This window comes from Microvirga sp. 2TAF3 (assembly GCF_052114965.1).
GTDB lineage: Bacteria > Pseudomonadota > Alphaproteobacteria > Rhizobiales > Beijerinckiaceae > Microvirga.
The window spans coordinates 71743-128324 of the sequence record NZ_JBFRFT010000006.1 but is presented as its reverse complement, the minus strand read 5'-3'; the positions used below and the strand labels follow the sequence as shown (position 1 = coordinate 128324).

The window sequence follows — 56582 nt, the reverse complement described above, 5'->3', positions numbered from 1 at the left end:
CCTCATCGTCACGAGTATCCATGCGGGCCCGGCCCTGGCAGTCCTGAGGGACAAGCATTACCCCGTCTTCGCCGTCGGCGAGCGCACCGCCGGCGCGGTACGGGAGGCGGGATTTACGTCCATTGCGGTGGCGGAGGGCGATGCGAAATCCCTCTCCGCGCTGATCCGCGGCCGCCTCGAGCCCGGCAGGTCCCTGCTGCACGTCACCGCCCGGCATCACAAGGATGAACCGGCCGCCTCGTTGCGCGCCGCCGGTTTCCGGGTGGAGCAATGGGAAGCCTATGAGGCCGAGGCTGTCGAGAACCTTTCTCTTGCCGCCGTCGAGGCCCTGCGCACTGGTCGGATCGATGCCGCGCTCCATTATTCCCGGCGGAGCACGGAGCTCTTCATCCGGCTGACAGAGGAGGCAGGCCTGACATCTATCCTTCGGACCGTCCTGCATCTGTGCCTTTCGGACGATGTGGCTGCTCCCTTCGAAGCCCTTGGAATTCCGACGCTTGCCGCGTCGCGGCCCGATGAGGATGCGCTTCTGGCGCTTCTGGCTACGCTCCCGTGACGCCTATGATCTCTTCCTTTACGATCTCTCCTTAAAAGGGAACGAAAGGCCGCGCTCAAGCTTGCCTCATTTGCATATCAAGAGTGACCCGTGACCGATTCATTTGATTCCAAAGCTTCGAAATCCTCCCGCAAGAAGCCCCGGCGCGAGCCGGCAACGATCGATCTCGAGGCGACGGTGCTCGACGACGGGCAGCATGCGGAGCAGGCACCGGACGAGGTCGAGCGGCTCGTGACGGAGGCCATGGCGGAATCGGAAGCCTCGCTTGATTCAGGACCTGGCAAGGATTCGATCGAGGCGAAGCCGGAATCGGACACGATCGACGCAAAGCCCGCAGCCTCGAACCCCCCTCCGCCTCCGCCGCCACCTCCGGCGGAGCCGCCCCGGCGCACGTCGCCGGGTCCCCTGATCGGAGCGGGCCTGCTCGGCGGACTTGTTGGAGCCGGCCTCGTCTACGGTCTGCAGAGCTGGCGGACGCCGGTCCAGGACGACCAGCGCCTGACCCGGATCGAGCAGCGCATCTCGGCTCTTGGCCAGCCGGCCAATACCCAGGCGCTCGACAGCCGCATCAAGGCGCTGGAGGAGGCCCGCGCCTCCGTCGATCAGCGCCTGCAAACCGCCCAGGGCGCGGCGGAGCAGGCCGCGGCACGGGCCGACGAGGCGATGAACCGGCCGGTGCCTCAGACATCGGCTCCACAAAACGATGCGGCCTTGAAGGACCTGTCCGATCGTCTCGCCGCCCTGGAAGGACAGGTCCGGACACAGACGCGAGGGACACAGCAGAGTGCCGAATCGGCGCAGGCCCTGCAGCAATCGGTGCAGAATCTCGACAGCCGCGTGGCCGAGAACGACCAGCGCCTTGCGACCCTGTCCCAGGAGGTCGCCAAAGGTCCGGACGACACGACGCTTGCCGCGATCCGCATCTCTCTCACCGAGCGCCTGAACGATGCCCTGCGTCAGGGTGTCCCTTATGCCGACGTGCTTGCGGCTCTCAGGAAGATCGAGAGCGATTCCGGGCGCCTGGCTCCGCTCGAGCCTTTCGCGCAGCAGGGAGCGCCGACGGCGGCGGAACTTTCGCAAAGCTTCAAGTCTCTGAGCGCTGCGATCCTGCGCGACGACCGCGCGGCGGCCGGCGGCTGGACCGACCGGTTCTGGCGCATGGCCGACCGGATCGTGACCATCCGCCCGGTAAACGAGCCGGGCTCCACCGGCGTGCCGGGCCTCGTCGCCCGTATCGATCAGGCGCTCGAACGGGGCAATGTGCCGGAGGCGGTGGCCGCCTGGGCGGCCCTGCCTGAACCGTCGCGGCGGATCACCGAGGAATGGGGGCGGAAGGCGAAGGCCCGGGCCGAAGCCGATGTGGCCGCCCAGGCCCTCGCCAAGGATGCCCTTGCCGCCCTCAATCGTCCGGCGCAGCAATAAGGATCAGGCCAGCATGTGGCGCGCTCTTGTCTTCATCGGTCTTCTCTGCGTCGCGGCTTTCGGCGCCGTCTGGCTCGCCGATCGTCCCGGCACCGTCCTCGTCACCTTCGGCGGCTACGAGCTGCAGACCTCGGTGGCGGTCGCCGCGGTTGCCCTGGCCGCCATCGCCCTGATCCTGGCGCTGCTCTGGGCCGGAGTGACCACGATCTTGCGTCTTCCCTCCCGCCTGACCTTCGCCTCCCGCGCGCGGCGTCGCGCACGGGGCTATCAGGCCGTGTCGCGGGGCATGGTGGCCGTCGGCGCGGGCGATCCGATCGCCGCGCGCCGTTATGCCGGAGAGGCCGAGCGGCTTCTCGGCCATGAGCCGCTGACGCTTCTCCTCAAGGCGCAGGCGGCCCAGGTGTCCGGCAACCGGGCGGCGGCCGAAGCTGCCTTCACCCAGATGATGGAGGAAGACGACACCCGCGTGCTCGGCCTGCGCGGCCTGTTCGTCGAGGCCCGTCGTCGCGGCGATGCCCTGGCGGCCCGCGAATATGCCGCCGAGGCCGTCCGGCTCGCGCCCGCCGCCACCTGGGCGAGCGATGCGGTTCTCGAGGCACGCTGCGCGGAACGCAACTGGCGCGGAGCGCTGGAATCCGTGGAGCGCCGGGCCTCGCTCGGCCTTCTCGACAAGCCTACGGCGAAGCGCCATCGGGCCGTGCTCCTCACGGCCGATGCGCTCGACCGGGTCGAGCACGACCGGGAGGGCGCCTTGAACAGCGCTCAGGATGCCTTGAAACTCGCGCCGACGCTGATCCCGGCCGCCGCCCTTGCCGGGCGTATCCTGTCGGACAAGGGGGATCTACGCCGCGCCGCCAAGGTGGTGGAGACGGCCTGGCGCAGCCACCCCCACCCGGATCTTGCGGAAGTCTATCTCAACCTGCGCCCCGGCGATTCGGCCTTCGACCGGCTCAAGCGCGCCGAGACCCTGATGAAGCTCTCCAACGGTGCGCCGGAAGGACGGCTCGCCGTGGCTCGCGCCGCTCTGGATGCGCGCGAATTCGCCCGCGCCCGCGCTGCCCTCCAGCCTCTCCTGGTCGAGCGCCCGTCCATGCGTGTCTGCCTGCTCATGTCGGATCTGGAGCAGGCCGAGCACGGCGCGACCGGCCGCGGACGGGAATGGCTTGCCCGCGCCACGCGCGCGCCGCGCGATCCCGCCTGGATCGCGGACGGGGTCGTGTCCGACCAATGGGCGCCGATCTCGCCCGTTACGGGCCGCCTCGATGCCTTCGTCTGGCAGGCGCCTCCCGATGTGCTCGTGGCCCCCGAAATCGCCATGAGCGACGATGTGACCGCCGATCTCGACGACGAGCCCAAGGCTCTGCCCGTCGCAGCGACCGAGGAGGTGTCACATATCCCTGTCCAGCCGGCCTCGGAAGGCCGCCCCGCCATCGCGGAGAGCGAAGAGGAGGCGAAGCCAAGCCCGTCGGCGACGCCGATGAGGGACAATGCATCCCCGCCGCGGCCTGAACCGGTCGTCTTTCCGGCGACGCCGCCGGACGTCCCCAGGCCGAAGGAAGAAGCAGTTCCCGCCCGCCGCGGAGCCTTCTCGATATGGTGAGGCGATCGATGCCGCGCCATCTTCGGCAATCGTCCCTTGCCAAGCGCTAGCCTTGAGGTTATGAGGTCGCGCTCTCTGATCGCATGATCGTGACGCCGCAATAGCTCAGCTGGTAGAGCACCTCATTCGTAATGAGGGGGTCGGGGGTTCGAATCCCTCTTGCGGCACCATTCTTCTCCTCAATGACAATGAGTCGGTGTTGCGGATCGCTCGTTCGGTCTTGCTAGACGATGTCACGGCTTTGCAGTCCTAGCTCGCATGAAGACGGCGCGATTCCGGCGGGTCTTCATCGAGTCAGGCCGATCCTCATGCGCCAGCGCTCTCCTGTCGCTCCTGTGGGCGAGCAGGCTTCCGGCGTCTGGTTTTCGAGATGAGACGGTCCGGCAATCAGGCTGCAGGCATGAATGGATCGCCGCTCCGAGGATTCCCCGTCGATCTTGACCCTCGGCGTGAAATCGTCGGCTCCCTTCACACTATGGTGACGAGCCTGGATTCTGGCCGTGGATGGGGAACGTGGGTTTCGCAGGTGACGTTGACTCGTTGCCCTTCAGAAAGAGGCTCCCATGCGTAAATTCATCTTCACAACCTTAGCGGTCGTGGTGGTTGGTGCAGGTTCTGCATCGGCCGCGTTAGCCGCCGAAGCTTTGTCGCCGGACGAAATGCAGGCGTTTCTTCAGAAAGACCAAGCGGCCCACCAAGTCGCGTCAGCTCCGAGGCAATATTCTGGAAGGCGCGTCTATTATGGACAACGCGCCGTGGTTCCATATGAACCTGGCGTCACCGGCGCCATTGGAGTGCCTAGCGGTCCTTATGCTGCCGGCCCGGAACTTTGGCCCTCATGCCTTCAGGGGCCGCCCGTATGCACCGCCGCCGGTTACCCCAATCTTCGTTGGCTCCGCGAAACCCAGGGCGGCTATTGAGCGCCCGATCAGACCGCATCGCTCTTTGAGACCGAAACCACCATCAGTCGATGGTGACATCGATACCGCCTGCTCCAAAAAATTAAGGCCCGGGCAAGCCCGGGCCTTTTCCATCGTGAACGCGACAGGACTTAGTTAGTAAGTGCTGAACTTGTAGTTTACAGCGGCACGAACCACGCCGAACTCATGGTCTCCGCGATTGCCGCCGCCCACGAAGAGCGCTCTGGTGACGGGATCGAACGTCGTGCCGGCGAAGCGGTTGTTGTTATTGTCCAACTGAACCCACAGACCTTCGACACGTGCCGTGAAGTTGTTGGTGAAGGCATATTCGACGCCGCCGCCGGCCGTCCATCCGGTGCGGGTATCGTCGTTGCTGCAATTGACGAAGCCGCCGCAGAAATTGTTGTTGCCGCCACCGCCGCCGCCATAGGCGAAACCACCCGTGGCATAGACCAGCCAGCGGTCAAAGGCCACACCGGCACGGACACGCACCGTGCCGAACCAGTCCACGCCACGTAGACCGCCGCTCGGGACGACGACCGTGCCGGGTGGCAGGCCGGGGCCCGTCAAAACGGCGAAGGTCGGCGTAAAGCCGAAGAAGTCGTTGTTGTTATTGTCCGTGGCGATGCCCTGAATGTCGGTCTCCGCACCGATGACGAACGAGCCGACCTGATAGTTGTAGCCGACCTGGCCGCCGCCGGTGAAGCCGCTCTGGTTGCCTCCGTTGCCGAATCCAAATCCCGAGAGCGTGCCGGATGTCGTGGCGAATGCCCCTGGGAACGTTCCGGCAGGGATGAAGACACTGCCGCCAAAATCATCATGATTGTTATTGTTGCTCCAGGCTCCGCCGACGTTCACACCGGCATAGAAGCCCGTCCAGGTGAAGATCGGAATAGGGGCAATGACCGGAGGAGCGGCTCGGACCGGGAGGTCGGCAGCCGTTGCGGCGGTGGCAGCAAGAGCCATGGTTGCCGTACAGGTAAGAAGGCTAACAACGAGCTTTTTCATAGGTTCGGGTTCCTTCAAGAGGATTCACGAAGGGATAATAGGAGATGAATATTAAAAATAGCTATTGCCACGGTGCAACACGTGCAGGTTTTGTAGAATTTTTATCTGTCTCTAAAGTAGTAATACTTTAGATTAATTAGAAAGCCTTTTGGCTCTTTCGTATGGTTGCCGGCAATGGAAATTGACTGCAGCTTGGCCGTATGACTTAACGTAAGATGCTTTTGGAGCGACACTCCGAAAGACGAGGAGATGACTGAACCTGTCCTAGCAATGGGACAGGTTCTTTTTGACAGCAACCAAGTGCTTTGCTCAGCGTCTCAACGTGGCGCCTGGCATAGGCAAGTGTCGGCCGGATTAAGAACCCGCGCAATCCATGGCAATTTCTGCCGAATTGGATGGCCCCTCGCTTAAGCGATGTTTCCTTGAAATCCGATAGGGTAACGCTCGGCGGATTACAGAAAAACTTGCTCAATCATCACATGCGAGTTGTGAGGCCATGGCAAACAATCATTTGAGTTTCCGCTACGCCATCCTGTAAAGTTCCGCCATGCCGACCTTCAAGCAGAACCATACATTTGTCGAAACTTCTCGGAATTTCAATTCTCAATAACGTTCCGGCTCTGATGGCCTATGTCGATTGCGATGAACGTTATCTTTTCAACAACAACGCCTACAAGGATTGGTATGGGGTCGACCCACTGTCGATCCGAGGCCAAACGATCCGAAGCGTTGTCGGCGATCGCAATTACACGCGTTTGAAGCCGTTTATCGAGCGCGTCCTTGCCGGCGAGCCTATCCTCTATGAGGAGAGCCTCATTACCGCGACCGGTCCCCGCTATGTTCAGGGCAGCTATTCGCCCGACCGCGCGGAGGACGGCACGATCCGCGGTTTCTTTGTCCTCGTGTCGGATATCAGCGAGCGCCATCGCCTCGAGTTGCGGTTGAAGGAAAGCGAGGCGCGCTTTGCCGGAGCGTTCCAGTCGGCAGGGATCGGCATGGCCATCGTCAGCCCTGAGGGACGCATCCTCCAGGTCAATCCCGCGCTCTGCATCATGTTGGGCTATACGGAAGCCGAGTTCGACACTTTGTCCTTCCAGGACATCACGCATCCGGACGATCTGGCCGCAGATCTTCGTTCCTTCAAGGACATGCTGGCTGGGACACGGGTCGCTTACACGATGGAAAAGCGCTACATCCACAAGGATAGGCATGAGATCCACGCGATCCTGAACGTATCTCTGGTTCGAGATTTCGATGGTGCGCCTCTGCACGTCGTTGCGCAGGTCCAGAACATCACGGATCGCAAGATCGCGGAGGACAGGCTGTTCAGGGAGCATGAACTGTCCCAGGTCACGCTGCGTTCCATCGGCGATGCCGTCATCACCACGGATGTAAAGGGAGCTGTCACGTCTCTCAATCCGGCTGCGGAGAACATGATCGGTTGGCTTTCCGAAGAGGCGAAAGGCCGACCGCTGCATGAATTGTTCACCATCGTCTCCCGCAATGACGATGCAATCTTCTCCTTTCCTCGGCCGCAGGAAATCGAAGAGGAGCGGTTCGTGTTGCATGGGTCGGGCTGGCAGGCCGCGAACACAATGCTGGTGCGTCGGGACGGCGTGGCGATCCCGATCGAAGAGACGGCCGCTCCAATCCGCGACCGCTTGGGCGAGGTGGTCGGTCATGTGCTGGTGTTTCACGATGTCACCAAGCAGCGGACGCTCACGGCCCAGATGGCCTATCTCGCTCACCACGATACCCTTACCGATCTCCCGAATCGGATCCTGTTCAAGACGCGCCTCGAACAGGCGATCGCTCAGACGCGTCACAGCGGGGCGTCCGTGGCGGTTCTGTTCGGCGATCTCGATCGTCTCAAGCTCACCAACGATACGCTCGGCCACGGTGCCGGGGACCAACTGCTCAAGGAGGCGGCGAGCCGGCTGCGCGCCTGCGTGCGGGACAGCGATATGGTAAGTCGCTGGGCCGGCGACGAATTCGGCATTCTTCTGCCCAACGTGACGGACGCCTCTGTCGTGGCGACCGTCGCGCAGCGAGCGATCACGTCGATCGCAGAGGCTTTTCACCTCGCCGGGGTGGACCAGCCGGTCAATGTCGGAATCAGCTTCGGGATCAGCCTTTATCCCCATGACGGACGCGACAGCGACACGCTCATGCAGGCCGCCGATGTGGCGCTCTACGAGGTGAAGCGGAACGGTAGAGGCAGCTATCAGTTTTTCTCGCGTGGCATGAATGACAGGGCCCGGGAGAGAACGCGCATCGAGGCGATGCTCAGGCAGGCGGTCCGGACCGAAAGTTTCGAGCTTCATTATCAGCCGCGCATGGATCTTTCGTCGCGCAAAGCTGTCGGTGTCGAGGCGCTCGTGCGGTTGCGGAATCGGGACGAGCTGATCGCCCCCTCCCGCTTCATCCGCATCGCCGAAGAAACGGGGCTGATCATGCCCATAGGATGGTGGGTGATCGAACGGGTCTGTCAGCAGCTGAAGAGCTGGGCGGGGACGGATCTCGGCGGTTTGACGGTGGCGCTGAACGTCTCGCCCGTGCAGGCGCGGCGGGAGGATTTCTACCCGTCGCTCCTCGCCATGACGGCGAAGTACGGCGTTCATCCGTCTCAGATCGAACTCGAGATTACGGAGAGCACCCTGGTCGAGCCCGGACCGAGCATCACTGCCTGCATGAATCTGTTGAAGGATGCGGGATTTGCCATGTCGCTCGACGATTTCGGCACGGGCTATTCGAGCTTCTCCTATCTGAATCGGCTGCCGATCGACACTTTGAAGATCGACCGGTCTTTCATCCACGACGTGGCTTCACCGCAGGGCGCCGTGGTCGTGGATGCGATGCTCGCCCTTGGCAAGGCACTTGGAAAGAAAGTGGTGGCCGAAGGCGTCGAGACACAGGAACAGCTCGATTGGCTCATGGACAAGGGCTGCGAGGAGGCGCAGGGATACTTCTTCTGTCCGCCGCTTGCCCCGGACGAACTGGCGACGACCCTGCAGGTACGAGCGCTTTTGCAAAGTCGGGCATCCTCCATGGATGCCGGTTCATGAAAAATGCTCAATCCTCTCCGGATGAGACGCATTCTCACCAGAGAAACCGGAAAGCTGGTTTTGCTTCGGCCTTGATCCGCCGATCGTGAATGTCCCTACAGGACGACGATTCCGGCGTGTTTCGCCTTGTTGTCCGGCTCCACGTGAATCGTGATCAGGGCGTCGTCGATTTCCGATTTCAGCGCCCGCTCCAGCCGGTCGCAGATGTCGTGGGCATCCGTGACGCTCATCGCGCCGGGCACCACTAGATGAAAATCGATGAAGGTCACGCGTCCGGCGTGACGAGTGCGCAGATCATGCGCTTCGATGGCGCCTTCCGCATTCAGCGCGATCACGTCGCGGACGCGTTTCAAGGCCGTTTCCGGCACGGCCTCGTCCATCAGGCCGCCAATACTCTCCTTCATCAGGTCCCAGCCGGACCACAGGATGTTGACGGCCACGACCGCCGCGAGCGCCGGATCGAGCCAGTGCCAGCCCGTGAGCGGGACGAAGAGAAGGCCGGCCAGAACCCCGACGGATGTATAAACGTCCGTCAGAAGATGGCGGCCGTCGGCCGTCAGGGCCGGTGAGCGGAGCCTGCGGCCTTCGCGGATCAGCATCCACGACCAGACGGCGTTGATGAAGCTTGCCAGCGCATTGACGGCAAGGCCTTCCATCGGGATGTCGAGGACCTTGGGATTCATGAGCCCATAATAGGACTCGCGGAGGATCATCAGCGCGGCGACGATGATCAGCACGCCTTCGAGCACTGCTGAAAAATACTCGGCCTTGTGATGCCCGTAAGGGTGGTTCTGGTCGGCAGGCTGGGCGCTCAGGCGAATGGCCAGCAGGGCCGCCACCGCCGTCACGAGATTGATGATGCTCTCAAGGGCATCCGAGTAGAGCGCGATGCTGCCCGTAATGTAATAGGCAGCGTATTTCAGAGCAAAAACGACAGCTCCGATGAAAATGCTGCCAATGGCAAGTTTTTGGAGCTTGTCCATCGTGTCACAGTGAAAAGCCGGTAAGGGATCGGGGGTTCAGGGCGACCTTATAGAGCCCATTGCCGCGCGAGCAAGTCTTTGTTTCTATTTGCAAATAGCTTGCAGGAGCGCGCCCGGCGAATCCGCCGTCGACAAGCCCGGAAAAGCCTCAGACATTCTTCAGAAGGCGCGATTCGAGGCGCTCGTAATAGGTTCTCAAGGATGGCGCCAAAGCCTGGCATTTCTCGATCAGGGCCAGGGCTTCCTCTTCCTGTCCGGCGCGCATGCGTGTGAGCAGGCGGGCATGCATATCCTGGAGCTTGATCAATTCCGGATCCCCGCTGCGCGCCACCGGCGCGACGATGGTGAAGATGGCCGATTCCGTTGACCGCCCTCTCACCGCGATCCGGTCGAGCTCGATCAGAACGTAATGCTCGCGCACCGCGTCCGCCGTTGCAGGGCCGAGGATCAGCGATACGCCGTATTCCTTCGACAGGCTCTCCAGGCGCGAGGCGAGGTTCACCGTATCGCCGAGCACGGAGTAATCGTAACGCCAGCGCGAGCCCACATTGCCGACCACGCAATCGCCCGTGTTGATGCCGACCCCGATGGCGAAGGCCGGGGCAAGGTCGCCGTCCTCCTCCCGCAGGATGCCGTTCAGCGTGCCGACCGCCTCCATCATGCGCAATGCCGCGCGCACCGCGCGCAAGGGATGATCCGGGCTCGGCAAAGGCGCGTTCCAGAATGCCATCACGCAATCGCCCATGTATTTGTCGATGGTGCCGCCCTCGACGAGGACGGCCTCCGAGAGCGGATCGAGCAGGCGGTTGATGAGAGTGGTGAGGCGTTCGGGCTCATCCTTCAATCTTTCCGACAGACTCGTGAACCCGCGCACGTCGCAGAACAGAACCGATAGATTCCGGCGCTCGCCGCCGAGCTTGAGCGCCGAAGGGTTGCGGGCCAGCTGCGCAACGAGATCCGGCGACAGATAACGGGAGAAAGCTTCCGACACCGCATGGCGCATCCGTCGCTCATGGGCGTAGTCGAGGCCGAAGCGCGCGCCGAAGACTCCGAGCGTCGCCGCAACGGGCAGGGCAGGGGGCGCCCACAGGCGGCCGAAGCGCAACAGGGCCCAGGCACCGATGAGAAGCAGAGAAATGGCGAAGACCGCCGAAAGGCCCGTGCGCCAGGAGACACCTTTCCGGCAGAGGGAAGCGGCGAGAAACGCCGCCGCGATCATCAGCCCAGCCATGGTGGGGCGCGAGACGGGCACCGCGTAAAGTCCGTGGCGCAGATTGTCGAGAATCGTCGCATGCACTTCGACGCCGGCGGTGAGGCTTTCGCTGAAAAGCGTATAGGGAGTTGCGAATGCATCGGGCGCGCCGCTATCGGGCGAGGTTGCCGCCTTGAGGCTCAACCCCACGAGGACGATCTTGTCCTTGAACCGGCCCGGCGGCAGAAATTCCTGCGGATCGAGCGCCTGATAGTATGACACCGTCGGGTAGGTTCGGCCCGGGCCGAAATACTGGATGAGCGCATTCTCCGGCGCGGGCTGCGGGGGCTCCCCGCTGAGACGAAGCGCTTCTGCTGCGAAGCTGTCGGGGATGGAAGGAATGCGACGCAGATAGGCGTCGCCGTCGAGATCGACCGATGTGATGCCGGGTGTCGCACCTGCATTCAAAAAGGCATCGATGGGATTGACCCGCGTCGTCTGCGTGCCCTGATCGAGCGGGGTCGTGACATCGTCTGCCGCCAGCACCACATCGGGTCCGAGCGATGCCGCGAGTGCGCGGTCGGCTTCCTCCGTCGAGGGTTCGGCGAAGATGATATCGAGGGCGATGACCTTCGCGCCCGCCGCCCGGAGTTTCTCGATGAGCTGCGCGTGAAGATTGCGCGGCCAGGGCCATCGCTGCCCGATCTCGGAAAGGGACGGCTCGTCGATGGCGACGATGACAGTGCCCGGCTGTGGCGGGCGTGGCGGCGCGATGGTGGAAAACAGGTCGTAGAGCCGCGCCTCGACGAAGTGAAAGGGCTGGAAGAACGAGACCGGAATCAGAAGAGCGGCGATGAGGAAGGCGATGGCGTAATGGCGGATCGCCTTTCTTGGGTCCTGATCCTGCTCTGCCGGAGCCGTCCCGTTGCCGTTCACCATGGCGCATGATCCGCTGGATGATCACGGTCCGGCGACAGGATCGTGCGCCGTTTCATGAGGGGAGAGCGTGTTCGGACGCAAAACCGGATTCCGCTTGTGCTGATCACGCTCTAGAACCGTGCCTTCAAGGTTGCCGCAAAGGTTCGTCCCAGCCCTGGAATGCCCGGCGCGAGTTCGTAATTCCGGTCGAACAGATTGAGGACCGTCAATCCCATCAGAAGCCGCCGGTCCGGCGTTTCCCAGGTCACGGCCGCATCCGTGGTCCAGTAATCGTCGAGCTTTACGCCGGTGAGATCGCCCGTACGGTCGCCGACGAAAGTCTCCACCAGGGTCAATTTGAGCCGGCTCGGATGGACGAAGGTGAAGCCGGCGCGTGCGAAATGGCCCGAGATGAAGGGCACATCGAGACCAAGCGCTTCGTCGGAGCGGATCTCGGTGGACGTCATGCCCACGGTCCCGAACACGCCGATGCCGTAGCCGAGCCAGAGATTGGCCGTGGCCGCCAGTCGCTCGATGCGTGCCTTGCCGATCGCCAGGGTATCGAAGGTGTTCGATACGGGAAGGTCGAGGTCACGCATGTCCTGTCGTTGATATTCGACGGCGGTGAAGACATGCGGCGTCCATTCCGCATCCCAGCGCAGGGCCAATGTGTCCATCCGGCCGCCGAGGGCGAGCGGCAGGGCGTTGGGCACGAGGCCGACCGTGGTCACGGGCGCCAGGGTAAAGGCGAGCGGCAGGTCGCCGTCCCGGCGATAGGCTGCTCGCAGCCAATGTCCTTCGAGGGGCGAGATGCCGATGCCGAGGCGCGGAGAGACCGATGTATCGGAGGGCTGTCTGCCGATATCGGTGAAGGTCCGCTGCACGCCCGCCTGCATCTCGAACCTGTCGGAGGGACGCCAGAAAGTGTCGACATAAAGCCTGTTGGCGCTGAAATCCGTATCGGTCCGGTCCGCCGTATCGACAGGCTCGCTCTCGCCGGTCTGCGCGTTGTAGACGATACCCCTTCCGAAGGTGCTTGCGAAAACCCGCCCGGTCTGCCCCTCGAATCCGTAGCGCAGGGTGAAGTCGCCGAAGCCGATGGTGTGGTTCACCGCCGCGACGGCGCCTTCGGTGCGCGTCATGTTGCGCTGCCGCTGGGCGATGATGAGCGGAAAGAAATCGGCGCTTGCCGCATCGATGTCGCGGTGGTCGAGGCCGCGATTGGCATAGACCGCCGCGGTCAACACGTTCCTGTCGGCGAAGCTGTGGCTCCAGCCAGCGCCCGCCTGCATGGTGGTGAGTTCCTGGTTGCCGGCGAAGGAGCGCACCGGCGTGTCGATGCGCGCAAGAGGCGGCTCCGCTTTCGCCGCCGAGCCGAAGATCAGGAAACGGTCCGCCGCCGTCGGCGCGATACCCAGGAAGAGGGATGCATTGTCTGCTTCCTCCTTGTCGATCGCACTTCGCCCATTGGTTCTGACGCGCCCGGCGGACAGGGAGAACGCGGTCGGAAGAGGTTCGTTCGAGAAGCCCTGAACCGTGCCGTCGGCTCCCCAGCCCACCTTGCCGTCCCTGACGATCAGGCTTCCGCCCACCTCCGTATCGATGAACGGGCGACGCAGGAGATCCTGACGGCCGACGCGGCTCGAAACGGCAAGCGGATCGAAGAACAGGCCCTGGACCGTCAGGGTGAAAGCCGTCAGATCCGTATCGTTGCCTTGAATGGAGGACGTGTTCGGCTGGGTGGTGAGCAGGTTCGGCCGACGGGCGACGGCCTGGTCGAAATAGCTCGATGCGGTGAACGGGTCGAAAACCCGGTCGCCGTAGAAGCGCGCCCATTCGTTCAGGTCGAGAAACCGATAGGCCTGCGCCGGATAGGAGCCGGCCTGACGGTTCACGGCGAGCCCGGCGAAGTCCCCGCCACGCAACCGGAAGCGGCGTACGGATTCACGCGCGCTCAGGATCGCCTCATCGGCGCGATACTGATCGAGCGCGATCGCCGTCCGCGCGATCGAGACGATGGGGTCGTTCGGATCGAGCCTGTCGGCATTGTCCAGCGCCTGCATGGCGAGATCGTCGTCGCCGCTCTGGTAATAGGCGATGGCGGTGGCAAGCAGCCCCTGGGAATAAGCCGGGTTGGCTGTCGAGCCCGCGAGAATCGCCTCCAGTCCCTTCGCTGTTTCGCCCTTCTGGAGCAGGTAGCGCCCGAGCGCGATATAGCCGGTGCTGAAAGCGGGATCGATGGCGAGCGCCTTGTCGATCAGCGCCTTCGCCTCCTCGACGCGGCTCTGGTCGAGCAGCACGATCGCAAGATTGGCATAGGCGACCGGGCTGTCCGGGTCCTCCGCGATGGCCCGCCGCAGGGCCTCCTCGGCGGCGAGCGGTGCGTCGCGCGTGGATTCGAAGAGGCCGATCATATTCCAGATGTCGGACTGGCCCGGCGCCGTAGCGGCGGCCTGCCGCAATTCCTCGATCGCCCTTTTGACCTCGCCGTCGATGTCGCCCCTGACGACGCCGCTCGCCAGCAGCACGGTCGGGTCGCTCGGATCGACGGCGCGGGCGCGCTCGACCGACCGGCGCATCTCGTCGCGATGGTTCAGGGCGAGCGACATCTGGGCCGAGAAGACGGCAAGGCGCGTATCCTGCGGGAAGCGCTTCTCGGCCGCTCTTGCCGCCTCGGCCGCAGCCTTCAGATCCTGCCGGAAGCCGAGCACGAAGGCGCGGGCCAGCGCCGCATTCGCATCGTCGGTGCCGATCCTCGGCTCGGGGTAGGCCCGTTTCGGATCGGCAAGCGATGCCGCGATATAGCGGCCATAGGCTGCGCTGACGCGGCGTTTCGTGTCGAGACCTTTTTCCGCGCGGGCGAACAGGGAAGCCGCCTCGCTCCAGCGACGCTGCGCACCCAGAAGCATGCCCTCGACCAGATCTGCGCGGGCGCGCTGTGTTCCGCTCAAGGAATGGCGCCTGGCCTCGGCAAGGGCCTTTGCCGCCACGGCCCGCCCGTCGAGGGACAGGGCGGCCTCGGCGAGGCTCAGCCAGTCTTCCGCCCGCCGGGCATCGGTGGGAATGGCCTCGATCCGCGCCCGCTCGACCCGCAGGGCCGGGCCCTTGAGCGGCGTTGCGGGAAGCCAGGTAAAGGCATCCCGCAGCGTGAGATAGAACAGCATCTGTTCGCGGTCGTTGGAATTCACGAGGATGAATTTCGTCGGTGCCTGTCCGATGGCTGCCACCGCTCCCTCGCCCTGCCGGACGGTAACCGACCCTTGCGCGTTGCGCAGTTCCACCACGCCTTCGAGAACGACGAGAGCGGTCTTGCCCGAACCGTCTACGGAGAGAGACCAGTCGGTGCCGCGGATGGCCGCCACCGCTGCCGGCGTCTTCACGTCGACGCCTGTGCCGCCGCGCGCCGCGCGGGCCCAGATGGTGCCGGCCTGTAGGCTGAGTTCTGTCGTGCCGCCGTCAGCGCCTGCGACCTCGTTCACGGTGAGGGTGGAGTTGCGCCCGACGCGAATCTGCGTCCGGTCCGCGAACAGGATCGCCAGGTTGCCGAGTGTATTGGTGCGCAGCACATCGCCGCCGATCACATCCTGCCTGACCTCGGCGGCGCGCCAGCGCTCCTCCCGGATGAAGCGCAATTCCTCGCCGCCCTTGGTGGCCACGATCGAGCCGGCAATGGGCGTCGGGCGCGGCACGGGGGATTGCGCAAGAGCGTCGGTGAAGCCGAGTGCGGCTGCGCTGGTTACCGTCAGAAGGCGGAGAAAGCGGGATGGCATCGGAAGCCGCTATAAAGGTTACAACATATCTGAAGTAAGGCGGAGCTTACTTCAGGGAATGGTATCTTTAAAGAAGATTCGGATGCTCCTGGAAGTGTTTCCCCGCACATGATGAGTGGGGCCGAAACAATAAAGGACCAGGAAGGTCTCGCCGTTAGATCACGGCGCCTCGGGCGATCAGCAATTTCTGCTTCAGATCATTCTGAGCGAAAGGCTTTTGCAAGACCGGGCGATCCCGGAATGCATCGCGAATGCCTGCGCTTCCGTAGCCGGTCGAGAACACAAAGGGGATCGAGCGCTGCGCCAGGGCTTCCGCCACCGGATAGATTGGCTCGCCGGCGACATTCACATCGAGAATGGCGAGATCGACCTTCTCGCGAGCGACTGCGTCGAGGGCCACCGAGAGACGCGCTGCCGGACCGATGACCTCGCAGCCGAAGTCGAGCAGCATATCCTCAAGAAGGAGGGAGATCGCGGCTTCGTCCTCCACTACCAGGATACGCAGGCCATTGAGATCGCCGCCACTCGTCAGGCTTTCGGTCACAGCTTCACTTTCTCTCGAATGGCGCCGTCGGACTCTCGGTGCCGGGACAACGATCTCAGCAATGCCTCAAGCATAGCCTAGAATCAATAACTTGTAACATCTTCAAGCCCTGCACCAAAGGATGCTCCCGCCGCATAGATATGGTCAATGCCGCCAGCTCTTCGATTCGGACGCTATTCGCCGGATGCGTCAAGGATCGCAGGCCTGGCGTTGCAAAGGGTAAAAATGGATAAATAGCAATACTTTCAATATGTTAATTTTGTTCAACGCACAGGGGCGGGCCGTTTTGCCGGTCCGTCTCCTTGGCCGAGGCCGCCCAATCGGTGACAGCTTGAGCCTATAGAGGCGAGATCCGGCATGACGCCGCCTCTTGCGGAAATGTCATCCTCTCCTGAATAATCGGATCATGTGCCTGATTTCACGCTTCCGCGACCTTTTCGATCAAACAATCGGTCCCGATGAGCGCCCCCGGTTGCTGGCTCTTGCCTATCGGGTCGCGGCCATCGATGGCGTCGTGCATGAATTCGAGGACGATCTCATCTGGCGCATGGGGCGTCTCCTCGGCTTGTCCGCGGAAACTCTCGCCGCCATCAAGGGCGAAGCCCTGAAAAACCTCATGGCGGATCAGGCCCATGTCTAAGCAGCCTTCCAAAGCGCCGGTCCTGATTATCCTGCATCAGGAGCATTCGACGCCGGGACGGGTCGGCCGTCTCTTGCAGGAGCGAGGATACCGGCTCGATATCCGTCGGCCGCGCTACGGCGATCCGCTGCCGGAAACTCTCGCGGAGCATGCGGGCGCGATCATCTTCGGCGGGCCGATGAGCGCCAACGATCCGGACGATTTCATCAAGGCCGAAATCGACTGGATCGAGGTGCCCCTGAGGGAAAACAGGCCCTATCTCGGCCTGTGCCTCGGGGCGCAGATGCTGGCCAAGCATCTCGGCGCGCGGGTCTGGGAGCATCCCGACGGGCGGGCCGAGATCGGCTATTATCCGCTGCTGCCGACCGCCGCCGGCGCCGCTTTGAGCGAAACGTGGGGCGTGCCCTGGCCGACCCATGTCTATCATTGGCACCGGGAGGGTTTCGACTGTCCGTCGGGCGCGGACATGCTTGCAACGGGCGACGATTTTCCGACCCAGGCCATTCGCGCCGGTAGCGCCGCCTATGGTCTCCAATTTCACCCGGAGGTCACGCATGCCATGATCTGCCGCTGGACGGTCCGGGCGGCGGAGCGGCTTGCCCTGCCGGGCGCGCAGGATCGGGCGCGGCAGATCGAAGGGCGCTTCCTCTACGATCCCCACGTATCGCGCTGGCTCGATCTGTTTCTCGATCACTGGCTCGATCCGGAAAAGCCCGCATCCGGACGACCTTCGCCCCGCTCGCCCGTGTGAGATTTTCATGTCCCCGGCTGGTCGGATGGCCGGATCGTGCATGACGGTCCTCTCACCCGGAAGAACCTGTGCGGGCGGGTCCATGCTGCCGTTGGGCACTGGACCGGATTGTCGACGCGGATTCTAATTGCCGAGCTCTTGCTTTCTTCCCCGAGGGAGAAATTGATGTTGCAGGCTCGTGATCGTAGGCGGCTTTTGCTGAGTGCCGCGGCTCTTCTGGGAAGTACGGGAGCCGGCCTTGCCGCGGATCTCGGACCGGCGCCACAGGAACCGGTTGTCGCCGCTCCGGGTCAGCCCGCCAGTCTCTGGACCTATCGCTTCGTTCCCTATGGCTGGCTGACCGCCATGACCGGCAAACAGACCGTGCGGGGACGGACCGTCAAGGTCAATGCGAGCTTCATCGATATCGTCGAGGAGAGCGATACCCTCCTCGCCCTGATGGGCGATTTCGAGGCGCGCAACGGTCCGCTTGCTCTCTATGGCGATGTGGTCTGGAGCAAGGTTGGCGTGTCTGGCAGCCACGTCAGGACGCGAACTCTCGCGCCGGGCGTCAGCGGAACGCTCGGGGCCGCTCTCGACATGAATGTCGAGATGGCCATCATCGAAGGGGGAGCGGCCTACGAAATCCTGCATTCGGGACCGTTGTCGTTCGATCTCACCGCAGGCGCGCGCTACTGGTATCAGAAGGCGGATCTGTCCTTCGACCTCGTCGGCACCATCGGTGCGGGCGATCTCGAACTCGTGGGCGGGCGCGCCATTGCCCGGTCCGGTTCGGTCGATTGGGTCGATCCGATCATCGGGGCAAGGATGCGCTATGCACTGGCGCCTGGGCAGGAACTCTTCCTGCGCGGCGATATCGGCGGGTTCGGGGTGGGAAGCAAATTCTCCTGGCAGGCCGTTGCCGGATACGGCGTCGATTTCGGCATCTATCGGGGCATCACCTTCTCGGGCGTGATCGGCTACCGGGCCCTCTCTGTCGATTACGTGAAAGGCGAGGGTCGGACGCGCTACGAATTCGACATGCTCATCCATGGACCTATCATCGGCCTGAGCATGCGGTTCTAGAGCATCGTCCGGGGCGGAAAACCGGGTCCACTTTTCCGCACGATGCGCTAAAGCATTGGGCGCGCATCAGGTCGGGTCGAACTCGAACGGCGACACGCCCCGCTTCATCTCGTCCACGATCAGCGCATGCATCAGCGGGGGCGCGGCGCGCTGCGGGCAGGCGACCCGCTCGCAGAGACGGCAATTGATGCCGATCGGCGTCGGGTCGGGCGATGTCAGGTCGAGCCCGCGGGCATAGACCAGGCGATGGGCGTATTTTAACTCGCAGCCTAAGCCCACGACGAATTGCGGATCGGGCATGCCCCATGCCGTCGAGGCCCGCTTGACGGCGCGCGCCACCGAGAACCAGCGGGACTCGTCGGGCAGCTCGATGATCTGCGTCACCACCTGTCCGGGCGTCTTGAAGGTGGCGTGCACGTTCCATAGCGGGCAGGTGCCGCCATATTGCGAGAACGGGAAACGCCCCGACGAGAAGCGCTTCGAGACATTGCCCGCGGAATCCACACGCACCAGGAAGAAGGGGATGCCGCGCGCGCCGGGGCGGGCGAGCGTCGTCAGACGGTGAGCCACCTGCTCGAAGCTCGCGCCGAACCGGGAGCCGAGTATATCCACGTCGTATCCGAGCGTCTCGGCCGCCGCGTGAAACTTGCCATAGGGCATCATCAGAGCACCGGCGAAATAATTGGCGAGAGAGACCCGCAGAAGCCGCCGCGCCGGCCCGTCGGCCGGCTCCAGGCGTATCGAGAGATCGTCGATGGTCTGCCGCATCTCGGCGAAAGCGAGCTGATAGGCGGCCTGGAAGGTGCGTCCGGAAGGGTCGACCATTTCGGAAATGAGAAGCTGCCGGCGATGATGGTCATAACGGCGCAGTGAGTCGGACATCACGTCGATGGGCATGACCCGCACGCGGATGCCGTGTTTCGCGCGCAGGCGCTCCGCGATGGCGAAGAAGGGCTCGTGCCCCGTCACCTGAAGATCGGAGGCCAGGGTTTCCGCCGCTTCGTCGAGTTCGGGAAAGTAGTTTCTTGCCTCCTGGATGAGATGCCTGACACGATCGACCGGATTGTCCTGCGGCGCATCCTCGGCCCGGTCGCGATCGTTCAGATCGGGCGTCTGCGCTTCCCGTGCACCGCGCATGGCCACATAGGCGCGGTAGAGTCGGTTGACTGCGTCGACCAGGCTGGGCGCGCTCTCGATGGTCTCGCGCAGTTCGAGGCGCGAGACCGGCGTGCTTCGGAAGAGCGGATCGGTGAAGACCTCATCGAGTTCCGAGACCGTGCGCTCGGTATCGTCGGTGGCGAATTCGCGCGGGTCGAGGGAATAGGCATGGGCGAGCCGGATGAGGACCTGCGCCGTGATCGGGCGCTGGTTACGCTCCATCAGGTTGAGATAGCTCGGCGAGAGCCCGAGCTCCTCGGCCATGCCGGCCTGACTCAGATTCCGCTCGCGCCGCAGGCGTTTGAGACGGGGGCCGACGAAAAGCTTCCTGCTCTCATCCATTTGTAAATAACTTTACAAGTTTACAGAACCGGTTTTGTCGTGTTGTGACAGAGCGACTTTTCTTTCAAAAACAAGCGTTGAAACATCGCCGTCCTTGGTTGTTACTGTCGATGCATGCCCTTCGCACATGTCGGATTGTGAACTGAAGGCAGCATTTGTCAATGAATGTAAATGGAAGGACACGCGATGACCGCCTCGACGATCCCCGGTTCGTTCGACGAGCTCTTTGCCTCCGCCCCGGCGGGACGCTTCGACGGTATCCGCCGTCCCTATTCGCTCGACGACGTGCTGCGGCTGCGCGGCTCGGTGACGATTGCCCAGACCCTCGCCGAGCGCGGCGCGCACCGGCTCTGGCAGCTTCTGCATGAGCGCCCTTACGTTCATTCGCTCGGCGCGATGACTGGCAACCAGGCCATGCAGATGGCCCGCGCCGGGCTCGAGGCGATCTATCTCTCCGGCTGGCAGGTGGCGGCGGATTCGAACGTCGCGGGCGCCATGTATCCCGACCAGTCGCTCTATCCGGCCAATTCCGGCCCGGAACTGTGCCGCCGCATCAACCGCACCCTGCAACGGGCCGACCAGATCGAACATGCGGAGGGTGGGGCGAAGCGGGACTGGTTCCTGCCCATCGTCGCCGATGCGGAAGCCGGTTTCGGCGGGCCGCTCAACACCTTCGAGATCATGAAGGCCTATATCGAGGCCGGCGCGGCGGGCGTGCATTTCGAGGACCAGCTCGCCTCGGAGAAGAAGTGCGGCCATCTCGGCGGCAAGGTTCTGATCCCGACCTCGGCCCATGAGCGCAATCTCGTCGCCGCGCGGCTCGCCGCGGACGTGATGGGGACCTCAACCCTCATCATGGCACGCACGGACGCGGAATCGGCACGCCTGATCACCTCCGATGTGGACGAGCGCGACCGCCCCTTCATCGAGCCCGACAGCCGCACGCCGGAAGGTTTCTTCCGCCTGAAGGAGGGCACCGGCCTCGATCATTGCATCGCCCGCGGCCTCGCTTATGCGGAATATGCGGATCTCCTGTGGTGGGAGACCTCGCATCCGGATCTCGACGATGCGCGGGCCTTCGCCGAGGCGATCCACAAGCGCTATCCGGGCAAGCTCCTCGCCTATAACTGCTCGCCTTCGTTCAACTGGAAGAAGAAGCTCGACGACGCCACCATCGCGCGATTCCAGCGCGAACTCGGCGCCATGGGCTACAAGTTCCAGTTCGTGACGCTGGCCGGCTTCCACCAGCTCAATTTCGGCATGTTCGATCTGGCGAGCGGCTACCGCGAGCGGGGCATGGGCGCCTATTCCGAACTCCAGGTGCGTGAATTCGCGGCCGAGGCCGATGGCTATACCGCCACACGCCACCAGCGCGAGGTCGGCACCGGCTATTTCGATCAGGTCTCACTGGCGCTCACGGGCGGCAAATCCTCGACCACTGCCATGAGCGATTCGACCGAGACCGCGCAATTCCAAAGCTCGGCCAAGCTCCAGGCGGCGGAGTGAGCTCAAACCAACCTTTCGATAAGGAGAACAGCCATGCATAAGCCTCGTTACTGGGTGGTCGGCGGCGAATACACCTCCACCGAATTCGAACAACTGGTTCAGGGCACGGAACGGGTCGTCGGCCCCTTCGAGACGCGCAGCGATGCCGAGCGGACCTGGCGCTACCTGTCCGAGGATCACCGGCCCCAGGCCCAGGTGCGCTTCACCATCGCCCAGGAGCCGCATGCAGGCCTGACGGCATAAAGCCGTCGACGGGTCGTTTCTGAACGATTTTCGGACCCGCTCCTGGCCGGTGTGGCCGGGTAGCGGGTTGATCGCGTCAACCATTGTTGAACTGAGTTGCAGGGGATTGATGAAGAAAAGGCCTGTCGGAGAGCGGAACCAGCCCTAAAACAGGAATTCCGGATCGCCGGAGCTTCCGAAAGGGTCGTCTGATGAAAGCTGTCCTGAAATCCATGACCGTTGCCCTGGCCTTGGGCCTGTCGGTCGCCGCCGCGAAAGCCGATGTGGTCGTTTCTTCCAAGATCGATACCGAGGGTTCGGTTCTCGGCAACATCATCCTGCAGGTACTTAACGCCAACGGCATCAAAACGCAGGATCGGATCCAGCTCGGCGCAACGCCGGTCGTGCGCAAGGCGATCACCGCCGGCGAGATCGACATCTATCCTGAATATACGGGCAATGCCGGCTTCTTCTTCAATAAGGCCGACGACCCGCTCTGGAAGGACGCGGCCAAGGGCTACGAGGCCGCCAAGAAACTCGATTACGATGCCAACAAGATCGTCTGGCTCACACCCTCGCCGGCGAACAACACCTGGGCCATCGCCGTGCGCAAGGATGTGGCGGGGCCGAACAAGCTCGCCAGCATGTCTGATTTCGGCAAATGGGTTTCGGGTGGCGGCAATGTGGTGCTTGCCGCGTCCGCCGAATTCGTGAATTCCGCCGCGGCGCTGCCCGCCTTCCAGGCCGCCTACGATTTCAAGATGAAGCCCGAGCAGCTCATCGTCCTGTCCGGCGGCGATACGGCGGCGACGATCAAGGCGGCTGCGGAGCAGACCAACAAGGCCAATGCGGCCATGGTCTACGGCACCGATGGCGGCATCGCGCCTTCCGGCCTCGTGGTGATGGCGGACGACAAGAGCGTCCAACCCGTCTATGCGCCGGCCCCGATCATCCGCGAAGCGGTGCTGAAGGAGAATCCGAAAATCGCCGACATGCTGAAGCCGGTCTTCGAATCCCTCGACCTCACCACCTTGCAGAACCTCAACGCCCGTGTTCAGGTCGGCGGCGAGGCGGCCAAGGCAGTCGCTTCGGATTATCTGAAGTCCAAAGGCTTCCTCAAGTGATCAGCCGAATGCCGAGAAGGCTTTGAATCAGCACCGGAATTCGAGGGAAGCAAAGCCGATCGTGAACGCGTCCGCCGCCCAAGCGAGTGCGCTCGGCGCATCGTCGCCGCGTCCTGCCCTTTCGCTCGATCGTCTGGGCAGCGTCGTTGCTCTCATGATCGGCGTCGCGCTGTTCGCGGCGCCGTTCGTGACCTACCGCGCCAACCGGATCGTGGCGGGCGAGCCGCGCATGCTGCTCCAGGCGCTGCCGACGATGTTCGCCATCGGCGTGATGGTTCTCGCGCTCGGCATCGCGCTCATCGCGGCCTTCGTGCGCAAGCCGGCCGCGCGGCTTGCGGCAGCCACGATGGGCTTAAGTGTCATCTTCCCCGTGGTCGGCCTGTCCGCCGGCTTCGTCACGCCCGCGGACAACACCTTCGCGCGGGTGTCGCCCGCGCTCGGGTTCTGGCTTCTTGCGCTGGCTTTCGGGCTGCTCGTGGCGGATTCCCTGACGCGTCTGCGCTTCGGTCCGTGGGCGCGGCTCGCTGCGCTCGCCATCGCAGCCGCCGCGGTAGCGCTCCTGCTTCTGTCGGGAGCATGGCACAACCTGTCCCTGCTCAAGGAATACACGACGCGCGCCGAAAGCTTCTGGCGCGAGGCGGAGCAGCATGTACTCCTCGCTCTCGGTTCGCTGGCTGCCGCCACGGCCATCGGCTTGCCCCTCGGCATTCTGTGTCATCGCGTGCAGGCCCTAAAAGGCGCGACGCTTCAGGTGCTCAACATCGTGCAGACGATCCCGAGCATCGCCCTGTTCGGCATGCTCATGGTGCCGTTGGGTTATGTCGCGGCAACCGTGCCGCTTGCCGCCGCGATGGGCATTCGCGGCATCGGTGCCGCTCCGGCCTTCGTGGCGCTGTTTCTCTATTCGTTGCTGCCCGTCGTTGCCAACACCGTCGTCGGCCTCGATCAGGTCCCGGCGCCCGTGGTCGATGCGGCGCGCGGGATGGGCATGTCGCGCCGCCAGCGGTTGATGCAGGTCAAGCTGCCTCTGGCATTCCCGATCATCCTCACGGGCATCCGCATCGTGCTGGTGCAGAACCTCGGCCTTGCCACCGTGGCGGCGCTCATCGGGGGAGGGGGCTTCGGCACCTTCATCTTCCAGGGCGTCGGCCAGACGGCAATGGATCTCGTGCTTCTGGGCGCAATCCCGACGGTGGCTCTGGCCTTTGCCGCGGCCGTCATTCTCGACGCCGTCATCGATCTGACGAAAAGGACCGGCCCATGATCGAGATCGAGCATCTGAGCAAACGCTACGGGGATACGGTCGTCGTCGACGACGTCACCATGCGTGTGGACGAGGGCACCATCACGGTGGTCGTCGGCACGTCGGGCGCAGGCAAGTCGACACTGCTTCGCATGATCAATCGGCTGGTCGAGCCGAGTTCCGGCCGTGTGTTGATTGATGGGCAGGACACGATGGCGATCCCTGAGGACGAACTCAGGCATAGCATTGGTTACGTCATTCAGGGGCATGGCCTTTTTCCGCATCGCACGGTTTTCGGCAACATCGCCACCGTGCCGCGCCTGCTGGGCTGGGATTCCAGGCGCATTGCGGAAAGGGTCGAGGAGCTGCTGCATCTATTCCAGCTCGATCCGGCTGAATTTTCCGAAAAATATCCGCATGAACTGTCGGGAGGGCAGCAGCAGCGTGTGGGGGTTGCGCGGGCGCTGGCGGCGAAGCCCGCTCTGCTTCTCATGGACGAGCCTTTCGGAGCGCTCGATCCGGTGATCCGCAGCAAGGCGCAGGACGATCTGCTCGCCATCCAGCGCCGTCTCGGCACCACCATCGTCCTTGTCACCCACGACATGGAGGAAGCCTTCCATCTCGGCGACAGGATCGCGGTGATGGACGAAGCGCGCCTGCTGCAATACGGCACGGCGGCCGAATTGCTGTCACATCCCGTCGAGGGGTTCGTCGAGCGCCTCGTCGGTACTGCGGACCGGCCGTTCCAGCTCCTGTCGCTCGCCAGGGTGCGCGATGCGATTGAGCCGGGCGCTGTCGGCGGCGAGCCCATCGATGCCTCGACCAACCTTCGCGATGCGCTCTCCCGGCTGGTCTGGACGGGCCATGACACCCTGCCGGTGGCGGATTCGTCCGGAGCCATTCTCGGCCGGGTCAGCATCGGCGGCATTCTCGCTCACGGGCGGCAGCCGGCATGAAGCTGTGGCCGGTCATCGCGCGCATTGCGGCGCTCATGCTGCTCGTGACCTTCATCGTCGCGCCGCAGCTTTTTGCGTTCGTCTTTGAGCCTTTGACCGAACACGGCGCGCCGGCGATTTACAATCAGAGCAGCCTGCTCTCCCTGACGCTTTCGCATCTGCGAACGGTCTTCGGCGCCGTCGTGGCCAGCACTATCATCGCCGTGCTGCTTGGCGTGTTCGTAACCCGTCCTTCGGGAATCGAGTTTCTTCCGCTCTCCCGCAGTCTCGTCAATATCGGCCAGACCTTTCCACCCGTCGCGGTGCTCGCGGTCGCCGTTCCTCTCGTCGGTTTCGGCGAAGCGCCGACCTTCATCGCTTTGTTTCTTTACGGCCTTCTGCCGATCTTCGAGAACACGCTCAGCGGTCTGACACAGGTGTCGCCGCTCACCCTCGAAGCGGCCAAGGGCATGGGCATGAATCCGCGCCGGCGGCTCTTCGAAGTGGAGCTGCCTCTCGCCCTTCCCGTTATCCTCGCCGGCATTCGTCTTTCCGTCGTTATCAATCTCGGCACCGCCACGATCGGCTCGACGGTGGCTGCCAAGGGGCTCGGCGAAGTCATCATCGCCGGACTCCAATCGAATAACGTAGCCTTCATTCTGCAGGGCGGCCTCGTGGTCGCACTCCTCGCCGCTCTCATCCACGATGCGCTGATGACGCTGGAACGGGCCGTTGCCCGAAGGCTCGGCCGATGAGCCCGCCGGGCTGAGGCGGGCTCATCGGAGCAGGATCAGTTCTTGCAGGCTCAGTCCTTGGCGAAGTCCATGAGCGGCTCGTCATAAATGGCCGTGCGCAGCACGCCATCGCCGCGCACGACGCCGCGATACATGCCGGAGCAGTTGAAGGGCAGGGAGACCGACCCATCGCGACCGACGGCGATCACGCCGCCCGAGCCGCCTGCCGGCGCCAGCATGTCCACGACGACGGCGCGAGAGGCCTCCTCGAGGCTGCGTCCGGCATAGCGCATGAGAGAGGCGATCTCGTGGCCCGCGGCGTAGCGGATGAAGATCTCCCCATGACCTGTGGCCGAGACCGCGCAGGTCTCGTTGTCGGCCCAGGTGCCCGCGCCGATGACCGGGCTGTCGCCGACACGGCCGGGGGATTTTGCCGTCATGCCGCCGGTCGAGGTCGCCGCCGCCAGATTGCCCTTGCGGTCGCGGGCCACGGCGCCGACCGTGCCGTGCTTGCGGGATTCGTCCTGATCATCCGCGCCGCTCCGGCGCATCGCCAGGGTCTCCTGCAGGGCGTTCCAGCGCTGATCGGTGTAGAAATAGGATGATTCCTCGAAGGCCAGGCCCTGCGCGCGGCAGAATTGCATGGCGCTTTCGCCGATGAGGAAGACGTGGTCGGATTTTTCCATCACGGCCCGGGCGGCCAGAATGGGGTTGCGGGGGCCGCAGATGCCCGCGATGGCGCCCGCCGCGCGGTCGCGCCCATCCATGATGGCCGCGTCCATCTCCTGCTTGCCGGCGGAGGTATAGACCGCGCCGCGACCCGCGTTGAACAGGGGCTCGTCCTCCAACGCCATCACGGCGGCGGTCACGGCATCGAGCGCCGCTCCGCCATCGGCCAGAACGGTGCGGCCGGCATCGAGCGCGCGGCGCAGGCCGGCGTGATAGGCGGCCTCGCGCTCCGGCGTCATCTTGCTGCGCAGGATCGTGCCTGCGCCGCCATGGATGGCAAGGACGAAATCGTTGTCGGATGTGGTGGTCATGGGTCTCACGCTTCTCTTGAGGGAAGATGTTTCAGGGCGTCGGCGAGGCCAGGACGATGGTGGCCGGCGCGGCCGATCATCGACCCGGCGGCGACGAGGGCATCGAGCACGGCTTCCTGCGTGGCATCGGCCATCGCCTCGAACAGCAGATCGATGCGGTTTTCGTTGAATACGCGCTGCTCGATCAACGCCGCCTTCTCGTCGTGGCGCACGGTATTAGCTGTGGAAAATCCGAGTGCGACGTCGCCGCTGCCATGGCCCCAGAAGGAGCCGAGGCGGGCGAGGCCGACACCGGAGCGGCGGATGACGCGCTTGAGCTGCCGGTCACTGAGCGGAACATCGGTGGCTGCGATGATGATGATGGAGCCCTTCTCCGTCTCCACCTTCGCTTCCCTTGACATATCCGGCGCGATATTCGTCCCGTCGGGAAGGCGCAGGTCCCCCGCGCGACCGAAATTGGAGAGGACGAGCACGCCAAGATGAAAGCTTTCGCCGTCGAGATCGAGGCGGCGCGAGGCCGTGCCGATACCACCCTTGAAGCCGAAAGTACTCATGCCGCAGCCGGCCCCCACGGCGCCGACCGCAAAATCGGATGAGGCCGATTCAAGGGCGATGCGGGCATCGTCTTCGGTGACGGCAAGAGCCTGAATGTCGTTGAGCCAGCCGTCATTGCACTCGAACACGACCGGGTTCACCGTCGCCGTCTCGCGGCCGATATCGGGATTGGCGGCGATGGCATGGCGGATCAGCGCCGTCGAGCAGGTACCGACCGAGAGCGTGTTGGTGAGCAGGAGGGGCGTCTCGATGACGCCCAGTTCCTCGACCTGCACCAGGCCGACGCTCTTGCCGAAGCCGTTCAGCACATGGACGGCGGCCACGGGCTTGTCCCGATAGAGATTGCCCCCATGGGGTATCAGCGCGGTGACGCCTGTGCGGATATCCCCATGAACGAGGGTGCGGTGCCCGATCCGCACGTCCGGAACATCGGCAATGCTGTTGCGCGGGCCCGCCGGCAGCGTGCCGCAGACGAGGCCCGCATCGCGGGCGCGCAAGCCTTGGCTCATCAGGGACATTCCGCTTTGACGTAAGCCGCGATGTCCGCATGGGTGGCGATCCACACGTCGGAACGCTGCGAGATTTCCGCCAGGAGCTTTTCCAGGATCCAGATGCGCGAACGGTAGCCGGTCACATGCGGATGCATGGTGAGCAGGAAGAGCCCGCCTTCTTCATAGGCGCGCTCGAACTCCCGGAAGAAGATGTCATAGACGGCGGTCGGCGGCGTGTGCGGGCGCAGACCGTTGAAGCGATGCATGTTGAAATAGACCGCGTCGTCGCGGATCCACTCCACCGGCAGTTCGACGATGCCGGTCGGATCGCCCTTTTCCACCAGTTCGTAGGGATCGTCGTCGGCCATCAGGGACGAATCGTAGAGCAGGCCCAGTTCGCGCTCGATGCGAAGGGTATCGGCGCTGAAATCCCAGGATGGGGTGCGCATGCCCACGGGGCGTGTGCCGGTGATCCGCTCCAGCGTATCGGCGGCACGGAACATCAGGTCGCGCTCGATCTCATAGGGAAGCTGGCTGTTCAACTCATGAATCCAGCCGTGGATTCCGATCTCGTGACCTTCCGCCACGACACGGCGCTGCTCGTCTTCATAGAGCATGGCGGCGACGGCGGGCACGAAGAAGGTGGCCTTGGCGTCGTATTTCTTGAGCGCGTTGAGAATGCGCGGAACGCCCTGGCGGTGACCGTATTGTCCCTGCGACATGCGGCCGATGGATTTGCCGCCATCTCGCAATTCATTGGTTTCATGGTCCGAATCGAACGAGAAGGCGACGGCGCAGCGCGCTCCGTTCTTCCATCGGGCAGGCTTCATGGGGCGACCGGCGCGGACATGATCGACCTTGTTGCGCCATGTCTCTTCTTGCCAATTCCATGGCTGGTTGCTGATGTCGTCCATGAGCTTTCCTCATATGTTTGTTCTTGACGAGGGCCGGAGCATGGCCGGCCGCGACGATTCAAGACGGGCGGTGATTTAGAGGCGATCATGTCTTCTTGAAACGTGATCGGCTCCAACTCTTTTAATGCCGCATGATTGCATCAGAAAACCGGATTCCGCTTTTCTGAATCACGCTCTATGAACGCCCGCCATCCACGGAAATGATCTGACCCGATACCCAGCCGGCAGCATCGGAGGCGAGGAACATCACCGTCTCGGCGATGTCCTGCGGGCTGCCGAGACGGCGGGTGTGAATGCCCTCCACCAGACGCGCCTGACCTTCGGGGCCGTAGCTTTCCCATTGCCGCTGGGTTGCCGGATTGGACAGGACGAAGCCCGGCGCCACGCTGTTCACGGTGATGCCGAACGGTCCGAGTTCGAAGCTCAACTGCTTCGTCAGCCCGACCAATGCGTGCTTCGAGGCCGTATAGGCCTGGATGCCGGTGAGGCTCGGGCGCAGACCTGCGCCCGACGAGATATTGACGATACGCCCGAAGCCGCCGCGCTTCATATGCGGCGCAACGGCTTGGGAGCACCAGAACGCGCCGTGCACATTGGCCTCGAACAGCACGAGCCAGTCCTGCTCGCTCACCTCTTCGACGGGTTTTGCCACCTGGCCGCGCACGCCGCCGGCGCAGTTGACCAGAATGTCGATGCCCCCGAGTGTCCCGGCCATCTCCGTCATGACGTCGCCGACGGCGGAGCGATCCGCGAGATCGAGCGTGCGTGTCGCCTTCGCGCCAGCCTCCGTGGCGACGCGAAGGCCTTCCTCGTCGAGGTCCAGCGCCCAGACCTGCGCACCCTCAGCGGCGAGCGACTGCACGATGGCGCGGCCGATGCCCTGGGCCGCGCCGGTAACGACGACGCGGCGGTTTGTGAAATCGAGCTTCATGATTCGAGCAGCAGATCGAGGGTGGACCAGGATTGCTCGCGCCGATTGTCCTCGATGTCGTGGATCAGCGTGACGAGCTTATCGATGGTGGGCGTGGCGATGCCGGCTTCCGTGCCGAGCGCGGCAATGATCGCTATCTGAGCGTCGACCTCCGTCTTGCGCTTACGCACGGCGAGATCGCGCCAGATGCCGGAATGGGTCTTGGCCGTGTGTCGGTTGAACTCTGCCATGGCGGCGACCGAGCTGCGCGCAGCTTCCTCGCTTGCGCCCGGCATGAAGGCTGCCGGATCGAAGCCGTTGAAGCCGAGCGGCTTCACGCCGCGCGCCAGGGCCACGGCCATCACCTCGCGGCCGAGGCGGTGGAACACCGGGAAGTGCCGTTCCGAGGCCAGGTTCTCCGACATGGAGGCGGGAGTGAGGGCGGTTGCGAACAGCATCGCACCGTAACCGAGCTTCCCCCAGAGATAGCCCCAGATGTTGTCGGTGAGCACGGCATTGGGCTCGAAGATCGAGAGCAGGCGGTGATAATCCTGCACGCGCGGCGTCGTGCTGCCGTCGATCTCGCCGACAGTCACCGTTGCGCGGTTGCCGAACAGGATGCGGCCCGGCTCGAGCCAATCCGCGCCGAAATTCACGAAACAGCCGACCGTGCGCTCCGCGCCGATTTCCTCGGCGATGACGAGCTCGTTCAATCCGTTCTGCGCCGAGAGCACGGAGCCGTTGTCGGCGAGGTGCGGCTTCAGGGCGCGCACGGCGTCGCGGGTATGGTGGGCCTTCACCGCCAGGATGATGCGCTTGAATTGCCCCGTCACGCCTTCCGGCGTCGTGGCGCGCACTTTCTGCCGGAAGCTCTCGACCGGCCCTTCGATGGCGAGGCCGTCCTTGTTCATAGCCTCCACATGCGGCTCGACGATATCGACGAGCAGCACGTCTTCGCCCGCGCGGGCGAGATAGGCGCCGAGCGTTCCGCCGATGGCGCCGGCGCCCCAAATCAGAATCGTATCGTTGCTCATCACCAGGTCTCGATCAGGGCGCGGGTTTCCTTGATGGCGACGGACCAGATGGCGTTCATCTCCTCATCCGAGCGCTGATAGCGGCCGCCGAAATTGCCGTCGCCGAGAATCTCGCGGACACCTTCGGGGCCGAAGGTGCGCATGCGCTCCAGATCGACCATCGGCTTCTGATGATCGGGTTGCTCGATGCCGGGCAGGCGTGTCCAGGGGAAGTTCTCCATCCAGGAGGCATGCGAGGCGACCGGGTCGATTTCCTTCACCTTCTCGAAGGTGCGCGGTGCGTTCCACCAATTGTGGAAGCGTACACGGGCGTCGAAATTCTTGTCCATCCACTCGATCGCCGCCGTCTGGCCCGGACTGTTGCCGCCATGGCCGTTGACGAACAGGATGCGGCGAAAGCCGGTGCGGCGCAGGGAATCGAGAATATCGGTGATGAGGCGCAGATAGGTTTCGGCCTTCAGCGAAACCGTGCCGGGATAGGCCATGAAATAGGGCGTGATGCCGTAAGCCTGCACGGGAAAGACCGGCACGCCGAGAGGCTCGGCCGCTTCCAGCGCCACGCGCTCGGCCAGAATGCTGTCGACGGACAGGCTCAGATAGGCATGCTGCTCGGTGCAGCCGAGCGGCACCACGGCACGGTCGTCCGTCTTCAGGTATTCTTCGACCTGAAGCCAGTTCATGTCGCTGATTCTCATGCGGGCTTTTCCTCTTTCGTGATGGTTGCCGAACGCAGCCGTTCCATAACCGGCAGCAGGGTCTGCCGGATGACGTGGGGATCGGGCACGTATCGAAATTCAATGGCCTGCCGCCCGGGCGGCAGTTCCTTCAGGATAGGCTCGGCGCCGCTCGCATAGACGAGCACGTCGAGCGTATTCAAAAATTCCTTGAGGTCGGGCTCCGTGATCAGCCGCACTTCCACGTCGGAAACATGAGGTGTGAAACGCAGCACGCCGGGCTTCATCAAGGCCATGAATTCGGGAAAGATCGAGACGATGCCGATGCGGGCCATCGGATCGATCACCGCAAGCTGCGCACGGGTCTCTTCCGCAGGGATGAAGCTCAGGTTCACAATCGGAATGTCGTTGGGAATCAGGCTTTCGAGTTCGCTGCGCCGATGGGGAAGGGTGACGCAGAGATCGCATGGCAGCGGCAGAACCTCGCCTGCTTGAAGGGAGGTGAGGGTCGTCACGGCGATTGAATCGTTGGGACCGAGATATTCCTGGATACGATCGGCATATTGCCGGGTCGTATCGCGAAAGTTGCCGACGATGACGATGCGCAGAGCGCGTGACGGCGAACGCCCGCGCGCCGCTCTCGCATTCACCAGGGAGGCGACGACGGAGGGGGGCAGGCCGAGTTCCTCCGCTTCGTTGAAGAGCGCATCGATGCGGCGCTGTATTTTACGCATGGACGAAGAGCGCAGTCCGTTGCGGGTATGCCCGTCGCTCACATAGGTTCCGGCTCCGGGCTTCGCCTCGATCAGTCCGGATTTGCGCAGTTCCTGATAAACGGTCGTCACCGTCATGGGCGCGATTCCGGCGCGTTCCGCCAGTTCCCTTACCGAGGGAAGCCGCTGCCCCGGTGCCAATTCGCCCAGGCCGATGCCGAACTCGATCAGGCCGCGCAGTTGAATCCCGAGAGGGACCGGAAGCGTCCGGTCCAACGCGCCGGCAAGGCTCGCCAGAATGCGTTCCTCGGACATCTGTTCTGATGAACTATAACAGTCGCCATGAGCAACATTGGAACTCATTTGTTTCATCTGCACGTTGCTGTTGACTTTGAGCGGGTTGGCGACTTACCGTCATAATCGATAAGAACACCTTGGACGAAAAGTCTGGTTCTTAGCAAGAGGGGATATGAGGTGAAACAAAATTTCAAGTTTGGCGGGGCGCTCGCAGCGGCTCTCGTTCTCGGCACTATGCTCGGCGGCGCGGCATCCGCGCAGACGCTCACCATGGGCGTGCGCGCCGGTCCGGATTCCATCGATCCGCACTGGTCCACCCTGGGTAGCCAGGCCGAGGCCCTGCGTCATATCTTCGATACGCTGGTGATGGCGGACGAGAACCTGCAGATGAAGCCGGGTCTCGCGACCTCCTGGAAGCCGGTCAACGACACGACCTGGGAGTTCAAGATCCGCGAAGGCGTGAAATTCCACGACGGCTCCGAGCTGACGGCAGAGGACGTGAAGTTCTCCATCGACCGCATTCCGGTCGTGACCGGCCCGATGAGCATGACGATCTACACCAAGCAGGTGAAGGAGACGAAGGTCGTCGACAAATACACCCTGCATGTGATCACCAAGGCGCCTGCGCCGACCCTGCCGAACGATTTCATCCGCCTCTTCGTCGTGCCGAAGTCCATCGGCATGGAGGCCCGCAACGAGCAGTTCAATTCGGGTAAAACCGCCATCGGCACCGGCCCCTTCAAGTTTGTCTCATGGGAGCCGAAAGGCGACTTCGTCGTCGAGCGTTTTGACGGCTACTGGGGCGGCAAGCAGCCCTGGGCGAAGGTGATCCGCAAGGAAATCCCGAACGATCCGGCACGCATGGCTGCGCTGAAGTCCGGTCAGGTCGATCTCGTCAACTACGTGCCCGCCACCGACTACGCGGCGATGCAGAAGGATAAATCGGTCGACACCTTCGTGGCCGACTCGGTGTACTTCTTCGATCTTTACCCGAACCAGAAGGAAACCCTGCCGAAGCCCGTGAAGGTCGACGGCAAGGAGATCTCCGCCAACCCGCTGCGCGACGCGCGCGTCCGTGAAGCGATGGATCTCGCCATTGACCGCAAAACGCTCGTCCGCGTCGTGCTCGAGGGCCTGGGCCGTCCGGCCAACCAGCTGATGCCGACGAACTTCTTCGGCGGCAGCAAAAATCTGCCGGAGCGTCCTTACGATGTCGCCAAGGCCAAGAAGCTTCTGGCCGATGCAGGTTATCCCAACGGATTCGAGATCGACTTCCACTGCACCAACAACCGCCTGCCCGGCGATGGAGCGATGTGCGAAGCGCTGTCTCAGATGTGGGCGCGCGCGGGCCTGAAGGTGAATGCCAATGCGCTCAACGGCACGGTGTTCTTCCCAGCGCAACAGAAGGGCGAGTTCTCCTTGTGGATGAGCGGCTGGGGCACGCTGACGGGTGAGGCGAGCTACACCTACGGTTCGCTCGTGCACACCGCCGATCCGAGCATCGGCCTCGGCGCGTTCAACAAGCAGGGCTATTCCAACCCGGAAGTGGACAAGCTGCTTCAGGAAGGCAGCCGCACCATGGATGACGCGAAGCGCCGCGCTCTGTTCGAGAAGGTGACCGAAGTTTCCATGAATGATCGCGCGCTGATCCCGACGGTTCAGCTCCAGACGGTCTGGGCCTCGAAGAAGGGGACGCTCACCATTCTGCCGCGCGTCGACCAGGAAACCCTGGCCTACGAGATCAAGCCGAAGAGCTGATTCTTCGGCAATAATATACCGGTCGGGCCAAACCCGACCGGTCCTCCTTGCGGAGCGGCTTCACTTCCATCGGAATGATTCCGCTCCTGATCTTTTCTTGCGCTGCTCTCCCAGATGGCGGAACTGTTTCTCGCCGCCTGGAAGACGTTCAGCCCCATGCACGAGCGAGCATGATCGGTTTTCTTATCCAGCGCGTATTGCAGGCGCTCATGGTCATCATCGCGATGTCGATCATCGTGTTCCTCGGCGTCTACGCCATTGGGAACCCGATCGACGTGATGATCGACCCTGCTTCCGACCAAGCGCTTCGCGAGGCGCTGATTCACCGCTATGGCCTCGATCGACCGCTGATCGAGCAATATTTCGTGTTCATGAACAACATGCTGCACGGGGATCTCGGTGAATCCTTCATCTATCGCCTGCCGGTAATCGGCCTGATCTGGTCGCGCTTTCCCGCGACTCTGGAACTGGCGCTGACCGCGATGATGATCGCGACCTGTCTCGGCATCCCGCTCGGGCTGTGGGCAGGTTACAAGCCGGATTCATGGTCCGCTAAGGCCATCATGACGTTTTCCGTGCTCGGTTTCAGCGTGCCGACCTTCTGGGTCGGACTTCTTCTCATCATGACATTCGCCGTCGAGCTTGGCTGGCTGCCCTCCGGCGGGCGCGGACCGGTATCGAACGTATTCGGGCTGAACCTGTCCATCGGCTCTCTCGAGGGCTGGAGCTACATCATCCTGCCTGCCTTCAATCTTGCCCTGTTCAAGCTCGGGCTTCTGATCCGCCTCACCCGCGCCGGCACAATCGAGGTCATGAGCTCCGATTATGTGCGCTTTGCCCGCGCGCAAGGATTGTCGGAAGGTAAGGTCGTCGGGCTGCATGTGTTGAAGAACATCTCAATTCCCATCGTCACCGTGTTCGGACTCGAACTCGGCTCGACCTTGGCTTTCGCGGTCGTGACCGAGACCGTGTTCAACTGGCCCGGCATGGGCAAGCTCATCATCGATTCCATCACCGTGCTCGATCGGCCCGTGATGGTCGCTTACCTCATTCTCGTCGTGTTTCTCTTCGTTCTCATCAACCTCGTCGTCGATCTGGTCTATGGTCAGCTCGATCCGCGCATTCGTGTGAAGGCCGCGTCATGAGCGCCCCTGTTGAAACCCGCTGGGGCCGGCTCGCCAATTTCTGGTCGGATTTCCGCCAGAACCCGGTGGCGGTCGCGGCCCTCATCATCATCGTCTCCGTCGTTCTCATGGCGATCTTCGCGCCTCTCGTGGCGCCGCAGGATCCCTACAATCAGGTGACCCTCGACCTGTTCGACGCCCGCCTTCCGCCCGGCGAAACCGGCTCCGGCGGCTATGTCCACTGGCTCGGCACCGATGCGGCGGGACGCGATCTGTTTTCCGCCATTCTCTACGGCCTGCGCACGAGCCTCATCATCGGCATGATGGCGGGAACCTTCGCCCTTGTGCTCGGCGCGACGGTGGGCCTGATCGCCGCCTATTACGGTGGCCGCATCGAGGCGCTGATCATGCGCGTCATCGACCTGCAGCTCTCGCTGCCCGCGATCCTTCTGGCGCTGGTGCTGGTGGCGCTCCTCGGCCAAGGGTTGCCGCAGCTCGTCGCCGCGTTGGTTGCTGCGCAGTATGCGTACTTTGCCCGCACGACTCATGGCGCGGCGAGCGCCGAGCGGCGCAAGGATTATATCGAGGCCGCGCTCTCGACGCCCTTGCCTGCGCGCCAGGTGCTGTTCCGGCATTTGCTTCCGAATGCATTGCCGCCGCTGATCGTGGTCGCGACCGTGCAGGTGGCGAATTCGATCGCGCTCGAGGCAACGCTGTCGTTCCTCGGCCTCGGCCTGCCGCTGACCCAGCCCTCGCTTGGCTCGCTCATCTCCAACGGCTTCCAGTTCCTGCTTTCCGGCCGCTACTGGATCTCGATTTATCCCGGCATCGCGCTGATGCTGACGGTGGTTGCGATCAACCTCGTCGGCGATCAGGTTCGCCACGTTCTGAACCCGAGGCGCAGCCGATGAGTGAAGCCGTCCTTCGCGTCACCAATCTCCAGACGCAGTTCAAGACCCGCGCGGGAATGCTGAAGGCCGTCGATGGCGTCAGCTTCGAGGTCGGCCGCGGCCGTATTCTCGGTCTCGTCGGCGAATCCGGCTCGGGCAAGAGTGTCACCGGTTATTCCATCCTCGGCCTGATCGAGCCTCCGGGCGAGATCGCGGGCGGCGAAGTGCTGCTGAAGGGGCAGGATCTGACCCGCCTGAAGGGCGAGGCCATGCGCCGGGTCCGTGGTGCGCAGATCGCCATGGTCTTCCAGGACCCGATGATGACCCTGAACCCGGTTCTCAAAATCGGAACGCAGATGGTCGCCGCCGTGCGCGCCCACGACAAGGTCTCGCGCAAGGTGGCCTTGGGCCGCGCGCGCGACGCGCTCGCCAAGGTCGGCATTCCGAGCCCCGAGGAGCGCCTCGATGCCTATCCGCATCAGCTCTCCGGCGGCATGCGCCAGCGGGTGGCGATCGCCATCGCGCTGCTGCACAGCCCGGCGGTGATCATCGCCGATGAGCCGACGACCGCGCTTGACGTGTCGATCCAGGGGCAGATTCTGGCCGAGGTGCGTCGCCTCGCGAGCGAAACCGGCACTGCCTTCGTGTGGGTGACGCACGATCTCGCGGTAGTGTCGAGCCTCGCGGACGATATCTGCGTCATGTATGCGGGGCGTGTCGTCGAGACCGGTGCTGCAGCCGATGTGATCGCCTCGCCGCGCCATCCTTACACCGCCGGCCTTCTCGCCTCGGTTCCGGCCGAGCACGAGCCTGGCGAGCGCCTGCCGCAGGTCCCCGGATCGACGCCGTCGCTCGCCAATCTTCCGCCCGGTTGCGCCTTCGCGCCCCGTTGCTTCAAAGCGGGACCCGCCTGCACGACCACGCCGCCCGTCCAGAATTTCGGCGACGGGCGCACCGCCCTCTGCCATTACCCGATCGAGCCCGATTCATGTCAGCCGCTCTCCTCGACATCGACCACGTATCGAAGCGCTTCGTAAAGCAGCCGAGCCTCGGGGAACGCATCGCGGGCCTTCTGGGCGCGGGCCGCAAGACCGAGATCGTGCGGGCCGTGAGCGGTGTCAGCCTCTCCGTGCGCAAGGGCGAGGTCATCGGCCTCGTCGGCGAATCCGGCTGCGGCAAATCCACCCTCGGGCGCATCATCGCCGGCATCTATGCGCCGAGCGACGGCAAGGTGCTGTTCGATAATGCTCCCGTAGCAAAGCAGCAGGGGCGGCGGACGAACAAGCTCACGACGCGTATCCAGATGGTGCATCAGGATCCCTTCGCCAGCCTCAATCCGCGCATGCGCATCGGCGATACGGTCGCCGAAGGGCCGGTCACGCATCGCATCGTGAAGGCGCAGGATGCGGATGGCTACGTGGAGGATCTGTTGGGCCGCGTCGGCCTCGATCCGAGCTATCGCCGGCGCTTTCCCCACCAGTTCTCCGGTGGCCAGCGCCAGCGTATCGCCATTGCCCGTGCACTCGCCATGAAGCCCGATCTGCTCGTGCTCGATGAGCCTGTCGCCTCGCTCGACGTGTCGATCCAGGCGCAGGTGCTCAACCTGTTCATGGACCTGCGGCAGGACCTCGACCTCACGGCAATCTTCATCAGCCACGATCTCGGCGTGGTGCGCCATGTTTCCGACCGGGTCGCAATCATGTATCTCGGTCGTATCGTGGAGCTGGCGACCACTTCCGAACTCTATGCGGCTCCGAACCACCCCTATACCAAAGCCTTGTTCGAAAGCGTTCCGCGTGTCGGCGTTGGCCGCAAGGAATTCCGCCCCATCGCAGGCGAAATCCCATCGCCCCTTAATCCGCCGAGCGGGTGCCACTTCCACCCGCGCTGCCCCTTGGCAGGGCCGCGTTGCGTCAAGGAAGCCCCGGCACTCGCCGCCATCGACTCGGGCCGGTTCTCGGCCTGCCATCTCAACACAGGCGGAACCGCCTGAACCGTTCAAGCGAAAAACATGAATCAGAATCCGGCTCTTCTGGCTCTCCACGAGCGTATCGCTACCGTCAATGACGTGCTGAATGCCACCTCCCTGCTGACCTGGGATTCGCGCACCATGATGCCTGCCGGCGGTGCGGAAACGCGTGGCCACCAGATCGCCACCCTGACGCGGCTGGCGCGGGATCTTCTGCTCGCGCCCGAGACGGAGAAGGCGCTCGAAGCGGCGGAGAAAGTCGTTGAGGATCGGCCTGAGGATTCCGCCGAGCGTCGCATGGTCGCGCAGACCCGCCGCGCCTTCACCCATCACAGCCGGGTTCCGGCCTCGCTGATCCAGGAGCGTGCCGCATTGCGCACCGTCGCCCAGGCTGCCTGGATCGAAGGCAGGGCGAAAAGCGATTTCTCGATCTTCGCGCCGCATCTGGAAAAGACCGTGAAGCTGTCGCGGGCTTATGCGGATTGCATCGGCTGGAGCGAGCACCCTTACGACGCCATGGTATCGATCTACGAACCGGGCGAGACGGCGGTGAGCCTGAAGGCGCTGTTCGCGAAACTCCGCTCCGGCATGCAGCCCATTCTCGATGCCGCGCGCGCGCGTCCCGCGCCGCGCTCGGACTTCCTGTTCCGCGATTTTGCGGAAGAAGGTCAGCGCGCCTTCGGCCTGAGCATGGCTGAAAAGCTCGGCTACGATCTTCGGCGCGGGCGTCTCGACACGACAGTGCATCCCTTCGAGGTTTCCTTTACCCGCAATGACGTGCGCATCACCACGCGCTACAACCGCAACTACTTGCCCGCCTCGATCTTCGGCACGGCGCACGAGACCGGCCATGGGCTCTATGAGCAAGGCGTCGATCCGGCCTATACGCGCACGACGCTCGCCACCGATCTCATCGGGCTTTATGCGGTCGGCGGCACGAGCTTCGGCGCGCACGAATCCCAGTCGCGCCTGTGGGAAAATCATGTGGTGCGCAGCCGGACCTTCTGGCGGCTGCATTTCCCGGAATTGCAGCGGCACTTCCCCGAGCAGCTCGGCGATGTGAGCGCCGAGGAGTTCTATCGCGCCGTCACCCGAGTCGAGCCGGGCTTTATCCGCGTCGAAGCGGACGAGCTGACATATGATTTCCATATCATGCTGCGCGTCGATATCGAATGCGCCCTGATGGATGGCTCACTGCCGGTTTCCGACCTACCCGCTGCCTGGAACGCGGCGATCAAGCGCGATCTCGGTCGCGATGTGCCCAATGATGCAAAGGGCGTGCTGCAGGACGTGCATTGGTCAACGGGCTATATCGGCTCCTTCCCGACCTACACCATCGGTAACGTGATGGCCGCGCAAATCATGGAGAAGCTGCGCCAGGAGAATCCGTCGCTCGATACCGCCATGGAGGCGGGCGATTATTCCGGCCTCGCGGATGCGCTGCGCACCAAGGTGTGGCAGCATGGGCGCCGCTTCCTGCGCGACGAGTTGCTGGTGCGCGAAACCGGACGTGGTCTCGATCCCGAACCCTATCTTGCCTATCTGCGCGGAAAGTACGCGGCCTGAAGCAACTTTACCCCGGCTCCTGGGAGGCAGCGGCCCCGCGAGCCTGTTTCGCAAGCAGCACCAGCATGGGGCGCAGCTCTTCTGCGTTCGAAAGACGCCGGGGAAAGGTCAGGCGCACGATCTCGTCGCCGAGGGTGAGCTGCACGCCCTCCGGGTCGATGCCGGTCATCGTCCACGCGCCCTCGCGCGCGCCGCAGAGCCTGGTCGCATAAAGCGCCACCGCGTCCCTGTGGTCCGAATTCATGTGTGCGATGGCCTCGGCCTCAAGAGCGCGGAGGCTATCGAGGCCCATCATGTCTGTCAGCACATCGGCGGCGCTCATCCGGTAGGCGCGGCCGAAGCCGGCATTGAGGCTCGCGGATTCCAAGTCAAGCCGCCAGAAGGTAAAGTCGGGAAAATCCACATAGAGCGCAGCTTTCGGATGGTGCGCCAGATAGCGCTGACGGATCATCGCGTTCTCATCCGATGCGCGCTCTACCTGTTGCGCCGTGGCAAGAAGGGTCAGGCGCGGATGCGCGAGAGGATCGCCCTTGCCGATGGAGGACAGGAGCAGCGAGCAGCGGGAATCGCGCTCAAGGAGCTTCGTATGGGTCGATAGCTGCGAGGTCAGGATGACGGGCGTGCCATCCATGTCGGTCGCAACCGCCACGAGGCTGGCGAAGGGAAAGCCGCCCGAGTCGTCATGGGTGGCCAGCGCGCCTGCGCGGGCCGTGCGCAGAAGGTTCTTGGCGAGGCCGCGTGCATCCTCGTCGACCGGCAGGGTTGGATCTTTCTGCATCCTGTCTTCCACTCCTCCTGGTGCGACCCGGGAAAAGGCGGCACGTCGGAGAATAGCCGATCACAGCCCGATGGAGAACGGCTGGTCCTTGGAGCATTTTCAGGCACCGGTGGTCCGCGTTGCCGGTCTCCCGGAAGGACAGTTCCTATTGTGCTTTCGTGGTGTCCGCGCGCACGAAGCCGATCTTGCCCGTTGCAAAGCCGCGTCAGCGCATGTTCCCCGTGTGGCCGAGCGAGTAGCGGCCGGGCTGCGGCCACACCGTCAGGCCGTGCGGTGTTCTGCCGACGGGAATCGTCGTCATGGCCCCGGTCGCGGTATCTATCATATAGACCACATCGTCGAAGCGGCCGGAAAGCCAGAGCTGTTTTCCATCGGCGCTGACATTGCCCATATCCGGACTGCCGCCGCCGGGAATGGGCCAGGTGGTTTCGACCTCCCTTGTCGCGAAATCGATGACCGAGACGCTTCCCATGCCGCGCGGGGGCCCGTTGACGCGATGGGAGCCGCGATTGGCCACATAAAGCTTCGTGCCGTCTCGGCTGGGATAGAGACCATGCGTGCCGATCCCGGTCGGGATGAAGCCGGTCTCGGTCAGGGATTCGCCGTCCACCATAAAGACGCCATCGGCCATCATATCCGCCACGTAGAAGACCTTGCCATCCGGCGAGATGCGGATGTCCTGGGGCATGCCGCCCTTCGAGAGCTTCAGGGTGCCGACGACTTCGCCTTTGACGAAGTCGATCTTGACGAGGCTGCCGTCGAATTCGCAGGTGAAGATCGCGTATCGTCCGTCGATGGAGAAATCGGCATGATTGATGCCGGCGCATTGCGGTGTTGCGATGGAACGCAGCAGCGCCATGGTCTGCGGCTCGCGGAGCTCGAGCCGTCTTCGCGCCTCGGCCACGACGATTGCCGCGGAGCCGTCGGGCATGAAATACATGTTGTAGGCGTCGGCCACCGGAAGAAACTGGCCCGGCTTTCCGGTTTCGGGGTCGATGGGCAGAAGGCTGCCATGCGCGCGGCGTCCCTCCGAGCTGCCGGTCACCCACAGGGTCTTCAAGTCCCAGGACGGAACGACATGCTGCGGATTGCGGCCTGCCGGGAAACGATCCACGACCTTCAACGTTGCAGGATCGATCACATAGAGATCGCCTGATCCTACATTGGGCACGTAGATCCGGGGCAGGGCTGTTACGACAGCCGGGCTCAGCCGGCCGGCCGAGGCTTCGCTGTAGAGATTAGCCGGGTCCGTGACGCGCGGCATGCCCGGCAGGGTGTCGATGTCCTTCGCAGGCGGGGAAGATATCTGTGCCCCTGATTCCTGCATCAACCAGGCCAGGCCCATTCCGAGGCAGAGCGCCGTTCGAAGTTGATAGCGGTTCAGGCCGGGCATGGGCATCACCGTCTTCAGAGCGCAACGAAGCGAGGGTCCCAACCGGCGCGCACGGAAACGCGATCTCGCCGGCTGTATTATAGCAGAGAATTCAGATCCCTTGTCCCGAAAGGGCCCAAGGCCCTGCGTCCCAGCTTCATTCCACCCGTTTCAGCGAGCGATCCGCAGAGAAAGGCAGGGGCCTCCTACATCAGGTCATCCAGCATTCCATGAAGATGGGCTGCCGCCACTTCGATCCTGTCGTATTTATACTGACCTGAGCGGGTCTTAGCGGCAAGGACCGCGCAACGGTGAACATCCTTGAAGTCCCCATAGGGGAATTTATAGCGTTCTTTCGTATCTTCGGCTTTCGTGGTGTCGATCCCGAGATGCCACCTCTCATATTCGCTGAATCCGTGGGTGCGGATGAACTCGTTCTCCTCTGCCGACGTAGGCTGGTGCTCGCTCCAATCATCTCTCTCGTCGAGCACGATTTTCCGATCCTTGATCAGCTTTCTGGCGTGTTCATAGGATTTTTCATTCAGCTGGACTGTCATGACTCTGCAATCCTTCATTCCGTGGATGTGAGCTTCCGACCAGAGCCGCAGGGCCGATACCGCGTCCGATGATCCTGCGAAAATGTGGCCCTGTCGTCCGCCGGCACAATGGTGCCGTCGAGGAACTGGCCCAAGAAACTGACCCAGGAAACCGACTTATGTCAGGGCAGCACCGAGTTTTGCAGGCACAATCCTGAATGGATGTGGGCGGCTTGGCCTATTCAGGATGCCGTTCACCGCTGGCATGCCAGCCCTGCGGACGTGAAATTGGAAGGAATAATACTTTAAAATCTGATCAGCCATAGGTGCTACCCCTAAATAGGTGCCCTGAGTTTCTTGAATATAAATCCTGTTTTCCAAGTAATAATACAACGATGTTGTGCAGTGTAGCTTATGATTGAGCGTCGAGTAAGAAGACAATTTTGTTCAAGGAAAGTGCCCTATGTCCATCATCCTAAATTATTTTAACGGCAGCAACGGCAACGATCAAATATTCGGCCTTGGTGGGAATGATGCGCTCTATGGCCTCTATGGCCAGGATAGACTCTACGGGTATAACGGCAACGATTATCTCTATGGCGGCGCCGGAAATGACAGGCTCTATGGCGGCGCCGGCAACGATCGGCTCTCGGGCGATCAGGGCAACGATTATCTCTATGGCGGCGCCGGGAAGGACAGGCTCTATGGCGGCGCCGGCAACGATCGGCTCTCGGGCGACCAGGGTAACGACTCCCTTTATGGCGGCGCCGGGAAGGACAGGCTCTATGGCGGCACCGGCAATGATTGGCTCTCGGGCGACCAGGGTAACGACTCCCTTTATGGCGGCGCCGGAAATGACAGGCTCTATGGCGGCGCCGGCAACGATCGGCTCTCGGGCGATCAAGGCAACGATTATCTCATCGGCGGCGCCGGAAATGACGTGCTGATCGGCGGTCCGGGCCGGGACTCGTTCGTGTTCAACACCGCGCTCGGCGCGACAAACGTGGACACCATCCGGGATTACAGTCCGAAGGCCGTCAGTGCGGCAACTCACCAGGACGATACGATCAACCTCGATCGAGCGGTCTTCAGCCTGACTGCCGGCGTCCTGAGCCCCGACGCGTTCTGGATCGGCTCGCAAGCGCATGATGCGAGTGACCGGATCATCTATGACGACCAGACCGGCGCGCTATATTATGACACGGACGGCTCGGGCCCGAATGCGGCTGTACAATTCGCCAGTCTCTCGGCACATCTCCAAATGGCCTATAACGATTTCTTCGTAACCTAAGGTGAGATGGCTAGGGGCTCAGGCTATAGTCGTTTTAGCAGCCCCGACCCATTCCTGACGAGCGCAGTCCGCGTGACGCGTTCGCTCCCAAAGCAATCAGGAGCAAAGCCTCGTCGCTCAACGGTGGGGTCCTGTCATCCCAATGCTAATCCAGGTTCCGTGGCACCCTTCATAGAGCAGGCCGTGGCCAAAGCCGAATTTTGTGATTTGGGAAAGGACTTGGTGGAGCTGAGGGGATTCGAACCCCTGACCTCTGCAGTGCGATTGCAGCGCTCTCCCATCTGAGCTACAGCCCCGGCCGATCATGCGACCAAGCGGCGGACTTTTAGGCCTGAGGGCTTTGGTCTGTCAATCGGCGTGAACGGGGGCAGGCGCATCTTTTGCGCGGGAGGCCGGGGCCAGAAGGATCTGCCGGGTTGTTCCGGCGGGCCAGGAACGCTACATGAGCAACGCCCGACCCTGACGAGTTTCCCATGCGCGCCCTGCTCGAAGTTATTCTGCTGGCCTTGCAGCTCTATGTCTATCTCATTGTCGCTTCGGCGATCCTGAGCTGGCTTGTGGCCTTTAATGTCGTCAATACCCGCAATCAGGTCGTCCGTTCGATCTGGGCCTTCCTGGACGCGGTGACGGAGCCCGCCCTGCGGCCGATCCGGAACATCCTGCCCAATCTCGGCGGCGTCGATATCTCGCCGGTGATTCTGATCCTGATCATCATTTTCATCCAGAGGCTCATCGAGGATTACCTGCTGCCGATCGCCTTCTAACGGAATGGCCCATGCCCTGGCGTGTCCGCTCAGAGGGGCTCGAGGTTCGGGTCCGCGTGACGCCGCGGGGCGGGCGGGATTCCGTCGATGGGATCGAGACGCTTGCGGACGGCAAACGGATTCTGAAGGTCCGGGTCCGGACCGTGCCGGAGGATGGGGCGGCCAATGAGGCTGTCCGGCGGCTTCTCGCCAAGGCTCTCGGGCGCCCGGCCTCCGCCGTCGGTCTCACGGCAGGCGCCACCGCCCGGCTGAAGACATTTTTGATCGAAGGCGATGCCGAGGCCCTTGCCGCGCAGCTCGCCGCTTTGACAGGACAGGATTCATGAGCGCGACGATCATCGACGGAAAAGCCTATGCCGCCGGCCTGCGGACCCGCATTGCGAAGGCAGTGGGCGAACTCTCGCGGGAGGGCGCGACACCGGGACTGGCGGTCGTTCTCGTCGGCGAGGATCCGGCGAGCCAGATCTATGTGAAGAACAAGGCCCGCCAGACCGCCGAAGTCGGCATGAACTCCTTCGAGCACAAGCTCCCGGCCTCCACGAGCGAGGCGGATCTTCTCGCCCTGGTGGCGAGACTCAATGCGGATCCGGCCGTCGACGGCATTCTCGTGCAGCTGCCCCTGCCAAAGCAGATCGATACGCAGAAGGTGATCGAGGCCATCGATCCGGGGAAGGATGTGGATGGCTTCCACCCCATCAATGCGGGCAGGTTGATGACCGGCGTGCCGGGCTTCGTATCCTGCACGCCACTCGGCTGCCTGCTCCTGATCCGGTCGGTGCGCCGGGATCTGGCAGGACTCGACGCGGTCGTGGTCGGGCGCTCCAACATCGTCGGCAAGCCGATGGCGCAACTTTTGCTGTCCCAAAGCTGCACCGTGACGACGGCCCATTCGAGAACCCGTGACCTCGCCGAGGTCTGCCGCCGGGCCAATATCCTGGTGGCCGCCGTCGGGCGTCCGGAAATGGTGCGGGGCGATTGGGTCAAGCCCGGCGCCATCGTGATCGATGTGGGCATCAACCGGGTGCCGAACCCCGCAGCGGGCGAAGGCAAGACCAAGGTCGTCGGCGACGTGGCCTATGAGGAGGCCGCCAAAGTCGCTTCCGCGATCACTCCCGTCCCGGGCGGTGTCGGGCCGATGACCATCGCCTGCCTGCTGCGCAACACGCTCCAGGCGGCCTGCTTGCGCCGGGGCCTGTCAATGCCGATGGTCGATGCGGCGCAGGCCTGACGCAGGTCAGGACTCTTTCCGCAAATGCTCCACGAGCTGCCGCGCCGAGGGCGGGAGTTCGCTCAATGAGCGGATGCAGAGGGTGAGGTCGCGAGCGGCCCAGGAATCCGCCAGATCGACTGCCGTAATGGCCATGGTGCGGGTTGCCCGCTCGGCCGTGGTCTCCGGCACGATGCCGAGGCCGACGCCCGCCTCCACCATGCGGCAGACCGCGTCGAAGCTGCGTAGCTGGACCCGCAGGCGCAGGGGCTGGCCGATACGGCTGGCCTTGGCGGCGAGAAAGCGCTGCAGGGCGCTGGCCCGGTCGAGGCCGACGAAATCATGGCCCAGCACTTCGGCGAAGGCGACATGGCCGCTGCCCGCCAAGGGATGGGCGTTCGGCACCACGAGGACGAAGCGGTCGCTGCGGAAGGGATAGGTTTCGAGCCGCCCGGTATCGACGGTGCCAGCCACGATGCCGAGATCGCCCACGCCCTCCGCAATCAGCCCGACGATCTCGTCGCTCAGGCGCTCCTCCAGATCGATGCTGACCTGGGGATGCCCAGCCAGAAACGCGCTCAGAGCTTCGGGAAGAAACTCCGTGAGCGCATTGGTATTGGAAAGAATACGGATCTGGCCGGCTAGGCCGCCCGTATAGGAACTCAGATCCTCGCGCAGGCGTTCGGCCTGGGTCAGCAGGAGTCGGGCGTGCTGCAATAGGGTCCGGCCGGCGGGGGTCGGCACGACGCCTTGGCGGTTGCGCAGGAGAAGTGGCGCCCCGAGGGACTTTTCCATGTTGCGGATGCGGGTGCTCGCGGCAGCCAACGCCAAGTTGGCCCGCTCGGCCCCGTGGGTGATGCTTCCGGCCTCAATCACGTGCCGGAAGAGGCTCAGATCCGTCAAATCGAACTGCATAGGCTTCCTTCGTCATTCGCGAAGGTAGATGAGAATAATGACAAATTGTGCAGGAAGCGAGCTTGGAGCAGATTTCGCGGCTGACGAAGTATGCCTGCTGTCGCCAGTTGTCGCAGATGGTGGATTGCAGTGCTGCCACGCTTCAGATACGAACCATTCCAAACTAGGCACGACATTTTGTCGCCGATCAGGAGCGAACGCCATGGCTGAGGTGAAAGTGGCCCCAAGGCCTTTGTCCCCGCATCTGCAGATCTACCGGTGGACCTGGACCATGGCGATGTCGGTCTTCCACCGCATCACCGGCAGCGCGCTTTATGGGGGCATCGCCCTGTTCGCGATCTGGCTCGTGGCGCTCGCCGCCGGCCCCCGCGCGTTCGATGCGGTGCAGTGGTTCTTCGCCTCGCCCCTCGGGCTTCTGATCCTCTTCGCTTATACCTGGGTTCTCATGCACCACATGCTGGGCGGCGTCCGCCACCTCGTGTGGGATTTCGGGCGTGGCATGGAGCCGGGCCGGCGCATGGCCATGGCCCGCTTCACCCTCATCGGCTCGATCGCGCTCACCGTGGCGATCTGGGCCGCCGCCTTCCTGCTGTTCTAAGGAGACCGGATCCATGGCCGACAACAGAGCCGATACCCGCGTTTCCATGCGCACCCCGCTCTCCCGCGTGAAAGGCCTCGGCGCATCCGGGCACGGCGTGGAGCATTGGTGGCTCCAACGCGTCACGGCGGTGGCGAACATCCCCCTCATCATTGCTTTCGTGATCATCGTGGCGGCGCTTGCCGGTTCGTCCTACGATCAGGCAATCGCCATCGTTTCGCATCCGCTGATCGCGATCATCCTCATCCTCGCGGTCATCTCGGTGACGAACCACATGCGCCTCGGCATGCAGGTCATTATTGAGGATTACGTCCACGACAATGGCCTGCGCATCGCCGCGATCATCGCGAACAATTTCTATGCCGCGATCATCGCGGTCGCCTGCCTCTACGCGGTCCTGAAGGTCAGCCTCGGCCGGATCCTGGTTTAAGGAGTTCAAACATGGCCCAAGCAACCAATCTTAACGGCAAGGCCTACACCTTCATCGACCATACCTTCGACGTGGTGGTGGTGGGCGCGGGCGGCGCGGGGCTTCGCGCCACCGTCGGCTGCTCTCAGGCCGGATTGCGCACCGCCTGTATCACCAAGGTCTTCCCGACGCGCTCGCACACGGTGGCGGCTCAGGGCGGCATTTCGGCGGCCCTCGGCAATATGGGCCCCGATGACTGGCGCTGGCATATGTACGATACCGTCAAGGGCTCGGACTGGCTCGGCGATCAGGATGCCATCGAATATCTCTGCCGCAACGCGCCCGCCGCTGTCTATGAACTGGAACATTGGGGCGTACCCTTCTCCCGCACGGACGAGGGCAAGATCTATCAGCGCCCCTTTGGCGGCATGACCACAGACTACGGCAAGGGCACCGCGCAGCGCACCTGCGCCGCCGCCGACCGCACGGGCCATGCGATCCTGCACACGCTCTACGGACAGGCGGTCCGCAACCAGACCAACTTCTTCATCGAATATTTCGCCCTCGATCTCATGATGAACGAGGAAGGGCGCTGCATCGGCGTCGTCGCCCTCGACATGACGACGGGCGAGATTCATCGCTTCCGCGCCCACATGACCATCCTGGCGACCGGCGGCTACGGGCGGACCTATTTCTCGGCGACATCTGCCCATACCTGCACGGGCGACGGCAACGCGATGGTGCTGCGCGCCGGCCTGCCGCTGCAGGACATGGAATTCGTGCAGTTCCATCCCACCGGCATCTACGGCGCGGGCTGCCTCATCACCGAGGGCGCGCGCGGCGAGGGCGGTTACGTCACCAATTCCGAAGGCGAGCGTTTCATGGAGCGCTACGCACCCTCCGCGAAGGACCTCGCCTCTCGCGACGTGGTTTCCCGTGCCATGACCATGGAGATCCGCGCCGGGCGCGGTGTGGGCAAGAACAAGGACCACATCTATCTGCATCTTGACCATCTCGATCCGAAGATCCTGCACGAGCGCCTGCCCGGCATCTCGGAAAGCGCCAAGATCTTCGCCGGCGTCGATGTGACCAAGGAGCCGATCCCGGTCCTGCCGACCGTGCACTACAACATGGGCGGCATTCCTACGAACTATCACGGCGAAGTGCTGACCCTGAAGGACGGCAACCCGGACACGGTGGTGCCGGGCCTGATGGCGCTCGGCGAAGCCGCCTGCGTGTCGGTGCACGGCGCCAACCGCCTTGGCTCCAACTCGCTGATCGATCTCGTGGTGTTCGGCCGCGCCGCCGGCCAGCGCTGCGCCGAGATCCTGACTCCCAGCGAGAAGCATTCCGACTTGCCGAAGGGCGCGGACGAACTGGCGCTCTCGCGCCTCGACCGCTTCCGCTACGCCAATGGCGGGACACCGACGGCGGAACTGCGGCTCGAAATGCAGAAGACCATGCAGAACAACTGCGCGGTGTTCCGTACCGGTGATGTTCTGGAAGAGGGCAAGCAGCTCATCCACAAAGTCTGGAGCGGCGCGGCCGACATCAAGGTCACGGACCGTTCGCTGATCTGGAACACGGACCTGATCGAGACGCTCGAATTCGATAACCTCATCGGCCAGGCCGTCGTGACCATGGAAAGCGCGCTCAACCGCACGGAATCGCGCGGTGCCCATGCCCGCGAGGATTTCCCGAACCGCGACGACAAGACCTGGATGAAGCACACCTTGAGCTGGCTCGACGACACCTCCCAGAAGGTGACCATCGATTACCGGCCGGTGCACACCTACACCATGTCGAACGAGATCCAGTACATCGAGCCGAAGGCGCGCGTGTATTGATAACCGTCATGGCCGGACTTGATCCGGCCATCCACGTTTTCCACGCCGCTGCGAAGCAAAGGCGTGGGTGCCCGGCCCGGGCATGGCGACGCAAAGAATAGGCAAGAGCGAATGGCCCAGTTCACGCTTCCCAAGAATTCCAAATACACCGAAGGCAAGTCGTGGCCGAAGCCTTCGGGATCGAATGTCACGGCGTTCCGCATCTATCGCTGGAACCCGGATGACGGACAGAACCCGCGCATCGACACCTATTATGTCGATCGCGACGATTGCGGCCCGATGGTGCTCGACGCGCTCATCTGGATCAAGAACAAGGTCGACTCGACCCTGACCTTCCGCCGCTCCTGCCGTGAGGGCATCTGCGGTTCCTGCGCCATGAACATCATGGGCGAGAACACGCTCGCCTGCACGCTCGGCATCGACGATTGCAAGACGGATACCGTCAAGATCTACCCGCTGCCGCATATGCCGGTGCTGAAGGATCTGGTGCCCGATCTGACGAGCTTCTTCGCCCAGCACGCTTCCATCGAGCCGTGGCTGCAGACCGAGACGCCGGCGCCCGAGACCGAGTGGCGGCAGACGCCGGAAGAGCGCTCGAAACTCGATGGTCTCTATGAGTGCATTCTCTGCGCCTGCTGCACCACGTCCTGCCCGAGCTATTGGTGGAACGGCGACCGCTTCTTGGGTCCCGCCGCTCTGCTTCAAGCCTATCGCTGGCTCATCGACAGCCGCGACGAGGCCACCGGCGAACGCCTCGACAACCTGCACGATCCGTTCCGGCTCTATCGCTGCCACACGATCATGAACTGCGCCAATACCTGCCCGAAGGGCCTGAACCCGGCGAAGGCCATCGCCGAGATCAAGAAGATGATGGTGGCGCGTACGGTGTGACGCTTGGCGGCAACACCTCGTCAAAAAGGCGCCTTGTGCGCCTTTTTTTGTTGAGGGCAAAGCCATACTCTCCAGAACCGGCTGCCACTGGACCTAGGCACATATTCCGACCTGTGCTTGGAACGGGTCGCGGTCGTGCGCATTTGTGTTCTTGAATACGGCCAAGCATGATGAGGACGATAATGATGAGACCCCTCTGGATCGTGACAGCCACGCTCTGTTCCGCATTGGCCCTTGGCGCATGCTCATCCGCCCGCCTTGGCGGGTTCGGCCAGCCGATCCGCAGCGCGGCCGCCGCACCGGTCGTGAATCCCGAGCCGGTCGAGGCCGTGCCGTCCGGGCCGGTCATGTCCGAGCCCCTGCCGCCGCTCGCAGGTCAGCCCCTGCCGCCCGCTGCAGGCGCGCCGATGTCCGGCGTGCCCGGCGCGGCGACTCCGCCCGGCGGAACCGACATGGCAGGTCTGCCGCCGCAGGCGGCGCCGGCGCCGGCTCCCAGCAGCCGCACCGCGATGGTCGGCAACTGGACGGCCAATGTTGCGGGAGGCAGCTGCCGGGTGCAGCTCTCGAGCACGCCCTCGCTCGATCTCTACCGCGCTTCGGCCTCGGGCTGCTCCAACCAGGATCTGTCGAAAATCAATGCCTGGGATTACCGGGACGGCGAGGTCTATCTCTACCAGACCGGCGGCGCGGTCGCGGCGCGTCTGCGTGGCTCGTCGGGCTCGTTGAGCGGCGTCCTCGCCAAATCCGGCGCACCGCTCTCGCTGGCGCGATAAGCCGTTTGCTCTTGAGCCGGGAGGGAGGTATCGGTCTCGCGTGACCGACCATCAATCCCTATCGCCGAAAACCATTACTGCCCGCTACGGCGCCCTCGTGCGGGCGGATGCGATCGAGCGCGATCCTGCGCAGATCGCGCTTATCAGGCAGCTTGAAGCTCTTGCCGAAAACCTGAGCGGCTTCCGCCTGGCGCGGAAGACCAGCGCGCTGGGCTGGCTTTTCGGCAAGCGCAATCCGACTCCGCCCAAGGGGCTTTATATCTGGGGCTCGGTCGGCCGCGGCAAGACCATGCTGATGGACCTCTTCTTCGAGTCCCTGCCGGTCCAGCGCAAGCGCCGCGTCCATTTCCACGCCTTCATGGCCGATGTGCACGAGCGCATCCATAACTGGCGCACCGGGCTGAAGAACGGCACGGTCAAGGGTGACGATCCCATCGCGCCTGTCGCCGACGCGCTCGCCAAAGAGGCTTGGGTTCTCTGCTTCGACGAGTTCACGGTCACCGATATCGCCGACGCGATGATTCTCGGGCGCCTGTTCACGGCGCTCTTCGCCCACGGAGTCGTGGTCGTCGCGACCTCCAACGTGGAGCCCGACCGGCTCTATGAGGGCGGCCTCAACCGCACCTTGTTTCTGCCCTTCATTACGCTCCTGAAGGAGCGCATGATTGTGGCCAAGCTCGAGGCCCGCACCGATTTCAGGCTGGAGAAGCTCGCCGGCAGCCCTGTCTTCTACGCTCCGGCAGATGCCCAGTCGCATCAGGCCCTGACCCATGCCTTCCGAAGCCTTTCGGGACGGCCGCACGGGGAGCCCGTGACGTTGACGGTGAAAGGGCATCCCGTCGAGATTCCGGAAGCCGCCGGGGGCGTGGCACGCGCCTCCTTCGAGGATCTCTGCTCCAAGCCTCTGGGCGCATCCGATTATCTTGCGATTGCCGAGGAGTTTCACACGCTCATCCTCGAGAAAATCCCTCGCATGAATTTCGAGCGCCGCAACGAGGCGAAGCGCTTCATCATGCTGATCGATGCCCTCTACGATTCCCATGTGAAGCTCCTCGCCTCCGCCGAGGCGGAAGCGACCGAACTCTACAAGGCGGATACGGGACGGGAGGCTTTCGAGTTCGACCGCACCGTTTCCCGTCTGATCGAGATGAGGTCGGAGGAATATCTCTCTCTTCCGCACGGGCCAATCGATTCCGCCGATTCAGGTCGGACCACGGGGCTCGTCGAGACATGAAGCGGCCGCGTGGTATCGGCTCTTCCCGTTTCGCGGACGCCTCCGCCCCGGCCGATACCCGCCTTCTCGCCATCGCCGCCGATCATCTGAAGCGGTTCGGCCCCCGGCAGGTCACGGTGGTCAGCATCGCCGACGCGGCCGGCATGACCCACGCCAATGTCTATCGCTACTTTCCGTCCAAGGCCGCGCTCATCGATGCGGTGGCCGGGCAGTGGCTGCGGACGCTCGAGGCACTGATCGCCGACATCGCCGACGCTCCCGACCCCGCCGACGACAAGCTGGAGCGCCTGATCCAGGCCTCGGCCCGGACCCATCGCGATCTCCTCAAGGAGGACAGGCATCTCTTCGATGTCTATTGCGCGGCGACCGAGACCTCGCGGCCTCTCGTACGCAAGCATCGCGCGCGCATGCGCCAGTTGACCGAACGCGTTCTCGACGAGGGGATCGCGACGGGAAAGTTCGATCCCCGGGACCGGGAGCGGGCTCTCGCTTTCATTACCGATGCGTCCTATCGCTTCATCAATCCGCTGACCGTTCGTCTCGACGCCGAGGTACCGCAGGAGGTGCTGGATCAGCGCCTGGCCGCGGTGATCAGGGTGATCCTGAGGGCTCTTTCAGTTGGTAATGTATAACGCTAGTTACAAAAATCAAAAATTGTAACATGAAATTCCGGCGTTCCCGTCCGGCTTTAAGCCTCTCAAAATAAAACCTTATTTGGTCTCTAGCAAAAGCTTAGCCGCCTCGCGGCGGCGCAAAGCCTTACTGTTTAACCTTTTGTCGGCTTGAAGATGACCCATTTCTGAGTCACACAGCGCCACCTCAAGAGGCTCGCGCCTTCCATCTATCCAAGGACATATTCATGGCTCGTTCCAAGATCGCGCTCATCGGCGCTGGCCAGATCGGCGGCACGCTCGCTCATCTTGCCGGCTTGAAGGAACTCGGCGACGTCGTTCTGTTCGACATCGCGGAAGGCACTCCTCAGGGCAAGGCTCTCGATATCGCCGAATCTGCGCCGGTCGACGGGTTCGATGCGAAACTGGCGGGCGCGAACGACTATGCCGCCATCGAAGGCGCCGAGGTGGTGATCGTCACCGCCGGTGTGCCGCGCAAGCCTGGCATGAGCCGCGACGACCTTCTCGGTATCAACCTGAAGGTCATGGAAGCGGTCGGCAACGGCATCAAGCAATATGCGCCGAACGCCTTCGTCATCTGCATCACCAACCCGCTCGACGCCATGGTATGGGCGCTCCAGAAGTTCTCGGGCGTGAAGCCGGAGAAGATCGTCGGCATGGCCGGCGTGCTCGACTCGGCCCGCTTCCGCCACTTCCTAGCGGAAGAGTTCAACGTGTCGGTAAAGGACGTGACCGCCTTCGTGCTCGGCGGCCACGGCGACGACATGGTGCCGCTGGTGCGCTACTCCACCGTCGCCGGCGTTCCGCTGCCCGACCTCGTGAAGATGGGCTGGACCACTCAAGCCAAGCTCGACGCCATGGTCGAGCGCACCCGTAAGGGCGGCGGCGAGATCGTCAACCTGCTCAAGACCGGCTCCGCCTTCTACGCGCCGGCCGCCTCGGCCATCGCGATGGCGGAAAGCTACCTCAAGGACAAGAAGCGCGTTCTGCCCTGTGCTGCCTATCTCACCGGTCAGTACGGCGTGAAGGACATGTTCGTGGGTGTTCCGATCGTGATCGGCGCAAAGGGCGTCGAGCGCATCGTCGAGGTCGAATTCTCCGGCGACGAGAAGGGGATGTTCGAGAAGTCGGTCGCCTCGGTGCAGGGTCTCGTGGACGCCTGCAAGCAGATCAATTCGGCGCTGGCGTAAAACCGGAGGCCGTCATGGCCGGGCATGCCCCGGCCATCCACGCTTTTCAACCGCCACGCCGATAAAGGCGTGGATCCCCGGAGCAAGTCCGAGGATGATGCGGAGAGACACGAATGAATATCCATGAATACCAAGGCAAGGCCGTCCTTAAGGAGTTCGGCCTGCCGGTCTCGAGGGGCAAGGCCATCTTCTCCGCCGATGAGGCGGAAGCAGCGGCCAAGGAACTCGGCGGCCCGCTCTGGGTCGTGAAGTCCCAGATCCATGCGGGCGGCCGCGGCAAGGGCAAGTTCAAGGAAGCCGCTGCCGGCGAAAAGGGCGGCGTGCGCCTCGCCAAGTCCGTCGACGAGGTGAAGCAGTTTGCCAAGGAGATGCTCGGCAACACCCTGGTGACCATCCAGACTGGCGAAGCCGGCAAGCAGGTCAACCGCCTCTATATCGAGGACGGTTCGGACATCGAGACCGAGCTTTATCTCTCCATGCTCGTCGACCGCGCCACGGGCCGCGTCGCCTTCGTCGTTTCGACGGAAGGCGGCATGGATATCGAGCAGGTCGCGCACGATACCCCCGAGAAGATCGTGACCTTTTCCATCGACCCGGCCACCGGCGTGATGCCGCATCACGGCCGCACCGTGGCGAAGGCGCTCGGCCTCACCGGCGCGCTCGCCAAGGAGGCCGAGGATGTGGTGACGAAGCTCTACAAGGCCTTCATCGCGAAGGACATGGAGATGCTCGAGATCAACCCGCTCATCGTCACGAAGGACGGGCATCTCAAGTGCCTCGATGCCAAAATCTCGTTCGACGGCAACGCGCTCTATCGTCATCCGGACATTGTCGCGCTTCGCGACATCACGGAAGAGGACGAGAAGGAGATCGAGGCCTCGAAGCACGATCTCGCCTATATCGCTCTCGACGGCACCATCGGCTGCATGGTCAACGGCGCAGGCCTCGCCATGGCGACCCTCGACATCATCAAGCTCTACGGCGAAGAGCCGGCGAACTTCCTGGATGTCGGTGGTGGCGCGTCGGAGGAGAAGGTGACGGCGGCGTTCAAGATCATCACCGCCGACCCGAACGTGAAGGGCATCCTGGTCAACATCTTCGGCGGCATCATGAAGTGCGACGTCATCGCGCGCGGCGTGCTCGCCGCGGTGAAGGCGGTGGGCTTGCAGGTCCCGCTGGTGGTTCGCCTCGAAGGAACCAACGTGGAGCAGGGCAAGCAGATCATCCGCGAGTCCGGCCTCAACGTGATCCCGGCAGACGATCTCGACGACGCCGCCCAGAAGATCGTGAACGCGGTTCGCAAGGCCTGATGATGAAGACGCTCCTGGTCATCGCTGGCATGATTGCCGGACTCTCAGCCGCTCACGCGGCTGAGAAGGATGACCTTGTGTCCGCATTCAAAGCAGCTTGCATGGGCAACGGGCCTTTCATCGAGATGGTGAAAGACTTCGCCAAGACACGTGGCTGGCGCGTTGAGGTGAGAGAGAGCAAGCAGGATCCGAAACTGATCAAGCGCATGGGAATGGCAGTAGCCATCCCATCTGGGCAAATACACTCGGGCACTCTTGGCCCCGGAGACACCTTCATCATGGTCATTGCGGCCAACGCTGTTGATGGTCCACGAGGGGTGGTCGATTCATGTAAGATTGCAAAGGTAAAACTTGGCGGTATGGAGCCGGTTACCCATCACGTTGATCGTGTTCTCGGGATATCTGCTCCCTCTCATCCCCTGTCTCCCAAGATCAGGAAGTATTTGCTGGAGGACGAACTCAGTCCTGATGCAAAGCAATGGGCCTTAAGTTCTACCTACACTGACTATGTAATCTTGTCGGAATCCCAACGCGCTGGACAACCGACTAGCCTTGAGCGCATTCGAGCGCCCCTAAAGGAAAAACCTTAACCATGTCCATTCTCATCGACAAGAACACCAAGGTCATCTGCCAGGGCTTCACCGGCAAGAACGGCACCTTCCATTCCGAGCAGGCCATCGCCTACGGCACCAAGATGGTCGGCGGCACCTCGCCCGGCAAAGGCGGTTCCACGCATCTCAACCTGCCCGTCTTCGACACGGTGATGGAAGCGCGCGAGAAGACTGGCGCCAACGCCTCGGTCGTGTACGTTCCGCCTCCGGGCGCGGCGGATGCGATCTGCGAGGCCATCGATGCGGAAATTCCGCTCATCGTCTGCATCACGGAAGGCATTCCGGTGCTCGACATGGTGCGCGTGAAGCGCTCATTGCAGGGCTCGAAGTCGCGCCTCATCGGCCCGAATTGCCCCGGCATCGTGACGGCGGGTGAATCGAAGATCGGCATCATGCCGGCGAACATCTTCAAGCCGGGCTCGGTCGGCATTGTGTCGCGCTCCGGCACGCTGACCTATGAAGCCGTGTTCCAGACCACCAACGAAGGCCTCGGCCAGACCACGGCTGTCGGCATCGGCGGCGACCCGGTCAAGGGCACCGAGTTCATCGAAATGCTCGACATGTTCCTCTCCGATCCCAAGACCGAGTCGA

Annotated in this window: 51 protein-coding genes and 2 tRNA genes (2 of these 53 only partly in view); 35 read left to right on the top strand and 18 right to left on the bottom strand. The window is 63.2% G+C overall.

What is annotated here, in order from left to right; translation table 11 throughout:
• The 4 genes from AB4Y97_RS08420 to AB4Y97_RS08405 all read left to right on the top strand — a co-directional run.
• Window positions 1-556, top strand: partial view of a uroporphyrinogen-III synthase gene (locus AB4Y97_RS08420; protein ID WP_441998576.1) — the 3' portion only. It extends 143 nt beyond the left edge of the window; 556 of the gene's 699 nt are visible here — the last part of the coding sequence; its start codon lies beyond the left edge, outside the window; it ends in the stop codon at window positions 554-556.
• Window positions 557-646: 90 nt separating this feature from the next.
• On the top strand, window positions 647-1978 hold the full coding sequence (locus tag AB4Y97_RS08415) for a COG4223 family protein (protein ID WP_441998575.1): 1332 nt from the start codon (window positions 647-649) through the stop codon (window positions 1976-1978).
• Between the two features lie 13 nt (window positions 1979-1991).
• A complete protein-coding gene (locus tag AB4Y97_RS08410; RefSeq protein ID WP_441998574.1) occupies window positions 1992-3578 on the top strand; it encodes a heme biosynthesis HemY N-terminal domain-containing protein in 1587 nt (528 codons plus the stop codon).
• Between the two features lie 94 nt (window positions 3579-3672).
• Window positions 3673-3748, top strand: a tRNA-Thr gene (locus AB4Y97_RS08405).
• Between the two features lie 885 nt (window positions 3749-4633).
• Here AB4Y97_RS08405 and AB4Y97_RS08400 read toward each other — a convergent pair.
• Window positions 4634-5506, bottom strand: a complete 873-nt coding sequence (locus tag AB4Y97_RS08400) for an outer membrane protein (RefSeq protein WP_441998573.1) — start codon at window positions 5504-5506, stop codon at window positions 4634-4636.
• 575 nt (window positions 5507-6081) lie between these two features.
• Here AB4Y97_RS08400 and AB4Y97_RS08395 point away from each other — a divergent pair.
• Window positions 6082-8571 (top strand): sensor domain-containing protein, encoded by a 2490-nt coding sequence (locus AB4Y97_RS08395; protein ID WP_441998572.1) that lies wholly within the window; start codon window positions 6082-6084, stop codon window positions 8569-8571.
• A 95-nt stretch (window positions 8572-8666) separates the two neighbouring features.
• On the opposite strand, the gene AB4Y97_RS08390 is transcribed toward AB4Y97_RS08395, so the two are convergent.
• The 4 genes from AB4Y97_RS08390 to AB4Y97_RS08375 all read right to left on the bottom strand — a co-directional run bounded on the left by AB4Y97_RS08390 (window position 8667) and on the right by AB4Y97_RS08375 (window position 15978).
• Window positions 8667-9554, bottom strand: coding sequence for a cation diffusion facilitator family transporter (locus AB4Y97_RS08390; protein WP_441998571.1), 888 nt, complete (start codon window positions 9552-9554; stop codon window positions 8667-8669).
• 148 nt (window positions 9555-9702) lie between these two features.
• The gene (locus AB4Y97_RS08385; protein WP_441998570.1) at window positions 9703-11685 is read right to left on the bottom strand and encodes a CHASE2 domain-containing protein; all 1983 of its coding nucleotides are present in this window, start codon (window positions 11683-11685) and stop codon (window positions 9703-9705) included.
• A gap of 110 nt (window positions 11686-11795) precedes the next feature.
• Complete coding sequence (locus tag AB4Y97_RS08380) at window positions 11796-15434, bottom strand: FecR domain-containing protein (protein WP_441998569.1); 3639 nt, start codon at window positions 15432-15434, stop codon at window positions 11796-11798.
• Window positions 15435-15588: 154 nt separating this feature from the next.
• Window positions 15589-15978: a response regulator gene (locus AB4Y97_RS08375; RefSeq protein WP_441998568.1), complete on the bottom strand. Its 390-nt coding sequence runs from the start codon at window positions 15976-15978 to the stop codon at window positions 15589-15591.
• 406 nt (window positions 15979-16384) lie between these two features.
• On the opposite strand from AB4Y97_RS08375, the gene AB4Y97_RS08370 reads away from it, so the two are divergent.
• The 3 genes from AB4Y97_RS08370 (at window position 16385) to AB4Y97_RS08360 (ending at window position 18434) form a co-directional block, all read left to right on the top strand.
• Window positions 16385-16618, top strand: a complete 234-nt coding sequence (locus AB4Y97_RS08370) for a TerB family tellurite resistance protein (RefSeq protein ID WP_441998567.1) — start codon at window positions 16385-16387, stop codon at window positions 16616-16618.
• Window positions 16611-17369 carry a glutamine amidotransferase gene (locus AB4Y97_RS08365; RefSeq protein ID WP_441998566.1) on the top strand — a complete coding sequence of 253 codons (759 nt, stop codon included), beginning with the start codon at window positions 16611-16613 and terminating at the stop codon, window positions 17367-17369. The genes AB4Y97_RS08370 and AB4Y97_RS08365 overlap by 8 nt, the downstream gene beginning before the upstream one ends.
• Window positions 17370-17534: 165 nt before the next feature.
• On the top strand, window positions 17535-18434 hold the full coding sequence (locus AB4Y97_RS08360; RefSeq protein ID WP_441998565.1) for a hypothetical protein: 900 nt from the start codon (window positions 17535-17537) through the stop codon (window positions 18432-18434).
• A gap of 66 nt (window positions 18435-18500) precedes the next feature.
• Here AB4Y97_RS08360 and AB4Y97_RS08355 read toward each other — a convergent pair whose 3' ends face one another.
• Window positions 18501-19934 carry a helix-turn-helix domain-containing protein gene (locus AB4Y97_RS08355; protein ID WP_441998564.1) on the bottom strand — a complete coding sequence of 478 codons (1434 nt, stop codon included), beginning with the start codon at window positions 19932-19934 and terminating at the stop codon, window positions 18501-18503.
• A 186-nt stretch (window positions 19935-20120) separates the two neighbouring features.
• Here AB4Y97_RS08355 and aceA point away from each other — a divergent pair, with 186 nt between their 5' ends.
• The 6 genes from aceA to AB4Y97_RS08325 all read left to right on the top strand — a co-directional run bounded on the left by aceA (window position 20121) and on the right by AB4Y97_RS08325 (window position 25719).
• Entirely contained in the window at window positions 20121-21440 is a 1320-nt protein-coding gene (gene aceA / locus AB4Y97_RS08350) for an isocitrate lyase (RefSeq protein ID WP_441998563.1), read from the top strand.
• A 33-nt stretch (window positions 21441-21473) separates the two neighbouring features.
• Window positions 21474-21683, top strand: a complete 210-nt coding sequence (locus AB4Y97_RS08345) for a DUF4170 domain-containing protein (RefSeq protein WP_441998562.1) — start codon at window positions 21474-21476, stop codon at window positions 21681-21683.
• 191 nt (window positions 21684-21874) lie between these two features.
• A complete protein-coding gene (gene osmF, locus AB4Y97_RS08340; protein ID WP_441998561.1) occupies window positions 21875-22786 on the top strand; it encodes a glycine betaine ABC transporter substrate-binding protein OsmF in 912 nt (303 codons plus the stop codon).
• 154 nt (window positions 22787-22940) lie between these two features.
• Entirely contained in the window at window positions 22941-24050 is a 1110-nt protein-coding gene (locus tag AB4Y97_RS08335; RefSeq protein ID WP_441998703.1) for an ABC transporter permease, read from the top strand.
• Window positions 24047-24985 carry an ABC transporter ATP-binding protein gene (locus AB4Y97_RS08330; RefSeq protein WP_441998560.1) on the top strand — a complete coding sequence of 313 codons (939 nt, stop codon included), beginning with the start codon at window positions 24047-24049 and terminating at the stop codon, window positions 24983-24985. Before AB4Y97_RS08335 ends, AB4Y97_RS08330 begins: the two co-directional genes overlap by 4 nt.
• Window positions 24982-25719, top strand: coding sequence for an ABC transporter permease (locus tag AB4Y97_RS08325; protein WP_441998558.1), 738 nt, complete (start codon window positions 24982-24984; stop codon window positions 25717-25719). The genes AB4Y97_RS08330 and AB4Y97_RS08325 overlap by 4 nt, the downstream gene beginning before the upstream one ends.
• A gap of 50 nt (window positions 25720-25769) precedes the next feature.
• Here the strand turns inward: AB4Y97_RS08325 and AB4Y97_RS08320 are convergent, their stop codons facing one another.
• The 7 genes from AB4Y97_RS08320 to AB4Y97_RS08290 all read right to left on the bottom strand — a co-directional run bounded on the left by AB4Y97_RS08320 (window position 25770) and on the right by AB4Y97_RS08290 (window position 32344).
• On the bottom strand, window positions 25770-26738 hold the full coding sequence (locus tag AB4Y97_RS08320; protein WP_441998557.1) for an isoaspartyl peptidase/L-asparaginase family protein: 969 nt from the start codon (window positions 26736-26738) through the stop codon (window positions 25770-25772).
• 5 nt (window positions 26739-26743) lie between these two features.
• Window positions 26744-27802 (bottom strand): DmpA family aminopeptidase, encoded by a 1059-nt coding sequence (locus AB4Y97_RS08315; protein ID WP_441998556.1) that lies wholly within the window; start codon window positions 27800-27802, stop codon window positions 26744-26746.
• On the bottom strand, window positions 27802-28698 hold the full coding sequence (locus AB4Y97_RS08310; protein WP_441998555.1) for a polysaccharide deacetylase family protein: 897 nt from the start codon (window positions 28696-28698) through the stop codon (window positions 27802-27804). The genes AB4Y97_RS08315 and AB4Y97_RS08310 overlap by 1 nt, the downstream gene beginning before the upstream one ends.
• Window positions 28699-28873: 175 nt before the next feature.
• Entirely contained in the window at window positions 28874-29629 is a 756-nt protein-coding gene (locus AB4Y97_RS08305) for an SDR family NAD(P)-dependent oxidoreductase (RefSeq protein ID WP_441998554.1), read from the bottom strand.
• Window positions 29626-30642 carry a ketopantoate reductase family protein gene (locus tag AB4Y97_RS08300; protein WP_441998553.1) on the bottom strand — a complete coding sequence of 339 codons (1017 nt, stop codon included), beginning with the start codon at window positions 30640-30642 and terminating at the stop codon, window positions 29626-29628. Before AB4Y97_RS08300 ends, AB4Y97_RS08305 begins: the two co-directional genes overlap by 4 nt.
• Entirely contained in the window at window positions 30642-31337 is a 696-nt protein-coding gene (locus AB4Y97_RS08295) for a creatininase family protein (protein ID WP_441998552.1), read from the bottom strand. The genes AB4Y97_RS08300 and AB4Y97_RS08295 overlap by 1 nt, the downstream gene beginning before the upstream one ends.
• Window positions 31334-32344: a GntR family transcriptional regulator gene (locus tag AB4Y97_RS08290; protein ID WP_441998551.1), complete on the bottom strand. Its 1011-nt coding sequence runs from the start codon at window positions 32342-32344 to the stop codon at window positions 31334-31336. The genes AB4Y97_RS08295 and AB4Y97_RS08290 overlap by 4 nt, the downstream gene beginning before the upstream one ends.
• Window positions 32345-32503: 159 nt before the next feature.
• Here AB4Y97_RS08290 and AB4Y97_RS08285 point away from each other — a divergent pair, with 159 nt between their 5' ends.
• The 6 genes from AB4Y97_RS08285 to AB4Y97_RS08260 all read left to right on the top strand — a co-directional run bounded on the left by AB4Y97_RS08285 (window position 32504) and on the right by AB4Y97_RS08260 (window position 39633).
• Complete coding sequence (locus tag AB4Y97_RS08285) at window positions 32504-34084, top strand: ABC transporter substrate-binding protein (protein WP_441998550.1); 1581 nt, start codon at window positions 32504-32506, stop codon at window positions 34082-34084.
• Between the two features lie 170 nt (window positions 34085-34254).
• Window positions 34255-35229, top strand: a complete 975-nt coding sequence (locus tag AB4Y97_RS08280; RefSeq protein WP_441998549.1) for an ABC transporter permease — start codon at window positions 34255-34257, stop codon at window positions 35227-35229.
• Window positions 35226-36119 carry an ABC transporter permease gene (locus tag AB4Y97_RS08275; protein WP_441998548.1) on the top strand — a complete coding sequence of 298 codons (894 nt, stop codon included), beginning with the start codon at window positions 35226-35228 and terminating at the stop codon, window positions 36117-36119. Before AB4Y97_RS08280 ends, AB4Y97_RS08275 begins: the two co-directional genes overlap by 4 nt.
• A complete protein-coding gene (locus tag AB4Y97_RS08270) occupies window positions 36116-37135 on the top strand; it encodes an ABC transporter ATP-binding protein (RefSeq protein ID WP_441998547.1) in 1020 nt (339 codons plus the stop codon). Before AB4Y97_RS08275 ends, AB4Y97_RS08270 begins: the two co-directional genes overlap by 4 nt.
• On the top strand, window positions 37087-38091 hold the full coding sequence (locus tag AB4Y97_RS08265; protein ID WP_441998546.1) for an ABC transporter ATP-binding protein: 1005 nt from the start codon (window positions 37087-37089) through the stop codon (window positions 38089-38091). The genes AB4Y97_RS08270 and AB4Y97_RS08265 overlap by 49 nt, the downstream gene beginning before the upstream one ends.
• An 18-nt stretch (window positions 38092-38109) precedes the next feature.
• Window positions 38110-39633, top strand: a complete 1524-nt coding sequence (locus AB4Y97_RS08260) for a carboxypeptidase M32 (RefSeq protein ID WP_441998545.1) — start codon at window positions 38110-38112, stop codon at window positions 39631-39633.
• 7 nt (window positions 39634-39640) lie between these two features.
• Here the strand turns inward: AB4Y97_RS08260 and AB4Y97_RS08255 are convergent, their stop codons facing one another.
• The 3 genes from AB4Y97_RS08255 to AB4Y97_RS08245 all read right to left on the bottom strand — a co-directional run bounded on the left by AB4Y97_RS08255 (window position 39641) and on the right by AB4Y97_RS08245 (window position 42340).
• Window positions 39641-40411, bottom strand: a complete 771-nt coding sequence (locus tag AB4Y97_RS08255) for a HugZ family pyridoxamine 5'-phosphate oxidase (RefSeq protein ID WP_441998544.1) — start codon at window positions 40409-40411, stop codon at window positions 39641-39643.
• 205 nt (window positions 40412-40616) lie between these two features.
• Window positions 40617-41804, bottom strand: a complete 1188-nt coding sequence (locus AB4Y97_RS08250) for a YVTN family beta-propeller repeat protein (RefSeq protein WP_441998543.1) — start codon at window positions 41802-41804, stop codon at window positions 40617-40619.
• Between the two features lie 185 nt (window positions 41805-41989).
• A complete protein-coding gene (locus AB4Y97_RS08245) occupies window positions 41990-42340 on the bottom strand; it encodes a hypothetical protein (RefSeq protein WP_441998542.1) in 351 nt (116 codons plus the stop codon).
• A 442-nt stretch (window positions 42341-42782) separates the two neighbouring features.
• Here AB4Y97_RS08245 and AB4Y97_RS08240 point away from each other — a divergent pair, with 442 nt between their 5' ends.
• Entirely contained in the window at window positions 42783-43610 is an 828-nt protein-coding gene (locus AB4Y97_RS08240) for a calcium-binding protein (RefSeq protein ID WP_441998541.1), read from the top strand.
• Between the two features lie 220 nt (window positions 43611-43830).
• Here the strand turns inward: AB4Y97_RS08240 and AB4Y97_RS08235 are convergent.
• Window positions 43831-43906, bottom strand: a tRNA-Ala gene (locus AB4Y97_RS08235).
• Between the two features lie 177 nt (window positions 43907-44083).
• Here AB4Y97_RS08235 and AB4Y97_RS08230 point away from each other — a divergent pair.
• Genes AB4Y97_RS08230 through folD form a run of 3 tightly spaced genes read left to right on the top strand, consistent with a single transcriptional unit; the run spans window position 44084 to window position 45602 of the window.
• The gene (locus tag AB4Y97_RS08230; RefSeq protein ID WP_441998540.1) at window positions 44084-44374 is read left to right on the top strand and encodes a YggT family protein; all 291 of its coding nucleotides are present in this window, start codon (window positions 44084-44086) and stop codon (window positions 44372-44374) included.
• An 11-nt stretch (window positions 44375-44385) separates the two neighbouring features.
• The gene (locus AB4Y97_RS08225; protein WP_441998539.1) at window positions 44386-44700 is read left to right on the top strand and encodes a DUF167 family protein; all 315 of its coding nucleotides are present in this window, start codon (window positions 44386-44388) and stop codon (window positions 44698-44700) included.
• Window positions 44697-45602 carry a bifunctional methylenetetrahydrofolate dehydrogenase/methenyltetrahydrofolate cyclohydrolase FolD gene (gene folD, locus AB4Y97_RS08220; RefSeq protein ID WP_441998538.1) on the top strand — a complete coding sequence of 302 codons (906 nt, stop codon included), beginning with the start codon at window positions 44697-44699 and terminating at the stop codon, window positions 45600-45602. The genes AB4Y97_RS08225 and folD overlap by 4 nt, the downstream gene beginning before the upstream one ends.
• Window positions 45603-45608: 6 nt before the next feature.
• Here folD and AB4Y97_RS08215 read toward each other — a convergent pair whose 3' ends face one another.
• Complete coding sequence (locus AB4Y97_RS08215; protein ID WP_441998537.1) at window positions 45609-46496, bottom strand: LysR substrate-binding domain-containing protein; 888 nt, start codon at window positions 46494-46496, stop codon at window positions 45609-45611.
• Window positions 46497-46698: 202 nt separating this feature from the next.
• Here AB4Y97_RS08215 and sdhC point away from each other — a divergent pair, with 202 nt between their 5' ends.
• The 11 genes from sdhC to sucD form a co-directional block, all read left to right on the top strand.
• A complete protein-coding gene (gene sdhC, locus AB4Y97_RS08210; protein WP_441998536.1) occupies window positions 46699-47094 on the top strand; it encodes a succinate dehydrogenase, cytochrome b556 subunit in 396 nt (131 codons plus the stop codon).
• A gap of 13 nt (window positions 47095-47107) precedes the next feature.
• Window positions 47108-47524, top strand: coding sequence for a succinate dehydrogenase, hydrophobic membrane anchor protein (gene sdhD / locus AB4Y97_RS08205; RefSeq protein ID WP_441998535.1), 417 nt, complete (start codon window positions 47108-47110; stop codon window positions 47522-47524).
• 11 nt (window positions 47525-47535) lie between these two features.
• Window positions 47536-49350 (top strand): succinate dehydrogenase flavoprotein subunit, encoded by a 1815-nt coding sequence (gene sdhA, locus AB4Y97_RS08200; RefSeq protein ID WP_441998534.1) that lies wholly within the window; start codon window positions 47536-47538, stop codon window positions 49348-49350.
• Window positions 49351-49461: 111 nt separating this feature from the next.
• Window positions 49462-50241, top strand: a complete 780-nt coding sequence (locus AB4Y97_RS08195; protein WP_441998533.1) for a succinate dehydrogenase iron-sulfur subunit — start codon at window positions 49462-49464, stop codon at window positions 50239-50241.
• A gap of 182 nt (window positions 50242-50423) precedes the next feature.
• Window positions 50424-51014, top strand: a complete 591-nt coding sequence (locus AB4Y97_RS08190) for an AprI/Inh family metalloprotease inhibitor (RefSeq protein ID WP_441998532.1) — start codon at window positions 50424-50426, stop codon at window positions 51012-51014.
• 40 nt (window positions 51015-51054) lie between these two features.
• Window positions 51055-52248, top strand: a complete 1194-nt coding sequence (gene zapE, locus AB4Y97_RS08185) for a cell division protein ZapE (protein WP_441998531.1) — start codon at window positions 51055-51057, stop codon at window positions 52246-52248.
• The gene (locus tag AB4Y97_RS08180) at window positions 52245-52880 is read left to right on the top strand and encodes a TetR/AcrR family transcriptional regulator (RefSeq protein WP_441998530.1); all 636 of its coding nucleotides are present in this window, start codon (window positions 52245-52247) and stop codon (window positions 52878-52880) included. The genes zapE and AB4Y97_RS08180 overlap by 4 nt, the downstream gene beginning before the upstream one ends.
• Before the next feature lie 227 nt (window positions 52881-53107).
• On the top strand, window positions 53108-54070 hold the full coding sequence (gene mdh / locus AB4Y97_RS08175; protein WP_441998529.1) for a malate dehydrogenase: 963 nt from the start codon (window positions 53108-53110) through the stop codon (window positions 54068-54070).
• Between the two features lie 113 nt (window positions 54071-54183).
• Window positions 54184-55380, top strand: a complete 1197-nt coding sequence (sucC, locus tag AB4Y97_RS08170) for an ADP-forming succinate--CoA ligase subunit beta (protein WP_441998528.1) — start codon at window positions 54184-54186, stop codon at window positions 55378-55380.
• On the top strand, window positions 55380-55970 hold the full coding sequence (locus AB4Y97_RS08165; RefSeq protein ID WP_441998527.1) for a hypothetical protein: 591 nt from the start codon (window positions 55380-55382) through the stop codon (window positions 55968-55970). Before sucC ends, AB4Y97_RS08165 begins: the two co-directional genes overlap by 1 nt.
• A 2-nt stretch (window positions 55971-55972) precedes the next feature.
• Window positions 55973-56582, top strand: the 5' portion of a protein-coding gene (sucD, locus tag AB4Y97_RS08160) for a succinate--CoA ligase subunit alpha (protein WP_441998526.1). Its footprint extends 278 nt past the window's final position; 610 of the gene's 888 nt are visible here — the first part of the coding sequence; the start codon lies at window positions 55973-55975; its stop codon lies beyond the right edge, outside the window.

Bases quoted from the DNA above. Each gene is read 5' to 3' on its own strand.
- AB4Y97_RS08165 (WP_441998527.1), top strand. From the start codon at position 55,380: ATGATGAAGACGCTCCTGGTCATCGCTGGCATGATTGCCGGACTCTCA.
- sdhD (WP_441998535.1), top strand. From the start codon at position 47,108: ATGGCCGACAACAGAGCCGATACCCGCGTTTCCATGCGCACCCCGCTC.
- AB4Y97_RS08255 (WP_441998544.1), bottom strand. From the start codon at position 40,411: ATGCAGAAAGATCCAACCCTGCCGGTCGACGAGGATGCACGCGGCCTC.
- AB4Y97_RS08240 (WP_441998541.1), top strand. From the start codon at position 42,783: ATGTCCATCATCCTAAATTATTTTAACGGCAGCAACGGCAACGATCAA.
- AB4Y97_RS08380 (WP_441998569.1), bottom strand. From the start codon at position 15,434: ATGCCATCCCGCTTTCTCCGCCTTCTGACGGTAACCAGCGCAGCCGCA.
- AB4Y97_RS08290 (WP_441998551.1), bottom strand. From the start codon at position 32,344: ATGTCCGAGGAACGCATTCTGGCGAGCCTTGCCGGCGCGTTGGACCGG.
- AB4Y97_RS08250 (WP_441998543.1), bottom strand. From the start codon at position 41,804: ATGCCCGGCCTGAACCGCTATCAACTTCGAACGGCGCTCTGCCTCGGA.
- AB4Y97_RS08390 (WP_441998571.1), bottom strand. From the start codon at position 9,554: ATGGACAAGCTCCAAAAACTTGCCATTGGCAGCATTTTCATCGGAGCT.
- AB4Y97_RS08355 (WP_441998564.1), bottom strand. From the start codon at position 19,934: ATGGATGAGAGCAGGAAGCTTTTCGTCGGCCCCCGTCTCAAACGCCTG.
- AB4Y97_RS08360 (WP_441998565.1), top strand. From the start codon at position 17,535: ATGTTGCAGGCTCGTGATCGTAGGCGGCTTTTGCTGAGTGCCGCGGCT.
- AB4Y97_RS08320 (WP_441998557.1), bottom strand. From the start codon at position 26,738: ATGACCACCACATCCGACAACGATTTCGTCCTTGCCATCCATGGCGGC.
- AB4Y97_RS08180 (WP_441998530.1), top strand. From the start codon at position 52,245: ATGAAGCGGCCGCGTGGTATCGGCTCTTCCCGTTTCGCGGACGCCTCC.
- AB4Y97_RS08295 (WP_441998552.1), bottom strand. From the start codon at position 31,337: ATGAGAATCAGCGACATGAACTGGCTTCAGGTCGAAGAATACCTGAAG.
- AB4Y97_RS08305 (WP_441998554.1), bottom strand. From the start codon at position 29,629: ATGAAGCTCGATTTCACAAACCGCCGCGTCGTCGTTACCGGCGCGGCC.
- AB4Y97_RS08190 (WP_441998532.1), top strand. From the start codon at position 50,424: ATGATGAGACCCCTCTGGATCGTGACAGCCACGCTCTGTTCCGCATTG.
- AB4Y97_RS08385 (WP_441998570.1), bottom strand. From the start codon at position 11,685: ATGGTGAACGGCAACGGGACGGCTCCGGCAGAGCAGGATCAGGACCCA.
- AB4Y97_RS08215 (WP_441998537.1), bottom strand. From the start codon at position 46,496: ATGCAGTTCGATTTGACGGATCTGAGCCTCTTCCGGCACGTGATTGAG.
- AB4Y97_RS08310 (WP_441998555.1), bottom strand. From the start codon at position 28,698: ATGGACGACATCAGCAACCAGCCATGGAATTGGCAAGAAGAGACATGG.
- sucC (WP_441998528.1), top strand. From the start codon at position 54,184: ATGAATATCCATGAATACCAAGGCAAGGCCGTCCTTAAGGAGTTCGGC.
- AB4Y97_RS08325 (WP_441998558.1), top strand. From the start codon at position 24,982: ATGAAGCTGTGGCCGGTCATCGCGCGCATTGCGGCGCTCATGCTGCTC.
- AB4Y97_RS08400 (WP_441998573.1), bottom strand. From the start codon at position 5,506: ATGAAAAAGCTCGTTGTTAGCCTTCTTACCTGTACGGCAACCATGGCT.
- osmF (WP_441998561.1), top strand. From the start codon at position 21,875: ATGAAAGCTGTCCTGAAATCCATGACCGTTGCCCTGGCCTTGGGCCTG.
- AB4Y97_RS08370 (WP_441998567.1), top strand. From the start codon at position 16,385: ATGTGCCTGATTTCACGCTTCCGCGACCTTTTCGATCAAACAATCGGT.
- mdh (WP_441998529.1), top strand. From the start codon at position 53,108: ATGGCTCGTTCCAAGATCGCGCTCATCGGCGCTGGCCAGATCGGCGGC.
- AB4Y97_RS08265 (WP_441998546.1), top strand. From the start codon at position 37,087: ATGTCAGCCGCTCTCCTCGACATCGACCACGTATCGAAGCGCTTCGTA.
- AB4Y97_RS08245 (WP_441998542.1), bottom strand. From the start codon at position 42,340: ATGACAGTCCAGCTGAATGAAAAATCCTATGAACACGCCAGAAAGCTG.
- AB4Y97_RS08195 (WP_441998533.1), top strand. From the start codon at position 49,462: ATGGCCCAGTTCACGCTTCCCAAGAATTCCAAATACACCGAAGGCAAG.
- AB4Y97_RS08345 (WP_441998562.1), top strand. From the start codon at position 21,474: ATGCATAAGCCTCGTTACTGGGTGGTCGGCGGCGAATACACCTCCACC.
- AB4Y97_RS08330 (WP_441998560.1), top strand. From the start codon at position 24,047: ATGATCGAGATCGAGCATCTGAGCAAACGCTACGGGGATACGGTCGTC.
- aceA (WP_441998563.1), top strand. From the start codon at position 20,121: ATGACCGCCTCGACGATCCCCGGTTCGTTCGACGAGCTCTTTGCCTCC.
- AB4Y97_RS08365 (WP_441998566.1), top strand. From the start codon at position 16,611: ATGTCTAAGCAGCCTTCCAAAGCGCCGGTCCTGATTATCCTGCATCAG.
- AB4Y97_RS08225 (WP_441998539.1), top strand. From the start codon at position 44,386: ATGCCCTGGCGTGTCCGCTCAGAGGGGCTCGAGGTTCGGGTCCGCGTG.
- AB4Y97_RS08260 (WP_441998545.1), top strand. From the start codon at position 38,110: ATGAATCAGAATCCGGCTCTTCTGGCTCTCCACGAGCGTATCGCTACC.
- AB4Y97_RS08410 (WP_441998574.1), top strand. From the start codon at position 1,992: ATGTGGCGCGCTCTTGTCTTCATCGGTCTTCTCTGCGTCGCGGCTTTC.
- AB4Y97_RS08270 (WP_441998547.1), top strand. From the start codon at position 36,116: ATGAGTGAAGCCGTCCTTCGCGTCACCAATCTCCAGACGCAGTTCAAG.
- AB4Y97_RS08275 (WP_441998548.1), top strand. From the start codon at position 35,226: ATGAGCGCCCCTGTTGAAACCCGCTGGGGCCGGCTCGCCAATTTCTGG.
- AB4Y97_RS08335 (WP_441998703.1), top strand. From the start codon at position 22,941: ATGATCGGCGTCGCGCTGTTCGCGGCGCCGTTCGTGACCTACCGCGCC.
- folD (WP_441998538.1), top strand. From the start codon at position 44,697: ATGAGCGCGACGATCATCGACGGAAAAGCCTATGCCGCCGGCCTGCGG.
- AB4Y97_RS08315 (WP_441998556.1), bottom strand. From the start codon at position 27,802: ATGAGCCAAGGCTTGCGCGCCCGCGATGCGGGCCTCGTCTGCGGCACG.
- sdhA (WP_441998534.1), top strand. From the start codon at position 47,536: ATGGCCCAAGCAACCAATCTTAACGGCAAGGCCTACACCTTCATCGAC.
- AB4Y97_RS08230 (WP_441998540.1), top strand. From the start codon at position 44,084: ATGCGCGCCCTGCTCGAAGTTATTCTGCTGGCCTTGCAGCTCTATGTC.
- sdhC (WP_441998536.1), top strand. From the start codon at position 46,699: ATGGCTGAGGTGAAAGTGGCCCCAAGGCCTTTGTCCCCGCATCTGCAG.
- AB4Y97_RS08280 (WP_441998549.1), top strand. From the start codon at position 34,255: ATGATCGGTTTTCTTATCCAGCGCGTATTGCAGGCGCTCATGGTCATC.
- AB4Y97_RS08300 (WP_441998553.1), bottom strand. From the start codon at position 30,642: ATGAGCAACGATACGATTCTGATTTGGGGCGCCGGCGCCATCGGCGGA.